Below are 57,671 nucleotides of genomic sequence, written 5' to 3' on the forward strand. Positions count from 1 at the left end.
AAAAAAATGCCGGATGCGACGCTGGCGCGTCTTATCCAACCTACTCTTGCTTATCCGGCCTACTTTTGCATCCACTCCACCACAAAATCAGCCAGCCCCTCAATATCATTAATATCCAGTAACGCGACATCAAGATTAAGCGGCACATCACTGGCTACAGCAATAACATGTCTGTCTATCACTAATTCTTCTGGTCGATGTCCGGTACCATCGCGAAACAGCACAATCTTCGCGATCTCTTCATGCTTGAACCCTTCAACCAGAATCAGATCCAGCTTTGAGGTATCCATGCGACTTGCAAGAAAATTCAGATCCAACGCTTCTTCGTCTGGCGTCTCCGTTATTAGCGCCCAACGCTGCTGGCTGGCAACGATGGTTTGCGCCGCGCCAGCCTTGCGCAGCTCATAGCTATCTTTGCCCGGTTTATCGACATCCATATCATGATGCGTATGTTTAATCAGCCCCGGGCGGATCCCTCTGGCGCATAATACCGGGATAAGTTTTTTCAACAGCGTCGTTTTTCCGGTGCCGCTCCACGCGGCAAAGGCGAGTAGCGGTATCATTGTTTTTCCTGCCATCGGGCAAGCTCCTCTGGCGTATTCACGTTCACAAATGCTTCTTTACGGTCGCTAAAATCAACCGCGTGACCGCCAGCAAGATTCATAAATGTCATTACCCGGCGTTCTCCTGCTTGCAGATATTCCTGCAACAACGGCTCAATAGCGCGATTTACCAGAGCAATAGTTGGATGATCGCGTTCACCGTCATGGACCCACACAACAGGTGCATCTTTGCGCTGATGATTAAGCCGGGAGACTAAATCCTGGGGAATATAAGGCGTATCGCACGGACAAAACAGAAACCACTCAGCTGCTTCCTGCTGCATTACCGAAAGCATTCCCGCCAGCGGGCCAGGATAATCCGCCAGTGAATCCGCTATTACTTTCAGACCACTTGCCTGATAGATTTCCTGATGACGATTGGCATTAACCACGACGTGAGACAGCTGCGTCATAAGCGCGTCAGCGACATGTTGCCATAATGGTTTGCCGTTTAATTCAAGCAATCCTTTATCTACGCCGCCCATTCGTCTGGCTTTACCGCCCGCCAGTATAACGCCTGTTATCGTCGTCATCAGATTCACCGATATCGCCTCTTTTATTGTGGGATTGACCCTGCTAACGTGTCTGTCTCAAGAGTAAGGAGCATTACTATGAAATGTAAACGTCTGAATGAAGTTATTGAACTCCTCCAGCCAGCCTGGCAAAAAGAGCCAGACCTTAACCTGCTGCAATTTTTGCAGAAACTGGCGAAAGAGTCAGGTTTTGACGGCGAACTGGCGGATTTGACGGATGACATTCTGATCTATCACCTGAAAATGCGCGATTCCGCGAAAGATGCGGTGATCCCAGGGCTGCAGAAAGATTATGAAGAAGATTTCAAAACGGCGCTATTACGTGCGCGTGGCGTAATTAAAGAGTAAAAGCTTGTAAGCGCTACCAACAAAATCATTGTGAAATGATATCCTTCATCATTCGTAATGTTTTCCGGATGATGGGATGAACAACAGCGCTTTTACTTTCCAGACACTACACCCGGATACCATCATGGACGCTCTGTTTGAGCATGGGATCCGGGTGGATTCCGGTCTTACCCCGCTTAACAGCTATGAAAACCGTGTCTATCAATTTCAGGACGAAGATCGTCGGCGTTTTGTCGTCAAATTTTATCGCCCTGAACGTTGGACAGCAGATCAAATCCTCGAAGAGCATCAATTTGCGCTGCAACTGGTAAACGACGAAGTTCCTGTCGCGGCCCCTTTGGCTTTTAACGGCCAGAACTTATTGATTCATCAGGGATTTTATTTCGCCGTTTTCCCAAGCGTCGGTGGTCGTCAGTTCGAAGCCGATAATATTGATCAGATGGAAGCGGTTGGGCGCTATTTAGGGCGCATGCACCAGACGGGGCGCAAACAGCTTTTTATCCATCGCCCGACCATCGGTCTGAATGAATATCTCATTGAACCACGCAAGCTGTTTGAAAATGCTACGCTGATACCTTCTGGGCTGAAAGCGGCCTTCCTTAAGGCAACGGATGAGCTTATTACCGCCGTTACAGCACACTGGCGGGAGGACTTCACCGTTCTGCGATTACATGGTGACTGCCATGCCGGAAATATTCTCTGGCGCGATGGTCCAATGTTTGTCGATCTGGATGATGCGCGTAATGGCCCTGCAATTCAGGACCTGTGGATGTTGCTGAATGGCGATAAAGCTGAGCAGCGGATGCAGTTAGAAACTATTATTGAAGCTTATGAAGAATTTAGCGAGTTCGACACCGCTGAAATCGGACTGATTGAACCTTTACGCGCCATGCGTTTGGTTTATTATCTTGCCTGGCTAATGCGGCGTTGGGCTGATCCCGCGTTCCCGAAAAATTTCCCGTGGTTAACCGGGGAAGATTACTGGCTGCGACAGACGGCGACTTTTATAGAACAGGCAAAAGTTCTACAAGAACCCCCTTTGCAATTAACACCTATGTATTAATCGGAGAGAGTAGATCATGAAAAAGATTTGGCTGGCGCTGGCTGGTTTGGTTTTAGCGTTTAGCGCATCGGCGGCGCAGTATGAAGATGGTAAACAATACACCACGCTGGAAAAGCCGGTTGCTGGCGCGCCGCAAGTGCTGGAGTTTTTCTCTTTCTTCTGCCCACACTGCTATCAGTTTGAAGAAGTTCTGCATATTTCTGAGAATGTGAAGAAAAAACTGCCGGAAGGTGTGAAGATGACTAAATACCACGTCAACTTCATGGGCGGGGAGCTGGGGCAATCTCTGACACAAGCGTGGGCTGTGGCGATGGCGCTGGGTGTAGAAGATAAAGTGACTGTACCACTGTTTGAAGGCGTACAGAAAACACAGACCATTCGCTCTACGGCCGACATTCGTGATGTCTTCATCAACGCAGGTATTAAAGGCGAAGAGTATGATGCAGCATGGAACAGCTTTGTTGTTAAATCTCTGGTCGCACAGCAAGAAAAAGCGGCTGCAGATGTACAATTGCGTGGCGTTCCAGCGATGTTTGTTAACGGTAAATATCAGCTGAATCCGCAGGGTATGGATACCAGCAATATGGATGTTTTTGTTCAGCAGTATGCCGATACAGTAAAATATCTGTCTGAGAAAAAATAATTTATTGTAACTTACATAAAGCCCGTGAATATTCACGGGCTTTTTTATTGTTTAATCAATATAAATACTTTCTGATAATTCACCTCGTTTCTGGACATTTTAATATCAAGCGCGGATATTAAAAGTTTTGCTGTTTTATCAGGGAATAATAGAGATGATACGTAAGTCAGCCACAGGTGTTATTGTTGCATTAGCCATTATCTGGGGCGGTGGAACATGGTATGAAGGGACTCAAATCCAGTCTGGCGTCGAAAAATTTATTAAAGATTTTAACGACAGTAAAAAGAAGGGAGAGCATGCCTATGATATGACCGCCAGCTATAAAAACTTTGACAAAGGTTTTTTTAGCTCTCATTTTCAAATGCTTATTACCTTTGATAAAGGTGCGCCAGATCTCAATATCAAGCCAGGACAAGGTATTGCATTTGATGTGGATGTCGATCATGGCCCCTTGCCCCTATCAATGTTAAAAAGTGGCAATATCTTACCTGCTATGGCGGCAGCAAAAGTTAAATTAGTCAATAATGAACTGACACAACCGCTATTTATTGCCGCAAAAGATAGAGCGCCCGTCGAAGCAACATTGCGATTCGCCTTTGGCGGTTCTTTCTCTACAACTCTGGACGTTGCCCCAGCAGAGTATGGAAAACTCTCCTTTGGTGAAGGTCAGTTTACTTTTAATGGTGATGACAGTTCATTGTCTAATCTCGATGTTGAAGGCAAAGTCGAAGATATTGTTCTGGAATTATCGCCAATGAATAAAGTCACGGCGAAAAGTTTTACCATTAATTCTCTGACGCGATTAGAAGAAAAGAAATTTCCGGTTGGTGAAAGCAAGTCGAAATTTAATCAGATTAGCATTGTCAATCACGGTAACGAAGTTGCCAAACTCGACGCTTTCGTCGCGAAAACCACACTAGAGCGCGTAAAAGATAAAGATCATATCAATGTCAATCTGAGTTACGAAATTGATAAGTTAACAAAAGGGAATCAGCAACTCGGTAGCGGTCAATGGTCATTGATTGCTGAATCTATTGATCCCTTAGCAGTTCGCCAGTTTATCATCCAGTACAACATTGCGACGCAGAAGCAACTTGCAGCACACCCTGAGTTAGCAAATGATGAAGATGCACTGGAAGCAATGAATACGGCATTGTTCAAAGAGTATTTACCGTTATTACAAAAAAGTGAGCCGATCATTAAACTACCTGTAAGCTGGAAGAACGCTGTCGGTGAACTAAATGCTAATCTGGATATTAGTATTGCCGAACCAGCCCAATCGTCATCATCCACAAACAAAGATATTAAATCTTTCAATCTGGATATGAATGTACCGATTAATGTCGTCACTGAAATAGCTAAACAGCTTAATTTATCTGAAGGAATGGATGCTGAAAAAGCTCAAAAGCTGGCTGATAAACAAATCGGCGGAATGGCAACATTAGGTAAGATGTTTCAGTTAATCACAATTGACAACAATATCGCCTCGCTGCAACTGCATTATTTGCCAGGTAAAGTTGTTTTTAACGGGCAGGAGATGAGCGAAGAAGAGTTTATGTCTCGTGCCGGACGTTTAGTGCATTAAAATGATAACTCGCCTCTGCTAATACGGAGGCGAGTTATAACTACTTATCCTGATGCCGTGATGACATCAGTGAAGTCAGAAGTCGGTCTTTTTCCTGCCACAGTGTGTTCAGCCACTGCTGAAAATGACGTTTGAAGCTTTTGTCATTGATATAGTCGCCATGCAACTCTTCAGCAATAGGTTGTAAATCCACATGCACGACAATCCGCGTCAGTTTGCCACTTAACATATCGAAGAATGGCTGGCGGTTATTGTCCGGATAACACAGCGTAACATTGAGTAGTTTATCGAATTGTTTACCCAGCACATTCAGCGTCATCGCGATACCGGCGGCTTTGGGAGGCAGGAGATTTTTAAATGTCGAGTGGGTTTGCTGGTGTTTCTGTTCAGTAAAACGGGAGCCTTCAACAAAATTCACAATTGTGGTGGGATGCAGGCGAAACTTTTCGCAAGACCGACGAGTGGTTTCAACATCTTTACCGCGCCGTTCCGGATGACGTATCAAATAAGCGCGGGAATAGCGCTTCATAAACGGCATATCCAGCGCCCAGCACGCCAGGCCCAGGAAAGGCACCCAGGCCAGTTGCTGCTTGAGAAAATATTTGTTCATTGGAATATGCTTACGAAACAACACGCATAGTACAACAATATCAGCCCAACTGCGGTGGTTACAAATAAGCAGATACCAGTTCTTCTTACTTAGCCCTTCCAGTCCGCGAACTTCCCATTGCAGGTATGGGTTAAGGTGCAGTAATAGCGCTAATCCTTCACACCAGCAATACATCATAAAATCACAAAAAAGCGATACCTTTCGCCAAATCACTGGCACAGGTAACAATAGTTTTACGATCCCGGCAATGATGATCGGGACAGAACAAAAAATGGTGACCAAAATGGTCAATACGATACTCACCAAAAGTGTTATCGCAGCGAGTATTCTCGTCATAATTAAATTATTCAAAAGGTTAGCCATAGACAGTGCGCTAAAGAAGCGCAAGGCGCAGATTTTAGCAGAAAACGGCCCAAATAACGGATGATCCTTAAATAGAAAAATAATTCATATCTATCCACATTAGAAAAAATCCCTATTACTCAATCACCAGCAATGCTTTTATTTTTAACTTTATGAAAAACAACAACAAACCTAATGCTGTAACAAGCATGATAATAAATTAAAAGTGATGTAAATAATTTATACACAAAGTTATCCACATGACGATTTGCGAGCGATCCACAAGATCTACAAAAGATTTTCACGAAAAGCGGTGAAAAACTCATGTTTTCATCCTGTCTGTGGCATCCTTTACCCATAATCTGATAAACAGGCACGGACATTATGGTTCAGATCCCCCAAAACCCACTTATCCTTGTAGATGGTTCATCTTATCTTTATCGCGCATATCACGCGTTTCCGCCGCTGACTAACAGTGCAGGCGAGCCAACCGGTGCGATGTACGGTGTCCTCAACATGCTGCGTAGTCTGATCATGCAATACCAACCGACGCATGCAGCGGTGGTCTTTGACGCCAAGGGAAAAACCTTTCGTGATGAACTGTTTGAACATTACAAATCACATCGCCCGCCAATGCCGGACGATTTGCGCGCGCAGATCGAACCCCTGCACACAATGGTAAAAGCGATGGGGCTGCCTCTGCTGGTCGTTTCTGGCGTAGAAGCAGACGACGTTATTGGTACTCTGGCACGTGAAGCAGAAAAAGCTGGGCGTCCGGTATTGATCAGCACCGGTGATAAAGATATGGCGCAGCTGGTGACGCCAAATATTACGCTTATCAATACCATGACGAATACCATCCTCGGCCCGGAAGAGGTGGTGAATAAGTACGGCGTACCGCCAGAACTGATCATCGACTTCCTCGCGCTGATGGGCGACTCCTCTGATAACATTCCTGGCGTACCGGGCGTCGGTGAAAAAACCGCACAGGCACTGCTACAAGGTCTTGGCGGCCTGGATACGCTGTATGCCGAGCCGGAAAAAATTGCTGGATTGAGCTTCCGCGGCGCGAAAACAATGGCGGCGAAGCTTGAGCAAAATAAAGAGGTGGCCTATCTCTCTTACCAGCTGGCGACGATTAAAACCGACGTTGAACTGGAACTGACCTGCGAACAACTGGAAGTACAACAACCGGCGGCTGAAGAGTTGTTGGGACTGTTCAAAAAGTATGAGTTCAAGCGTTGGATTGCTGATGTCGAAGCGGGCAAATGGTTACAGGCCAAAGGGGCAAAACCAGCCGCGAAGCCGCAGGAAACCATTGTTGTCGACGAAACACCCGAAGTGACTGCAACAGCGATTTCTTACGATAACTACGTCACTATTCTGGACGAAGAAACTCTAAAAGCATGGATTACGAAGCTGGAAAAAGCGCCTGTATTTGCGTTTGATACCGAAACCGACAGCCTCGATAACATCTCCGCCAACCTGGTAGGGCTTTCTTTTGCTATCGAACCTGGCGTAGCGGCCTATATTCCGGTTGCTCATGATTATCTTGATGCGCCCGATCAGATCTCCCGCGAGCGCGCACTCGAGCTGCTAAAACCGCTGCTGGAAGATGAAAAGGCGCTGAAGGTCGGGCAAAACCTGAAATACGATCGCGGCATTCTGGCGAATTACGGTATTGAGCTGCGGGGGATTGCGTTTGATACCATGCTCGAGTCCTACATTCTCAACAGCGTTGCCGGTCGTCACGATATGGACAGCCTCGCGGAACGTTGGTTGAAGCACAAAACCATCACTTTTGAAGAGATTGCTGGTAAAGGCAAAAATCAACTGACCTTTAACCAGATTGCCCTGGAAGAGGCCGGACGTTACGCCGCTGAAGATGCAGATGTCACCTTGCAGCTGCATCTGAAAATGTGGCCGGATCTGCAAAAACACAAAGGGCCACTGAACGTCTTCGAAAACATCGAAATGCCGCTGGTGCCGGTGCTTTCACGCATCGAACGCAACGGTGTGAAGATCGACCCGAAAGTTCTGCACAATCATTCTGAAGAGCTCACCTTGCGTCTGGCTGAGCTGGAAAAGAAAGCGCATGAAATTGCAGGTGAAGAATTTAACCTTTCTTCCACCAAGCAACTGCAAACTATTCTTTTTGAAAAACAGGGTATTAAGCCGCTGAAGAAAACGCCGGGTGGTGCGCCGTCAACGTCAGAAGAGGTACTGGAAGAGCTGGCGCTGGACTACCCGCTGCCAAAAGTGATTCTGGAGTACCGTGGCCTGGCGAAGCTGAAATCGACCTACACCGACAAGCTGCCGCTGATGATCAACCCGAAAACCGGGCGCGTGCATACTTCCTATCACCAGGCAGTAACTGCGACGGGGCGTTTATCCTCAACCGATCCTAACCTGCAAAACATTCCGGTGCGTAACGAAGAAGGCCGCCGTATCCGCCAGGCGTTTATTGCGCCGCAGGATTACGTGATTGTCTCGGCGGACTACTCGCAGATTGAACTGCGCATCATGGCGCATCTTTCACGAGACAAAGGCTTGCTGACCGCATTTGCAGAAGGAAAAGATATCCACCGGGCAACGGCGGCAGAAGTGTTTGGTTTGCCACTGGAAACCGTCACCAGCGAACAACGCCGTAGCGCGAAAGCGATCAACTTTGGTCTGATTTATGGCATGAGTGCTTTCGGTCTGGCACGGCAATTGAACATTCCACGTAAAGAAGCACAGAAGTACATGGACCTTTACTTCGAACGCTACCCAGGCGTACTGGAGTATATGGAACGCACTCGCGCGCAGGCGAAAGAGCAGGGATACGTTGAAACCCTGGACGGACGTCGCCTCTATCTGCCAGATATCAAATCCAGCAACGGTGCACGTCGTGCTGCGGCTGAACGTGCAGCCATTAACGCACCAATGCAGGGAACCGCTGCGGATATCATCAAACGGGCGATGATTGCCGTTGATGCCTGGCTACAGGAAGAGCAACCGCGCGTGCGTATGATCATGCAGGTACACGATGAACTGGTGTTTGAAGTTCATAAAGATGATGTCGATGCGGTAGCGAAGAAGATCCATCAGTTGATGGAAAACTGTACTCGCCTGGATGTGCCGTTGCTGGTGGAAGTGAGTAGTGGCGAAAACTGGGATCAGGCGCACTAAGATTTGCCTTAACAAGCCTTTTTTTCGTAACTAAGCAACATAACCAGCCACGATTTGTGATGGGTATTAGAAAATCCTATGCAACAACTGAAAAAAAATTACAAAAAGTGCTTTCTGAACTGAACAAAAAAGAGTAAAGTTAGTCGCGTAGGGTACAGAGGTAAGATGTTCTATCTTTCAGACCTTTTACTTCACGTAATCGGATTTGGCTGAATTTTTTAGCCGCCCCAGTCAGTAATGACTGGGGCGTTTTTTATTGTGCGAAAGAAAAGATCCGTATTGCCGGATACATTGTGCTTAACAGGCCTACGGTAGAAAATAGCTCATTGAATTTGCATGATTTTATGTGCCAGATACGCGATATCCGGCACATGCATAAGGGCTAGAAAATTATTCGCCGTCCTGCGTTTCTTCTACAGGCTGCATCTCGCTGAACCAGGTATCCAGTTTCTGGCGAAGCTTATCCACGCCTTGCTTCTTCAGAGAAGAGAATGTCTCTACCTGCACATCACCGTTAAACGCCAGCACTGCTTCACGCACCATATTCAATTGCGCTTTACGTGCACCGCTCGCCAGTTTGTCCGCTTTGGTCAGCAACACCAGTACGGCGATATTGCTGTCCACCGCCCACTCAATCATCTGCTGGTCGAGATCTTTCAGCGGATGGCGAATATCCATCAGCACGACCAGGCCTTGTAGACTCTGACGTTTTTCGAGGTACTCACCGAGCGCGCGCTGCCATTTGCGCTTCATCTCTTCAGGAACTTCCGCGTAGCCATAGCCAGGCAAGTCGACCAGACGTTTGCCCTCAGCCACTTCAAACAGGTTGATAAGCTGGGTACGTCCTGGTGTTTTCGAGGTACGCGCCAGGCTTTTCTGGTTAGTCAGCGTGTTCAGCGCGCTGGATTTACCTGCGTTGGAACGGCCTGCAAAAGCCACTTCGATCCCGGTATCGGAAGGTAAGTGGCGAATATCAGGCGCACTCATCACAAAATGCGTCTGTTGATAATTCAAATTAGTCAAAGCGGTCGTCTCCGTCAGTCAAAGCTTTGTGGCGATTATACCTGAACCACAATAAAAGACGGATTTTTCGGCGTGAACGGTGTAAGTAAATACCATGTACTTTGTGAGACATTGCCGATTGTTTTTATGCGAAATCGAAGAGAAATTTCTGCGACACATGTCAAATAGGCTAAATAAATCATGTGATTAGTTTTATACAATAATCTGAAAATGAGTAAATACTGATGATAGTTTATTGTTTGTTTAACACAGAAGCGTAAAGTAGCACCCATAGAGCGAGGACGCTAACAGGAACAATGACTCAGGATGAGGGTCAGGAGCGCCAGGAGGCGAAGACAGAGGATTGTCAGGAAGACAAACGTCCGGAGACGTCACTAAAGGGAAATGGAATCAACACGGAATGTTCCGGCTAATGGAAAAACAGGGTGTGTTGGCGGCCTGCAAGGATTGTAAGACCCGTTAAGGGTTGTGAGTCAGGAAAAAAGGCGACAGAGTAATCTGTCGCCTTTTTTCTTTGCTTGCTTTCTGTTAGATTCCGCCGCAAATCTATACTAAATAAAACGGCTAAAAGACGAATTGATATGAAACCATCATCTTCAAACTCACGCAGCAAAGGTCATGCAAAAGCGCGTCGTAAAACCCGCGAAGAGCTGAATCAGGAAGCTCGTGATCGCAAGCGCCAGAAAAAACGCCGTGGTCATGCACCAGGCAGCCGCGCAGCGGGCGGTAGCGCTACTTCGGGTAGCAAGGGCCAGAATGCACCGAAAGATCCACGTATTGGCAGTAAAACCCCTATTCCATTGGGCGTGACTGAAAAAGTCACCAAACAGCACAAACCGAAGAGTGAGAAACCTATGCTTTCACCGCAGGCGGAGTTGGAGTTACTGGAGACAGATGAGCGTCTGGATGCGCTGCTGGAACGTCTGGAAGCAGGCGAAACCCTGAGTGCCGAAGAGCAATCCTGGGTAGATGCCAAGCTGGATCGTATTGATGAGCTGATGCAGAAACTTGGCCTCTCTTATGACGACGACGAAGAAGAGGAAGAAGACGAGAAGCAAGAAGACATGATGCGTCTGCTGCGGGGCAACTAACGGATTGCCTGCGTGGGCCTTCCCGTTCTGCTGATAACCCTTCCGGTTATATGTTATCTGGTGTGGTTATTCGTTAAACTACAGCGGTTGTCGCGGCGACAAAAGTGGCTGCGCAACCGGCTGATGACCCGAAACGGGCATCCGCCGGTACGCCGTAGCCGCCAGAGACGCCATCGGAAGGAGTGAGCATGTCTGTACAGCAAATCGACTGGGACCTGGCCCTGATCCAGAAATATAACTATTCCGGGCCACGATACACCTCGTACCCGACCGCGCTGGAGTTTTCAGAAGACTTCGGCGAACAGGCGTTTTTACAAGCCGTGGCGCGCTACCCTGAGCGTCCCTTATCTCTCTACGTACATATTCCGTTCTGCCATAAACTTTGCTACTTCTGCGGTTGCAACAAGATTGTGACTCGTCAGCAGCACAAGGCCGACCAGTATCTGGACGTGCTTGAGCAAGAAATCGTCCATCGTGCACCGCTTTTTGCCGGGCGCAAGGTGAGCCAGCTGCACTGGGGCGGTGGAACGCCAACATACCTGAATAAAGCGCAAATCAGCCGCCTGATGAAGCTGTTGCGCGAAAACTTCCAGTTCAATGCCGATGCGGAAATCTCGATCGAAGTCGATCCGCGCGAAATCGAACTGGATGTACTCGATCATTTACGCGCGGAAGGCTTTAACCGCCTGAGCATGGGCGTGCAGGACTTCAACAAAGAAGTACAGCGTCTGGTTAACCGCGAGCAGGATGAAGAGTTCATCTTTGCGCTGCTTAACCATGCGCGTGAGATTGGCTTTACCTCCACCAACATTGACCTGATTTACGGCCTGCCGAAACAGACGCCGGAGAGTTTCGCCTTTACCCTGAAACGCGTGGCGGAACTGAACCCTGACCGTCTGAGCGTCTTTAACTACGCGCATCTGCCAACTATTTTTGCCGCCCAGCGCAAAATCAAAGATGCTGACTTGCCGAGTCCGCAACAAAAACTCGATATTCTGCAGGAAACCATCGCCTTCCTGACACAATCGGGCTATCAGTTTATCGGTATGGATCACTTTGCCCGCCCGGATGACGAGCTGGCGGTGGCCCAACGTGAAGGCGTGCTGCATCGTAACTTCCAGGGCTACACCACCCAGGGCGATACCGATCTGCTTGGGATGGGCGTTTCCGCCATCAGCATGATTGGTGACTGCTACGCGCAGAACCAGAAAGAGTTGAAGCAGTACTATCAGCAAGTGGATGAACAAGGCAATGCGCTGTGGCGTGGTATTGCGCTAACGCGCGATGACTGTATTCGCCGCGATGTGATTAAGTCGCTCATCTGCAACTTCCGTCTGGATTACGCCCCCATTGAGCAACAGTGGGATTTGCACTTCGCTGATTACTTTGCGGAAGATCTCAAGCTGCTCGCCCCATTAGCAGAAGACGGGCTGGTGGATGTGGATGAGAAGGGGATTCAGGTGACGGCTAAAGGTCGCTTGCTGATCCGCAACATTTGCATGTGCTTTGATACTTATCTGCGCCAGAAAGCGCGAATGCAGCAGTTCTCACGGGTGATTTAAATAGTGAATGGCGCTTCGTTGACAAAGTAGAAAACGAAAGCGCCATCAATGTGCTGAGAACAAGATTGCCTGATGCGCTACGCTTATCTGGCCTGCAAAACCTGTTGAAATTATTGCTTTTGTAGGCCGAATAAGGCGTTCACGCCGCACCCGGCATGAACAAAGAGCACTTCATCAGCAATCTGAAACTCAGCTAAACAGCCCAATCATTGCGGCACACAGCACAGCAGCAACGGCAGTTTGCGGCGTGTGGCTGTTAACTGCGCCACTTGATAGCAGATTAATTATTGATTCCAGCATAATGACACTCCCCCCGTTTTTCGGGCATGATCATACTGAACTTACCGGAACAGTAAAGCGCAAAATAACAGCAATTTGCGCTCAATAATCAATCTTTACATGGCGAGCCTGAATCACTCCATTCCAAGCTCTTTTAACTTACGCGTCAGGGTGTTACGCCCCCAGCCAAGTAAGCGCGCTGCTTCCTGTTTATGTCCCTGCGTATGTCGCAACGCGGTAGTCAGTAATGTCCGCTCCAACTCTGGTTGCGCTTCAGACAGCAAGTTTTGATGACCGGAACGTAGCGCCCGATCTGCCCACTGTGCTAACAGCGTTGCCCAACTGTCCGGCTGCATTTGTGAAGTGCTTTCCGGTACGGTTGATTCAAACAGTTCGCCAGGCAAATCCTGAATCAACACTTCCTGTCCGGCAGCCATTACCGTTAGCCATCGGCAGGTGTTTTCCAGCTGGCGCACGTTGCCTGGCCACGCCAGACGCGTCAGAGCGGCTTCAGTTTCCGGATGCAGCAACTTTGCTTCTACGCCCAGCTCGCGAGCGGCAACTTGTAAAAAATGGCGTGCCAGACGGGGAATATCTTCCCGACGCTCACGCAGCGGCGGCAGATGAACACGGATAACGTTCAGGCGGTGGAACAAATCCTCACGGAACTTGCCTTCCTGCACCCGCTGTTCGAGATTCTGGTGAGTGGCAGCGATAATCCGCACATCCACTTTCACCGGCGCATAGCCGCCAACGCGATAAAACTGACCGTCTGCTAGCACGCGCAGCAAACGCGTCTGCACATCCAGCGGCATATCGCCAATTTCATCGAGGAATAATGTGCCGCCATCGGCCTGTTCAAAACGCCCCTGACGAATGGTATTCGCGCCGGTAAACGCGCCTTTTTCGTGACCGAACAGTTCTGATTCGATCAAATCCTTCGGGATAGCCGCCATATTGAGCGCGATAAACGGCGCTTTGGCGCGCGGGCTGTGGCGATGCAGGGCATGAGCGACCAGTTCTTTACCGGTGCCGGATTCGCCGTTGATCAGCACGCTAATCGAAGAACGCGAAAGCCGACCGATAATACGGAACACGTCCTGCATGGCTGGCGCCTCGCCGATGATATCGGTCGTTGGGCTGTTAAGCTGAACATTACGCGGCTGCTGCTGTTCCTGGTAATGACTGATGGCGCGCTCAACCAGCGCCACGGCTTCGTCGATATCAAACGGTTTAGGCAGATAATCAAACGCCCCTTGTTGATAGGCGCTGACGGCAGCATCCAGATCGGAATGTGCGGTCATAATGATGACCGGAAGCATCGGATGGCGCTGTTTAATCTGCTTGAGCAGCGCCAGCCCGTCCATTCCCGGCATACGGATATCCGACAGCAGCACATCCGGCGTTTTGCTCGCCAGTGCTTCCAGCACCTCCGCGCCGTTCTCAAACGTCGTACAGGTTAAACCTGCCCCAGCGAGCGCACGTTCAAGCACCCAACGGATGGAACTATCGTCATCGACTACCCAGACTATCCCTCGTTGCATAAACGTCACCTTTATTTCCTGATAGGCAGGTAAACCGAGAACTCGGTATGACCTGGCCAACTGGTAAATTCAATTTTGCCTGAATGCTGATCAATCAAATTACGGGCGATGGATAAGCCAAGCCCGGTGCCACCTTCGCGGCCGCTGACCATCGGGTAAAATAGCGTATCCTGCAAATGAGGCGGAATGCCCGGCCCGTTATCTTCCACATCAATTCGCGCCGCCAGCCGATAGCGCTCGCCGTGTAAGGTCAGTTGAAACGCGGTGCGGGTACGCAGAATGATTTCACCGCCTTCCGGCCCCAGCGCCTGTAGCGCATTGCGCACAATATTCAGCAGCACTTGCTCAATTTGATCCGGGTCGTGCGCCAGTTCCGGCAGGCTGGGGTCGTAATCACGAATCAACCGCACGTTGTCGGGCAGTTCCATCGACACTAGCGTCACCACGCGTTCAGCCACTTTGTGAATACTTTCGGTAACGCGCGTACCGGGCAGCTGCGGCCCCAACAGACGGTCGACCAGATTTCGCAGCCGGTCCGCCTGTTCGATAATCACTTTGGTATATTCCAGCAGTGACGGGTCAGGTAATGCTTTGCTGAGCAGCTGTGCCGCGCCACGTAAACCGCCAAGCGGATTTTTAATCTCATGCGCCAGGCCGCGGACTAAATCACGGGCAGCAACCTGCTGGGCGTGCTGTAGCTGTTCCTGACTTAAGCGGCGCTGGTTATCCATCGGTGCCATCTCCAGCAGGATCATGCCGTCTGGCATGCGCTGGGCGGTCACAGAAAGAATATGCGAGCGACCGTCGATGACCAGCGTCACTTCGTTATCGGTAAAACCTTGCCCCGCCTCCAGACTTTCTTGCATCAGCTCGATATTTAATGAGAAGTAGCTCAACAGTTCCGGTAACGGTGTACCAAACAATTTGCGGGAGCTTTGGGCGAGCAGTTGTTGCGCGGCGGGGTTGGCGTAATGGATCGCCAGATTGTCATCAATTAACAAAATACTGTTAATCAGCGAGTTGAGGATCTGCCCAGCATCGGGCTGCGTGCCTGTTGCCATAAAGCAGTCTCCTGAACAGGTTGCACCATTTTAGTGCATTATAGCTTTTTACGGATAAAAAGCGCGAAGCATCACAGAAGTTACGGAGAAAAAAGCCCATGCAGAGATGGGCTACAGATAGCTGACAAACTTCACGTTGAAGAGCGACTTCACCTGCTCCGGCCTACCACATCATCACCGTGTAGGCCGGATAAGACGCATTTGCGTCGCATCCGGCGTGATGTGCTTGCCATCGATCCCAAGCCTGCCAGAGACAGGCGAAAAGTTTCCACGGCAACTAAAACACTTAGACGCTGTAGTACAGCTCAAACTCTACCGGATGCGGAGTCATACGCACGCGGTCATCTTCTTCGCGACGCAGAGCGATGTACGCATCGATCGCTTCATCAGTGAACACGCCACCGGCTTTCAGGAACTCGCGGTCCAGATCCAGTTCGTTCAGTGCTTCTTCCAGAGAGCCTGCAACCTGTGGGATCTCTTTCGCTTCTTCTGGCGGCAGGTCATACAGGTTTTTGTCCATGGCTTCGCCCGGATGGATCTTGTTTTTGATGCCATCAAGACCGGCCATCAGCAGGGCAGCAAAGCACAGGTACGGGTTAGCCGCCGGGTCCGGGAAACGGACTTCGATACGACGTGCTTTCGGAGAAGAAACCACCGGAATACGGATAGACGCAGAACGGTTACGCGCAGAGTAAGCCAGCATGACCGGTGCTTCGTAGCCCGGGACCAGACGCTTATAAGAGTTGGTGGTCGGGTTTGCCAGGGCGTTAATCGCTTTAGCGTGTTTGATTACGCCGCCAATGTAGTACAGCGCCTGTTCAGACAGACCTGCGTATTTGTCGCCCGCGAACAGGTTAACGCCGTTTTTAGACAGCGACATGTGGCAGTGCATACCGGAGCCGTTATCACCGAACATCGGTTTTGGCATAAAGGTCGCGGTTTTACCGAAGCGGTGCGCCACGTTGTGCACGACATATTTGTAGATCTGAATTTCGTCGGCTTTTTTGGTCATAGTATTGAAGCGGGTAGCCACTTCGTTCTGACCAGCAGTCGCTACTTCGTGGTGATGGGCTTCAACCACCAGACCCATCTGTTCCATCACCAGACACATTTCAGAACGGATATCCTGAGCCGAGTCTACCGGAGGCACCGGGAAGTAACCGCCTTTCACTGCCGGACGGTGACCTTTGTTACCACCTTCGTATTGGGTGGAGGAGTTCCATGCGCCTTCGATATCGTCGATAGCAACGTGAGAACCGGAGATAGATGATCCGAAACGGATGTCATCGAACAGGAAGAATTCTGGTTCTGGCCCGAACAGTACGGTGTCGGCAATGCCAGTGGAACGCAGGTAATCTTCGGCGCGCTTCGCAATAGAGCGCGGGTCACGGTCATAGCCTTGCAGGGTGCCAGGTTCAAGGATGTCGCAACGGATAATCAGGGTAGAGTCGGCGAAGAACGGGTCAATCACTGCGGTGGATGCGTCTGGCATCAGCACCATGTCGGATTCGTTAATGCCTTTCCAGCCGCCAATCGAGGAGCCGTCAAACATTTTGCCTTCTTCGAAGAATTCAGCATTCACCTGATGAGCAGGGATAGTGACGTGCTGTTCTTTACCTTTGGTATCGGTGAAGCGCAAATCAACAAACTTCACTTCGTGCTCGTTCAGCATCGTCAGTACGTGTTCAGCGGACATACTTTAACTCTCCTGGATTGGTCATTGTCGTCGTGGTAACGAAATCTGCAATTATTTTGGCCGTGTCGCCGTAAAAAAGATAAAGCGAAATCTGTGCCAACTTTTAAATTGCCCCTAAAAGGCGTTATCATGCTTAACATCGTGCAAAAGGGCTGCACCATGATGTGAATGTTGCACCAATATAGTGCTTCAATGGAAACATTAAGCACCATGTTGGTGCAATGACCTTTGGATAACCCTTTTTATGCTCCGTGAAAGCGATCACAAAGGGACTCTGCAATACTTGTTTGCGGAGGATGTTTGTGATCCTGTTTTGTAGTGCGATTAATCCGTGTACAATAACGCGCTATTTCTAATGCCTGAGGCAAAGTTGTGATCGAAAAATTGCGTAATATCGCCATCATCGCGCACGTCGACCATGGTAAAACCACCCTGGTAGACAAGCTGCTCCAACAATCCGGTACGTTCGACTCTCGTGCCGAAACCCAAGAGCGCGTGATGGACTCCAACGATTTGGAGAAAGAGCGTGGGATTACCATCCTCGCGAAAAACACCGCTATCAAATGGAATGATTACCGTATCAATATCGTTGATACCCCGGGGCACGCCGACTTCGGTGGTGAAGTTGAACGTGTAATGTCCATGGTAGACTCAGTGCTGCTGGTGGTTGACGCATTTGACGGCCCGATGCCGCAAACGCGCTTCGTAACCAAAAAAGCGTTTGCTTACGGCCTGAAGCCGATTGTTGTTATCAACAAGGTTGACCGCCCTGGCGCGCGTCCTGACTGGGTTGTGGATCAGGTATTCGACCTGTTCGTTAACCTCGACGCGACCGACGAGCAGCTGGACTTCCCGATCGTTTACGCTTCTGCGCTGAACGGTATCGCGGGTCTGGACCACGAAGATATGGCGGAAGACATGACCCCGCTGTATCAGGCGATTATTGACCACGTTCCTGCACCGGACGTAGACCTTGACGGTCCGTTCCAGATGCAGATTTCTCAGCTCGATTACAACAGCTATGTTGGCGTTATCGGCATTGGCCGCATCAAGCGCGGTAAAGTGAAGCCGAACCAGCAGGTCACTATCATCGATAGCGAAGGCAAAACCCGCAACGCGAAAGTCGGTAAAGTGCTGGGCCACCTCGGTCTGGAACGTATCGAAACCGATCTGGCGGAAGCTGGCGATATCGTGGCGATCACGGGCCTGGGCGAACTGAACATTTCTGACACCGTTTGCGACACGCAAAATGTTGAAGCGCTGCCGGCACTCTCCGTTGATGAGCCGACCGTTTCTATGTTCTTCTGCGTTAACACCTCGCCGTTCTGCGGTAAAGAAGGTAAGTTCGTAACGTCTCGTCAGATCCTGGACCGTCTGAACAAAGAACTGGTACACAACGTTGCGCTGCGCGTAGAAGAAACCGAAGACGCCGATGCGTTCCGCGTTTCTGGTCGTGGCGAACTGCACCTGTCTGTTCTGATCGAAAACATGCGTCGTGAAGGTTTCGAACTGGCGGTATCCCGTCCGAAAGTTATCTTCCGTGAAATCGACGGCCGTAAACAAGAGCCGTATGAAAACGTGACTCTGGACGTTGAAGAACAGCATCAGGGTTCTGTGATGCAGGCGCTGGGCGAACGTAAAGGCGACCTGAAAAACATGAATCCAGACGGTAAAGGCCGCGTACGTCTCGACTACGTGATCCCTAGCCGTGGTCTGATCGGCTTCCGTTCTGAGTTCATGACCATGACTTCCGGTACAGGTCTGCTGTACTCCACCTTCAGCCACTACGACGACGTTCGTCCGGGTGAAGTAGGCCAGCGTCAGAACGGCGTACTGATCTCTAACGGCCAGGGTAAAGCGGTAGCGTTCGCGCTGTTCGGTCTGCAGGATCGCGGTAAGCTGTTCCTCGGTCACGGTGCAGAAGTTTACGAAGGTCAGATTATCGGTATTCACAGTCGCTCTAACGACCTGACTGTAAACTGCCTGACCGGTAAGAAACTGACCAACATGCGTGCTTCCGGTACTGACGAAGCCGTTGTTCTGGTTCCGCCTATCCGCATGACTCTGGAACAAGCTCTGGAGTTCATCGATGATGACGAACTGGTAGAAGTGACTCCGACCTCTATCCGTATTCGTAAACGTCACCTGACGGAAAACGATCGTCGTCGCGCTAACCGCGCACCGAAAGACGATTAATTTCGCTTTTCAGTCATAAAAAACCTGCCAGCGATGGCAGGTTTTTTTTTGCCTGTCGTGAGCGCTCACCAATGCGAGTATCTCCCTTATAAGTCTGTGGTTACGTCAATAGAGAGCTTTGTCACAATTATCTGCAAAGTCATGCGCCGTTAATTGCTTTCTTTTTTGGCGTAAGCGTAAGATGCCTCATCTGGTTTAAACCAAAAGGATTAAACAATGACGGGAAATCAATCCACCGTAGAAAATGCAAAAGAGAAACTGGATCGGTGGTTAAAAGATGGCATCACCACGCCAGGTGGAAAACTCCCTTCAGAAAGAGAGCTGGGAGAGCTGCTGGGCATTAAACGTATGACGCTGCGCCAGGCGTTGCTGAACCTCGAGGCAGAATCCAAAATCTTCCGTAAGGATCGTAAAGGTTGGTTCGTGACTCAACCGCGATTTAATTACAGCCCGGAGCTGTCGGCGAGCTTTCAGCGGGCCGCTATTGAACAAGGGCGGGAACCTTCCTGGGGATTTACTGAGAAAAAACGTACCCGCGACATTCCTGAAACGCTCATGCCACTGATTGCAGTGACGCCGTCAACCGAACTCTACCGCATTACCGGTTGGGGGGCGCTGGAAGGACATAAAGTTTTCTATCACGAAACGTATATTAATCCTGAAGTTGCCCCAGGTTTTACTGAGCAACTTGAAAACCACTCATTTTCTGCAGTCTGGGAAAAGTGCTACCAAAAAGAGACGGTAGTAAAAAAATTGATTTTCAAACCCGTCAGAATGCCGGGCGATATCAGCAAGTATCTTGGCGGTTCTGCGGGTATGCCTGCGATCTTAATTGAAAAGCATCGCGCCGACCGACAAGGAAATATTGTCCAGATAGATATTGAATATTGGCGATTTGAGGCCGTAGACCTCGTCATTAATCTGTAGGTGTTTTATGGTGACAATAAATAACGCAAGAAAGATTCTACAACGTGTCGACACTCTTCCTCTTTATTTACATGCCTATGCCTTTCATTTAAATATGCGGCTGGAAAGAGTGTTGCCTGCTGATTTACTTGATATCGCGAGTGAAAATAATCTGCGGGGCGTCAAAATTCATGTTCTGGATGGCGAGCGTTTTTCTCTTGGCAATATGGACGATAAAGAACTCTCTGCCTTTGGTGATAAAGCCCGCCGTCTGAACCTTGATATTCATATTGAAACTAGCGCCTCAGATAAGGCATCTATTGACGAAGCCGTCGCCATCGCGTTGAAAACTGGGGCATCGTCCGTACGTTTTTATCCACGTTATGAAGGTAATTTGCACGACGTATTATCGATCATCGCTAACGATATTGCCTATGTACGGGAAACGTATCAGGACAGCGGCCTGACTTTTACGATCGAGCAGCATGAAGATTTAAAAAGCCATGAGCTGGTGTCGCTGGTCAAAGAAAGTGAGATGGAATCTCTTTCCTTACTGTTTGATTTTGCGAACATGATCAATGCAAATGAGCATCCTATGGACGCTTTAAAAACGATGGCGCCGCATATTACCCAGGTGCATATCAAAGATGCATTGATTGTTAAAGAACAGGGTGGCCTGGGCCATAAAGCCTGTATTTCAGGTCAGGGAGATATGCCATTCAAAGCGTTATTAACGCACCTTATCTGCCTGGGCGATGATGAGCCGCAGGTGACGGCATATGGCCTGGAAGAAGAGGTTGATTATTATGCTCCGGCGTTCCGCTTTGAAGACGAAGATGATAATCCGTGGATCCCTTATCGCCAGATGAGTGAAACACCGTTGCCAGAAAAACATTTACTGGATGCGCGGTTACGTAAAGAAAAAGAAGATGCGATTAATCAGATAAATCATGTGCGTAACGTACTACAACAAATCAAACAAGAGGCAAGCCATCTTCTGAACCACTAATAAGTTTTAACCCATACGCAGTTAATAAAACCATTCCATAAGAATGGTCGATATCTTATTGCCTTTAAAACAGTGATTTTAAAAATCGCTTAGGGGATGTTATGCTCACGAAAAAGAAATGGGCGTTATTTAGTCTATTAACACTGTGTGGCGGTACAATTTATAAATTACCGTCTCTGAAAGATGCGTTTTATATCCCGATGCAGGAATATTTCCATTTGACTAATGGTCAAATTGGTAATGCTATGTCGGTAAACTCATTTGTCACCACAGTGGGCTTTTTTCTGTCTATTTATTTTGCCGATAAACTACCGCGCAGATACACCATGTCATTCTCCCTCATTGCGACGGGATTACTGGGTGTTTATTTGACGACAATGCCAGGTTATTGGGGCATCCTCTTTGTCTGGGCGCTATTTGGCGTTACCTGCGACATGATGAACTGGCCGGTCTTGCTCAAGTCGGTAAGTCGACTGGGCAATAGCGAACAACAAGGTCGTTTGTTTGGCTTCTTCGAAACAGGGCGTGGCATTGTTGATACCGTGGTGGCATTTTCTGCGTTGGCAGTATTTACCTGGTTTGGCAGTGGCTTGTTGGGCTTTAAAGCGGGTATCTGGTTCTATTCCCTTATTGTGATTGCCGTGGGCATTATCATTTTCTTTGTACTGAATGACAAAGAAGAGGCACCGTCCGTGGAGGCGAAAAAAGAAGACGAAGCATCGCAAAACACCAGTATGACCTCGGTGCTGAAAGACAAAACCATCTGGCTTATCGCTTTCAACGTCTTCTTCGTTTACGCGGTTTACTGTGGCCTGACGTTCTTCATTCCATTCCTGAAAAACATCTATCTACTGCCCGTTGCGCTGGTGGGGGCTTACGGCATCATTAACCAATACTGTCTGAAAATGATCGGTGGACCGATTGGTGGCATGATTTCAGATAAGATCCTGAAATCACCGAGTAAATATCTATGCTACACCTTTATCATCAGTACCGTTGCGCTCGTACTGTTGATTATGCTGCCGCACGAAAGCATGCCGGTCTATTTAGGGATGGCATGTACGCTGGGCTTTGGTGCGATAGTCTTTACACAGCGAGCCGTATTCTTTGCACCTATCGGCGAAGCAAAAATTGCTGAAAATAAAACAGGCGCGGCGATGGCGTTGGGTAGCTTTATTGGTTACGCCCCGGCGATGTTCTGCTTCAGTCTGTATGGCTACATTCTGGATTTAAATCCGGGGATTATTGGCTACAAAATCGTGTTTGGCATTATGGCCTGCTTCGCATTCTGTGGTGCGGTGGTTTCCGTAATGCTGGTTAAGCGTATTAGCCAACGTAAGAAAGAGATGCTGGCGGCTGAAGCTTAATTAATGGCCGGATGTGCTTAATCCGGCCATTGAAAACAATACCAGCCTTATCAACCGTAGGCCGTATCCAGCAAAACAAAATTTTTTGCACCAGACTGATTGAGCTGACCCCTGGGACGACTGTTTTGGATTTATGACGGGGTGAAGGTTAAGTTACGGTGGCTTGGTTAACTCGCGATGACCATGACTTCTTCTGCAAACAGTCTGGTGGTATTTGATAAACAGCCTGATGCCACCTGTGTTAATCCACTTACCCAGGCACCTAACGCCGGAATTAGCGGCAGCAGATAAGCCACTGGTCATCGAAACTCGTTGGCAATTTACACCTGAATCTTAACCATTCATCTATTGCGAAAAAGCCAGTGAAATTACTCTGCTTTTTCGCAATCAGCATCACAAGATTACCCTTATTGTCACATAGCCAAACCCATCCTTTCCCGCTACAGTTAATTTCTTGTGGCGAGAAAGGAGGCAAAAATGCTCTATATCTTTGATTTAGGTAATGTGATTGTCGATATCGACTTTAACCGTGTGCTGGGAACCTGGAGCGATTTAACGCGTATTCCGCTGGCATCGCTTAAGAAGAGTTTTCATATGGGGGAGGCGTTTCATCAGCATGAGCGCGGGGAAATTAGCGACGAAGCGTTCGCAGAGGCGATGTGCCATGAGATGGCTCTACCGCTAAGCTACGAGCAGTTCTCCCACGGCTGGCAGGCGGTGTTTGTCGCGCTGCGCCCGGAAGTGATCGCCATCATGCATAAACTGCGTGAGCAGGGGCATCGCGTGGTGGTGCTTTCCAATACCAACCGCCTGCATACCACCTTCTGGCCGGAGGAATACCCGGAAATCCGTGATGCTGCTGACCATATCTATCTTTCGCAAGATCTGGGCATGCGCAAACCTGAAGCACGAATTTACCAGCATGTTTTGCAGGTGGAAGGTTTTTCACCCAGCGATACAGTCTTTTTCGACGATAACGCCGATAATATAGAAGGAGCAAATCAGCTAGGCATTACCAGTATTCTGGTGAAAGATAAAACCACCATCCCGGACTATTTCGCGAAGGTGTTATGCTAAAAACCATCCATGAAAAAGCCAGGTATCGTACCCGTCCGCTATGGGCCTGGCTGAAACTACTCTGGCAACGCATTAATGAGGACAACATGACCACCCTGGCAGGTAATCTTGCCTATGTGTCGTTGCTCTCATTAGTGCCGCTGGTTGCCGTTGTTTTTGCGCTTTTCGCCGCTTTTCCCATGTTTTCCGACGTCAGCATTCAGTTGCGTCACTTTATTTTTGCCAACTTTCTGCCTGCCACTGGCGACGTTATCCAGCAATATATTGAACAGTTTGTTGCCAATTCCAACAAGATGACCGCCGTCGGGGCATGTGGCCTGATCGTCACGGCGTTATTGTTGATGTATTCCATTGATAGTGCATTGAATGCCATCTGGCGAAGTAAACGGGTACGGCCAAAAATTTACTCTTTTGCTGTGTACTGGATGATCCTGACGTTAGGGCCGCTGTTGGCGGGGGCCAGTCTGGCGATCAGTTCCTATCTGCTCTCCCTGCGCTGGGCGAGCGATCTCAATACTGTCATCGACAATGTGCTGCGTATTTTTCCGCTGCTGTTGTCGTGGATCTCCTTTTGGTTGCTTTACAGCATCGTTCCCACCATCCGCGTACCCAACCGCGACGCGATTGTCGGCGCGTTTGTTGCTGCGCTCCTGTTCGAAGCAGGAAAGAAAGGTTTCGCGCTTTATATCACCATGTTTCCGTCATATCAGCTCATTTACGGCGTGCTGGCGGTGATCCCTATTCTCTTTGTCTGGGTCTACTGGACATGGTGTATCGTCTTGCTTGGCGCGGAAATTACTGTCACTCTCGGGGAATACCGCAAACTAAAACAAGCAGCTGAACAAGAAGAAGACGACGAACCATGATTGCATTAATTCAACGCGTAACCCGTGCCAGCGTCACCGTGGAGGGAGAAGTGACGGGCGAAATTGGCGCGGGACTTTTGGTGTTATTGGGTGTCGAAAAGGATGACGACGAACAGAAAGCAAACCGTCTGTGCGAGCGTGTGCTCGGCTATCGCATTTTTAGCGATGCCGAAGGCAAGATGAATCTCAACGTGCAACAGGCGGGCGGCAGTGTGCTGGTAGTTTCCCAGTTTACCCTTGCCGCAGATACCGAACGAGGGATGCGCCCAAGCTTCTCCAAAGGCGCATCACCGGATCGCGCAGAGGCGTTATATGACTATTTCGTCGAACGCTGCCGTCAGCAGGAGATGAACACGCAAACAGGACGCTTCGCTGCGGATATGCAGGTATCGCTGGTCAATGATGGTCCCGTGACATTCTGGTTGCAGGTATGAGCCAGCTTCCAGGGGTGTCACGGGAAACAAGAGAGAGTATCGCTATGTATCACCTTCGGGTTCCACAAACAGAAGAAGAATTAGAGCGCTACTATCAGTTCCGCTGGGAGATGTTGCGTAAACCCCTGCATCAACCAAAAGGTTCGGAACGCGACGCGTGGGATGCGATGGCGCATCACCAGATGGTCGTCGACGAGCAGGGTAATCTGGTGGCAGTAGGGCGGCTGTATATTAATGCCGATAACGAAGCGTCCATTCGCTTTATGGCCGTTCATCCCGACGTGCAGGACAAAGGGTTGGGAACGCTGATGGCGATGACCCTGGAGTCTGTAGCGCGCCAGGAAGGCGTTAAGCGCGTGACCTGTAGCGCCCGTGAAGACGCGGTAGAGTTTTTTGCCAAGCTGGGGTTTGTTAATCAGGGAGAAATCACCACGCCAACCACCACGCCAATCCGCCATTTTTTGATGATTAAACCCGTCGCCACTCTGGATGACATTCTGCATCGCGGCGACTGGTGCGCGCAGTTGCAACAAGCGTGGTACGAACATATCCCGCTGAGTGAAAAAATGGGTGTGCGCATTCAGCAATATACCGGGCAAAAATTTATCACCACCATGCCGGAAACCGGCAATCAGAACCCGCATCATACGTTGTTTGCCGGGAGTTTATTCTCGCTGGCTACGCTCACCGGTTGGGGGCTTATCTGGTTGATGCTGCGCGAACGCCATCTCGGTGGAACGATTATTCTGGCGGATGCGCATATCCGCTATAGCAAACCGATTAGCGGTAAACCGCATGCGGTAGCCGACCTCGGTGCGTTAAGCGGCGATCTCGACCGTCTGGCACGCGGGCGCAAAGCGCGGGTGCAAATGCAGGTCGAAATCTTTGGCGACGATACGCCAGGCGCGGTGTTTGAAGGGACGTATATCGTTCTGCCCGCGAAGCCATTTGGCCCGTATGAAGAGGGCGGGAACGAAGAAGAGTAGGGCGTTTTAATTATCAATAAACGCTTCAGCCGGGAGATTAAAACGCTCGCTTAACGCCTTGATATGACGAACGGTGAGCGCCCGGCGACCATTAAGAATATTACTCACATTGGATTTAGAGCCAAGTTCTTGTGCCAAATCAGCCGCCTTAAGCCCATGTTGATCCATGAGGATCCGTAACAGACTTACGCCGCGTGGGGTCGATGCTAACCGCTGATTGAAATGCTGAAATTCCGGAGCGTTATTTTCATATTTGCGGATCCGCGCGCTGAGCAATTCAAATAAAGGGTTTTCCAGATCGTCACGATCGACTAAAAACTCGATCAGTTTCAGCGCATTATGGTATTCCTCTTGATCTGCTTTAGGGCCACATAATGGGATGCCTTTTACTGCGTGGGCGAAGGTACTGACGAGCGTTTCAAAATTGGCCGAGTCTTCTGCTGGTGTGTGATGTGTTCTCATTTTTATGGCTCCGATACCAGGTGGTGAGTCGGTCGTATTCATTGTGGGTAACAATATGTTTGACAAAACATTTTTGGAGCCTGAAATCTATATAGGCTATAAGTCGTAAATGATTGCCTGCAATATTAATCACCCACCATTTATCTCTGTACTTAAAGTTATCCAGAGAGGAAATATATCTTTTCATCTCACCCGGATCGCTAAACGTTGTTTTTTCAAGAAGATTTAATAAATCAATAAGGGCATCTTCATAAAGTGGAAAACGTTTTATCGCCTCGTTAAAAGGCTTGTGGCTGATAACATGCATGGTGTAATTCCATTACGAGTTTTCAACCTGAAAACACTGTAAGGCAGACCTGTGATGTTTTCAAGTTGAAAATAATTTTTATCTGAATCCGGAGCTACCTTCCCGCTCTCCAGGCCACATCCCGTAGCGCCGTACGCGCGGCCTCGCTGATACCACCTAACTGAAAAAATCCGTGGATAACGCCAGGGTAGCGTTGGCAGGTACATTGCACTCCTTGCTCGGTCATGTGGTGATACAACGCTTCGCCTTCATCACAAAGCGGATCATATTCTGCGGTAATGATATGAACAGTCGGCAAGCCATTAAAATCATCGCGCCATAGAGGGCTGGCTTCAGGATGCTTGCGATCAATATCAGGCAGGTACATCTCAAAGCCGCTCAGTAGAGTATCGCGTGTAATGATGTAATCGTGACCATTGCGTATGTAGCTTTCGAAATGCGCAGTCGCATCAAGCATGGGATAAATTAAAATGAGTTGTGCCGGTTGCCAGTTGCCAGCACGCTTTAATCGCAAAGCGGTCACCAGCGCCAGATGCCCACCTGCGCTGTCGCCTGCAAGGGTTATCCGTTGTTTATCAACGCCGAGTTGTTCGGCGTGCTGCCAGACTAATTCTGCACCTCGTTGCGCATCATCATGGGCGGCGGGGAAAGTATGTTCCGGTGCCAGCCGATACTGGACGGCAATAACCCGACATTGCCCGTAATAGGCTAACTGGCGCAGTTGGTTGTCGTGAGTTGCGAACCCGCCGCTAACAAAACAGCCACCGTAGTAATAAATTATCGTCGGGAGTAATGTCGGGGCATTCAGCGGTGACACTATTCGTAAGGTCATCCCTTCAAGTTCGATAGTCTGAATATCTACCCGCGTTTCTGTCTCACCCGCAAGGACAGCGCTGGCGATATAGTCCTCCCTGCGTTGCGCAATACTTTGTTGACGCGATGAGGGGCGACCCGCAGCGATAAACTCTGCGACTAACTCTGCAATTCCTTTTTCCAGTGCCATAGTAGAATTCGTTTTGCTGTATGAATGTACAGCTTTATACGCCCGTTTTTGCTGGATGGATACAGGGAAATTCACGGGCGTGAAAAATCTGGAAAGCGTCTCGCAAAAACAAAACAACATGCAAAAATCCGCTTTTTTTTAATGATTTTCCGGCGTAATTTTCGCACATACATTAATGAGTAATATATGTAAGGTGGTGGCAATGGCGATGAATACGGTTTTTCTTCATTTATCAGAAGAGGCAATTAAACGGCTGAATAAACTCAGGGGCTGGCGTAAGGTTTCACGATCTGCAATTTTACGCGAAGCGGTAGAGCAATATCTGGAGCGGCAGCAATTCCCGGTGCGTAAAGCAAAGGGTGGCAGGCAAAGGTGTGAGACAGTAGGTGTTGATGATCAGTGTAAGGAGCATAAGGAATGACAAAAATTTTTTATTCTTGAATATAAAAAACCAGATGCCCTTATTCTGGTATTAATACAAGATTGTTTTACCTGAACTTATAATAACTGCAACTGTTACATCATATCTGGAAAACGCCTCGCAAAATACGAGAGATTTTGCGGGAATAGCAGGAGTCGTCACACCCTATGAACTGTAATCCGGGCGACCTGCGCCACCCGGAAAACGTCAGAGATTACTCCCCTTCACCCGGAAACAGGAACGGGTTAATGGAACTGCGGGCGTAGCCTTCTTGCTCCATTCGCGCGTCCAGTACCAGAGAGGCGAGGTCATCTGCCACGGCTTCAACTTTCGGCTCTTTTTCCTGATAAAGAATCTTCAGGTAAGTGCCGCAGTCATCGCAGCTTTCGGCTTTAATCGCGGCCTGTTCGTCATCCAGCGACCAGTAGTGCAGTTTGCCGCTCTGCTCGCAGTTGCTGCATTTTACGCGCACCACGTGCCATTCGGTTTCACACAGGTTGCAGTGCAGGTAACGCAGCCCCTGAGTGGTGCCAATTTGCACCATGCTGGACACCGGCATAGAACCACAAACCGGGCAATATTGACGCTGTTCGCCGTATTCAGCGCGGGCTTTGCCGGGGATCAGATTGGCCATCTGCGCCCAGTAGAGCGACAGTGCAGCCCAGATAAACGGCGCTTTATCGCTGCTGACGGAAGAGAAATCAGAGGCAAACAGTGCGCTGGCCATATCTTCCAGCTCCTGGGTCGATGCCTTCTCCAGATTCTCAATCACTGCCAGCGCCGGGCCGCTCATTTCAGGTTTCAGCTCAGCAATCAGCGCCATCAGCAGTTTTTGCCAGTGCTTATCACGCGGCAGAACGTGAATATCCAGCGGTGGCTTGCCCTGTGCGCTGGCTTCTTTAATGCGCGCGGTCAGATCCATCTCCAGCGGATGGTCGTACAGCACCACTTCCTGGGCGTGGGCGATAAGCGCAGCAAAGCGCAGGTAATCACCCAGCGGATTATTTTCTGCCAGCTCGCGCAGACGCTCGGCGCGGCGGTTGTATAAATTTTTGAGCCGAGGGAACAATAACGGCGGAATCATATCCGCCGTACGTTTCTCGCTCGAACCCAGCTCATCTTGCGGGATTATGCGAATACTCATTCAGCTTTCTTTTCCGTTGTCTTGCGGACCTCACGGTACCAGCGCGGGTGATGTTTCTTCGCCCAGGCGCTGGTAACCCATCCTTCCACCATGGCGGTAATCGTGCCTTTCACCCAAAGGGCGGCGTAGATATGCACCATGATAACCACAATTAACGCCACTGCGGCAAATGAATGCAGCATTAACGCGAATCGGATCACCGGGATTGAGAAAGCAGGCGCAAAATAAGGACGCCAGATAATCACGCCGCTCACCAGCAGCAGAACCAGGAAAATAATCGCCGCCCAGAAAACGCATTTCTGACCGAAGTTATAACGCCCGGTGTCACCTACTTCCTCGTTGACGACGATCTTACGAATATTCTTCGCCCAAAAGATATCATCCCGATTGATTAGGTTGTGATGCCAGTAACGGAAAAACATGATGATGAACGAGGCAAACATAACCACGCCGACAAACGGGTGCAGAATGCGCGCCAGCTGCGGTGTGCCCATGATTTGCATCAACCAGTTGAAGGAGGGGAAGAAAAACCCCAGCCCGCTCACCGCCGCCAGGATGAAACAGAAGGCGGTGACCCAGTGGTTGATACGTTCCGGCGCGGTGTAGCGCACGATGGTGTCACGTCGTTTCATTTGCGCTCCTCGTCTTTCTCTTCGTGCAGATTGTTCTCTTCCTCATCCGCACGGTTCGGACCGACACCCACGTAGTGGAAGATACTGGCCGCAAAGGTAGCCGCAAAGCCAACAGCCGCGAGCGGTTTCCAGATGCCTTTCCAGAATTTCACGGTTTGGCTGATTTCCGGGTTCTCCGGCAAGCCATGATACAGATTCGGCTTGTCAGCATGGTGCAGCACGTACATGACGTGTGTACCACCAACGCCAGCCGGATCATACAGACCCGCATTGTCGTAACCACGGGTTTTCAGCTCAGCCACGCGCTCGCTCGCCAGCGTTTTCATCGACTCTTTCGTACCGAAGTGAATCGCACCCGTCGGGCAGGTTTTCACGCAGGCCGGCTCTTGCCCAACCACCACGCGGTCAACGCACAGCGTACATTTGTAGACGCGGTTGTCTTCCGGGTTGAGGCGCGGAATATCGAACGGGCAGCCCGCAATGCAATAACCGCAGCCAATGCACTGCTCGGACTGGAAGTCGACGATACCGTTGGCATACTGAATAATTGCCCCTTCCGCCGGGCACGCTTTCAGGCAGCCTGGATCGGAACAGTGCATACAGCCGTCTTTGCGGATCAGCCATTCCAGTTTGTCGTTCTGCTCCACTTCCGAGAAGCGCATTACCGTCCACGATTTGGCGCTTAAATCATTGGGGTTGTCGTACACCCCAATGTTATTGCCGACGGTATCGCGAATGTCGTTCCACTCTGAACACGCCACCTGACAGGCTTTACAGCCGATGCAGGTGGTGACGTCGATGAGTTTCGCCACTTCTTCCTGGAAGTCCCGCGCCTGAGGCGCGGGGGTCAGACCGTTAGTCGCGGAGCGACGAATAATGTCTTGCGATTGATAAGCCATATGTCGTCTCCGTTATACCTTTTCCACATTCACAAGGAAGGACTTAAACTCCGGCGTCTGCGTGTTCGCATCACCAACGAATGGCGTTAACGTATTGGCAATAAAGCCTTTTTTTGCAACGCCTTCATAGCCCCAGTGAATTGGAATACCGATGGTATCGATATCTTTGCCGTTCGCTTTCAGCGTGCGAATACGTTTGGTCACCACCGCTTTGGCTTTGATATAGCCACGGTTGGAGGAGACTTTCACGGTATCGCCCTGGGCAATGCCAAGTTTATTCGCCAGCGACTCACCGATTTCCACAAACTGCTCTGGCTGCAAAATCGCGTTCAACAGCGCGTGTTTGGTCCAGTAGTGGAAGTGCTCGGTCAGACGATAGGTGGTTCCGACATATGGGAACTTATCGGCTTTACCCAGAGCTTCGGCGTCGTCTTTAAAGATACGCGCAGCCGGGTTCGAGATAACGTTTGGATGCAGTGGGTTAGTTCCCAGCGGCGTTTCAAACGGCTCGTAGTGTTCCGGGAACGGACCTTCCGCCATCTTATCGAGGGCAAACAGACGTCCCATGCCTTCCTGCTGCATGATAAACGGCCCGACGCCACTGCCCGGAGGCGCTGCGCTGTAGTCCGGAATATCCCAGCCGGTCCACTTAGTGCCGTCCCATTTCAGCAACTGACGCTTCGGATCCCACGGGTTACCCTGCGGGTCTGCGGAGGCGCGGTTATACAGAATGCGGCGGTTAAGCGGCCATGCCCATGCCCAGCCCAGCGTGTTACCGAGACCAGACGGATCGGCGTTATCACGACGCGCCATCTGGTTGCCTTCTGGCGTCCAGCTACCGGCGAAAATCCAGCAGCCACAGGAGGTCGTACCGTCATCGCGCAGTTGGGCGAACGAGCTAAGTTGTTGGCCTTTCTTGACGATAACCGCACCGGTTGCCGGATCGGTAATATCGGCCAGCGCCTTACCGTTACTCTCCATCGCCACTTCTTCTGAAGATGGCTCATGCGGAATGGCGTAGTTCCAGGTCATGTTCAGCACCTGGTCCGGGTTCGCGCCACCCTGTTCGGCATACATCTTGCGCAAGCGCAGGAAGATACCGGAGAGGATCTCGCCGTCAGTCAGCGCAATCCCCGGGGCGTCCGCACCTTTCCAGTGCCACTGCAACCAGCGACCGGAGTTAACGATTGAACCGTTCTCTTCCGCGAAGCAGGTCGATGGCAGACGGAACACTTCGGTCTGGATCTTCGACGAGTCAACTTCGTTCAGCTCACCGTGGTTCTGCCAGAAGTTGGAGGTTTCAGTATTCAGTGGGTCGATGGTCACGAGGAACTTCAGTTTCGACAGACAACCGATCACTTTGTTTTTGTTCGGGAATGAGGCAACCGGGTTAAAGCCCTGGCAGATATAGCCATTGACCTTGCCCTCTTTCATCATCTCGAAGTATTGCAGGACGTCGTAGCCTTTATCCCACTTCGGCAACCAGTCAAAGCCCCAGCTATTTTCCGCCGTCGCTTTATCACCAAAGAAGGCCTTCATCATGGAGACGAAGAATTTCGGGTAGTTGCTCCAGTAGTTAACCTGTCCTTCCAGCAGCGGTTTCGGCGTGCTGGCGGCGAGGTAGGTTTGCAGATCAGTCTGCTTCTCGCTTGGCAGCGTCATGTAACCTGGCAGGCTCTGCGACAGCAGCCCCAGGTCCGTCAGCCCCTGAATGTTGGAGTGACCGCGCAGGGCGTTAACGCCGCCGCCTGCCATGCCCATATTGCCGAGTAGCAGCTGGATCATCGCCATCGTACGAATGTTTTGCGCGCCAACGGAGTGTTGCGTCCAGCCGAGCGCGTAGAGGAACGAGGCAGTTTTATCGTGAGCACTGGTTTCGGCGATATATTCGCAGACTTTCAGGAACGCGTCTTTTGGCGTACCACAGATGTTTTCAACCACATCTGGCGTGTAGCGGGAAACGTGCTGTTTCAGCAAGTTCCACACGCAGCGCGGATGTTGCAGCGTGGTATCGCGTTTGGCGAAGCCGTTTTCGTCCAGTTCGTAGGTCCAGCTGGATTTATCGTACTTGCGTTTTTCCGCGTCGTAGCCGGTGAACAGGCCATCTTCAAAGCCGTAATCCTCACGCACGATCAGGCTGGCGTTGGTATAGGCTTCGGTGTATTCGCGGTTGAATTTTTCATTGTTCAGCAGGTACAGCAATACGCCTGACAGGAAAGCAATGTCAGTACCGGAACGAATAGGGGCATAGTAGTCAGCCACCGCCGCCGTACGCGTAAAGCGAGGATCGATCACAATCAGCTTCGCGCCGTTGTGAATTTTGGCTTCCATCGCCCAGCGGAACCCTACCGGGTGAGCTTCAGCGGCGTTACCGCCCATCACCACGACGAGGTTGGCGTTCTTGATGTCGACCCAGTGGTTGGTCATCGCACCGCGACCAAATGTTGGAGCAAGACTTGCTACCGTTGGTCCGTGTCAGACACGCGCCTGGTTGTCGACCGCGAGCATACCCAGCGCGCGGGAGAATTTTTGCGTTAAATAGCCGGTTTCGTTACTCGACGCGGAAGCACACAGCATCCCGGTGGAGAGCCAGCGGTTAACAGTCACGCCTTCGGCGTTTTGCGCAATGTAGTTAGCATCGCGGTCTTCTTTCATCAGTTTGGCGATGCGATCAAACGCCTCTTCCCAACTGATTTGCTGCCATTTATCAGAACCTGGCGCACGGTATTCCGGGAACTTCAGACGGCTTTCGGAGTGGATGAAATCCACCAGGCCAGCGCCTTTCGGACAAAGTGCACCGCGGTTGACCGGGTGATCCGGATCGCCTTCGATATGGAAGATAGATGCTTTGGCGTTTTTTGCTCCGTCACCGAGGCTGTACATCAACAGCCCACAGCCTACGGAACAATAGGTGCAGGTATTACGGGTTTCGCGGGTGCGCAGCAGTTTATACTGCCGGGTTTCCGCGAGTGCTACGCTGGGTGCAAAACCCAGTGCCGCTGCCGTGGTGCCTGCCATACCGCCAGCGCAGATCTTAAAGAACTGCCTTCTGCTGACCTGCATGGATTGCTCCTTGTTTCGACATTGTCACGTCCCATTTACATTCGCTTGCTGAGTGTGCAGGGAGTGGGAGTTATTTTTCTTTGCGGAAGGGGCCGCAAAGGTCCAGAATTGGCTCAATTTCCCTCCATCCAGGAAGGGTTTGTAACAGAATACCATAATGTTGGTGTGTGTGTTCTTATCTGGTTAAGAGAAAGTGAAAAAAACACAGCAAAAAGAAACCAAAAATGTGACAAATATCACAGGTGTTCGTCAAATTGAGTTACGGCGGCGTGACGATTTACAACACCCACGGTTAGATGAGGTGGCGGAAGAAGTTCCCGTTGCGCTGGTCTACAACGGTATTTCGCATGTGGTGATGATGGCATCGCCCAAAGACCTTGAACTGTTTGCGCTCGGTTTTTCGCTTTCCGAAGGAATTATCGAAAGCCCACGCGATATCTTCGGCATGGATGTTGTTCCTTCCTGTAATGGTCTGGAAGTGCAAATCGAACTTTCCAGTCGCCGCTTTATGGGGTTGAAGGAGCGCCGCCGGGCGCTGGCGGGACGTACGGGCTGTGGCGTATGCGGCGTGGAGCAACTTAATGACATCGGAAAACCGGTGCAGCCGCTACCGTTCACCCAGACGTTTGATCTCAATAAACTGGATGATGCATTACGTCATCTCAATGATTTCCAGCCAGTGGGGCAACTGACTGGTTGTACTCACGCCGCCGCCTGGATGTTGCCATCTGGCGAACTGGTCGGCGGGCATGAAGACGTGGGTCGCCATGTGGCGCTGGATAAACTGCTGGGCCGCCGGGCGCAAGAAGGGGAAAGCTGGCAGCAAGGTGCGGTGCTGGTTTCCAGTCGTGCCAGTTATGAAATGGTGCAAAAGTCGGCGATGTGTGGCGTAGAGATTTTGTTTGCGGTGTCTGCCGCGACCACACTTGCCGTGGAAGTGGCCGAGCGCTGTAATCTGACGCTGGTGGGCTTTTGTAAACCGGGGCGGGCAACGGTTTATACGCATCCGCAGCGTTTGATTCATAATTAAAGAAATACCGCAATTCTGATTCTGGATTGCGGTTTTATTTTTCTATTAAATAATCCTCAATATATTATTCACCATTTAAATAATAATTTCACCACAATAAATTATCTCGTTAATTCCGGTTCATATCGATATACTCCAGTCGCATTAATCCTTTAAGAATTAATCATTATTTATATAAGACATTTTGTTTTAATCATCGCGTCAATAAATAAATGTTTCTGATGAATGAATGCAAATAACAAACCTTGCACCGGTTGTAAAAACAGCAATGTATTTTCAATAGTGGGTGATGGATTATGAGTATTGAAAAATGAGTACATTACAGTTACCTGGCAGTTCATATTCTACTGAAGTTAATTTAAACGGCTTAATTGAGGTGCTCAGTAAGCACCTTTACTCTACCCCCGTGGTCGCCGTGCGCGAGCTGGTGCAGAACGGACATGATGCGATTGTGCGCCGCAGGATTGAGCAGCCCGATGCGCCAAAGGATAACGCGATTCGTGTGGTGGCAGACGTGGCGAAGTCCACCATCACCATTACCGATACCGGCGCGGGTCTGACAGAAAGCGAAATTCACGGCTTCCTGGCAACAGTGGGCGTGGGTTATACCCGAATGTTGCGCCAGCAGGATGACAACACCGGTTTAATTGGTATGTTCGGCCTTGGTTTCTTGTCTGCATTTGTACTTGCAAAAGAGGTCACGGTGTTGACCACATCCTGGCAAACGCCGGATCAGAGCTGGAAATACCACTCTACTGACGGGCAAAAATATACCGTTACGCCGCATCAGTCCTCGGAAACGGGTACGCAGGTGATTCTGACGCTCAAAGAAGAGTACAGCCATCTGGCGAGTAACAATTTGCTGAACCGCGTTCTTTCCCGCTACTGCATATTGCTGCACGAACCGGTCTATGTCGGCGATGCCAGCGAGCCGGTAAATAAACTTCAACCACCGTGGCGTGAAGTTGCTCCCGAAGGCGTAACCATGCACCGCGCGCTGGTACAGCGTAAAAATCTCGCCTTTGCCGCGCAGTTTGAATCCTCCTTCGAACCGATTTGCACCATTCCGGTGGTGCCCGCGGGAATGAGCGACGCGGTCGGGATTTTATGGATTCAGGATGGCGCGACCTACGGCACCAGCGATAACCGCAACCTGTCGTTGTTTTTGCGCGGTATGTTACTGGATGATGAAGCGCGTGAATTGTTACCGCCCTGGGCCGGATTTATTGGCGGCGTGATTGAGTCATCGAAACTGACGCCGACGGCGAGCCGGGAAGATCTTCAGCGGGACGAAACCTGGGTCGCGGTGCAGGAGGCGTTAAAAGAGGCGCTGATCTCTGGTTTGTCCGATCTTGCACAAAACCAGCCAGAAATCTGGCGGCGTGTGTTAGCGCGCCATAACGAAGCGTTGCTGGGTGCGGCATTGTGTGATGACCGCCTGTTTGATTTGCTCAAAGATCGCTTGCAGGTGCCAACGTCAAAAGGCGCGCTGCTGGCGAAGGATTTACGCGTTAATAACAGCATCCATATTCTGTTAAGCCGCGACGGCGGTTTTGAAGAGATGTTGTTCCACATTCTGCAACGGCCCGTAGCCCGTGGCGATCGCTATGCGGTGGTGCCATTTTTACGCCGTTGGGCGCTGTTATATCACTGCCGGATTATCGAAGTCGGTACGCAAACAGGTAATGAGCAGTTGTTCAGCCTGGCGGAATTACCCGAAGAGCAGGTGGCTTATCTGGAAGAGCATCTTTGCGATGGCGAGCAATTAATTATCTCCCGCTTCGAACCAGCGGTTTTACCGCTCGTGGTCACGCCAGACCGTGAAGCAGAATTAAAACAAATTCTCGAACAGGATGACGCAGATAAACGCATCAGTACCGCAGCGTTAATGCTGGCGCGGCAATTTACCTCGCAAATCCAAAAAACGAAAACCTCAAGTCTGTATATTAATCTTAATAACCCCTGTGTCATGCAACTGGTGACGGCCTTACAACACCATCAACAGCCAGCGGCAGCATTACGGTTATTAAAATCGCTGAAAGTGATTTTGTGCTCCAGCGGCAATAAAGAACAGCAGTGGGATTTACATCAGGCACTGGAAGATTTTACTCAGGTTATTCCCGTTTTAATTAATCAAGGAAAATAAAATGGATATATGGGAGTGGTACCACAAATATACTAAGGAGTTGCGCGATGCCGGGCAGGAATATATTCCGCAACTTATCGATGATTATTCGGAAGGCGTTATGCACCTGCAAATGGAAAAGTGCGATTCGCTATTACCTGAAGTAAAAGCGCTTACCCAGGTGGCAAAAAATCCGTGGCTGGAGATTTTTATTGGTCACTGGGAAATGCGCCATCGTCTCACTAACCGCGAAGAAGGCGAAAAAGTACTGCCAGACGTGGTGGCGCTGTTTGAAAAAGCGCACCGGGAAGAGGCAAAAGATTGCCCACAATCTATTTGCGTTACCCAGGATTTATCCGCCTGCTACGAAAATATTGATGCACCTGGCTGGGCGAATGAACGCATGGCGGTGTGTGAAGAAACTATCGCGCGCATTGACCCGACCTGGAGCTGTTTTCAGTGTTTGTCCACTGAATATGCCAGTGCACTGATAGATTCCAAAAGGGCAGAAGAGGCATTGGCGTACCTGGATCGGCAAATCGACGCGGTTAAAGCATCCGGTGATGATGATATTGAAGCATTATTGAATACCCGTGCCGATATTTTGATTGAACTACAGCGCTACGATGAAGCACGCAAATTGATTGATGAACTGGCAGAAGAAAATGATTACTGGGGGCGCGACCGTATCAGTTATCAGTTGAAAAAACTGTATATCATGGCGTTGTGTGGACAGGACGAAGAAGTATGGGCAGAGTTGCCGCGCTGGGCTGATCTTACGCCTTTTTCGTGGGGGATTTGGATCAAGATTATCACTGCGCTACTGCCTCGCCATCCACAAAGAAATAACTGGCAACTGGCGCGCATCATCCAAAAAATGCTGGAGCACCGCTCACAGGCCGGGGCGCACCGCAAAGTGGTTGATCTGGCGAAACTGCAAATTACCCTGGCGCTGGAGCGTGAATCCGTCTGGGTTGCCAAAATAGCGATGAAACTGGCCCAGCGACACATGCCAAAATTACGCGCGTTACTGGGCGTCGATCGCGAATTTCTCGAACTGAGTGAAAAAATTGCCGCCAAAGAAGCAGAGTTGCTGGCTCGTCCGGTTGTAGAAGTACCTGAAAATAGCGATGAAGAAACGCAACCAGATCCAGAAAAAGACGTAGAAACATTCCGCCGCGCTTATCTGAACACGCCTGATGATGCGGAATTGCTGGGCAAGCTGGTCAATGCGTTAAACGCCTGCAATGCGATTGATGAATCGATTGAACTCCTGCAACGCTACGTTGAAAGCCATCTTCAGGAAGATAATGGACTTTGCTTCGATCTGTTGGATCTCTTGCTCCACCGTGACGATCTGCAAACTATCGAGCATCTGGCGAAGCAGTATGAACAGGCGGGGCTGCTACATATGGCCTTGTGGTTCCGCGCGCGAGTGATCAACCAACAGGAAGACTGGAGTGAACTGGAGTCGATTGGGCAACAGTTGCTGCAACACGAAAAAGGGCGTGAGTGGGTTGGCGTTTATCGCATGTGCTCCTGGGCAGCACAAAAACAGGAAGCCTGGGATCGACAACTGGATTATTTACAGCAATTGCAGCAACTGATGATTAGCCGTGAAGAAGATATTCGAAATCTCCAGTGGGATATCATGGCGACCGCCAGCATCCTGCAACAATGGGATTTGGTTCGTGCTATTGCTGCTGAACTGGAAATCGAACTCACGGAAGGCGAAGGTTTTATTGACGAAAAATGGGGGCTGTTAAACATCCGCTTCCGGGAAAATTATGAATACCGCTATTACTATGCTCAACGTATTGGGCCGGTAACAGCAAGGATCATTGAGCCAACTTACCGGACCGATTATCCGCAACATGTTGATGAAGTTGTGGTATTCGATGCAGAAATGTTGAACTCCCGACCAGAGGATGAGGAAGAGCAGAAGAATTTCACGCCACTTTATGCCTGCCTGCAAACCATTATTCCGACCGAATACGGCGAGTCCTGGTTCTGCGAAGGTGTCATGCCTGGTGAAGAACAGTTTAATGCCTTCCGTGAGGCGCTCCGCGAACGAAACTGGTACTACTGGAGCAACAGTAATGACGACTATACGTTAACCGATAGTCATCAGGGAGAAGGCGCTGATCCTCTGCCCGCGTTCTATTTTGTTATCAGTGCGCCGCGTTCAGTTTCTAAAGGTGATATCGATAAGACCTTGCACGAATTGACCGCTGACTGGGAACATCCGTTGTGCTGGTGGCGTCTTGCCAAAGAAGCCGGGGCGAATGAAGAGAAGCATGCCGCTATTGCCGAACGCTACGGGATGTAGTGCGTGATTAATGGCGGGGGGAGATGACACTCCCTCTCGCCAGGGTTGTGCCGTTAATTAAAATAAGTCCTGTGATTTAGAGATTAAATTACAGGACTCATTCATTTTGTGGATATTATAGATTTATTTATAAACAAAACACGCGTAGTGACATTTTCTTTTTTCCTTTATTATATTCACTCTCTTATCTATATATTTATAAGGCAATTAAATGAAAAGGAATTTATTATCTTCAGCTATTATTATCGCTATAATGGCCCTCGGTATCACTGGCTGTGATGATAAAAAAACTGAAACAGAAACTCCCCAGCCCGCCAATAGTCAACCTGCCGCACCAGCCCCTGAAGCGAAACCTACTGAAGCTCCCGTTGCAAAAGCAGAAGCTAAACCTGAAACGCCTGCGCAACCGGAGGTGGATGAACAAGCGGTTTTCGATGAAAAAATGGATGTCTATATCAAGTGCTATAACAAGTTACAGATCCCTGTACAGCGCAGTCTGGCGCGTTATGCTGACTGGCTGAAAGATTTTAAACAGGGACCAACGGGTAAAGAGAGTCATGTTTATGGCATCTACGGCATTAGTGAATCCAGTCTTTCTGAGTGTGAAAAAGGCGTGAAAAGTGTTGTGGCGTTAACGCCTGAGCTGCAACCTATTGATGGCGTAGCGTTGAATTATATTAATACCGCAGTCGCGCTGGGGAATACTATTAATGAAATGGATAAATATTACACCCAGGAAAATTATAAAGACGACGCATTTGCTAAAGCCAAAACGCTGCACCAGGCATTATTGAAAAATATCGAAGCCTTTGAACCGGTTGCGGAATCTTATCACTCGGCGATTCAGGAAATTAATGATAAGCGCCAGCTTGTGGAACTGAAAAATATTGAACAAAGAGAAGGGAAAACATTCCACTACTACTCTCTGGCTGCCATGATTTCAGCGAAACAAATTAATAACCTGATATCGCAAGAGAAGTTTGATGCAGAAGCGGCAATGAAGAAAGTGGCTGAACTTGAAACGCTGGTGGCGCAAGCCAAAGAAGTGAGTAAAGACAGTATGAATTCTCTCTTCACAGGGGCAGCAGACCGATATCAAATTGCATCTAAAAAATATGTTCGTCGTATCAGAGATAAAGTCCCGTATTCTGACTGGGATAAAAAGAAACTTCAGGACGCAAACACAAGCTGGATGGTCGAGGACTCATATCCGAAATCATTACAAGCTTATAATGAACTGGTCGGTAACTATAATCGCCTGCGTTAAACGTTTCTGATTTTTGTGCGCAATGTAATCGGGAGTATATCAATTCATAGTACCGGGGCGATGAAGCCCCGGCGTGAGAGATTATTGCCCGTAATAAGCATTGGCTCCATGCTTACGCAGGTAGTGCTTATCTAAGAGTTCGTTTTGCATGGCAGGAAGCTGCGGCGCGAGCTGGCGTGAGAACAGGCCCATATAGGCGCATTCTTCCAGCACTACGGCATTATGCACCGCATCGGCGGCGTTTTTACCCCATGCGAACGGACCGTGAGAATGCACCAGTACCGCCGGAATTTGTGCCGGACTCCTGCCACGTTCTTCGAAAGTTTCAATGATCACTTTGCCGGTCTGGTATTCATACTCGCCGTTGATCTCCTCTGCGGTCATCTGGCGTGTGCAGGGGATTGCACCATAAAAATAATCGGCGTGTGTGGTGCCCCAGGCGGGGAGATCCAGCCCGGCCTGTGACCAGATAGTGGCGTGGCGCGAGTGGGTATGCACAATGCCACCGATTTCTGCATATCGACGGTAGAGCGCCAGATGCGTTGGTGTGTCGGACGAGGGCTTTTTGCTGCCTTCCACCACCTTACCGCTGGCGATCTCAACCACTACCATATCGTCAGCGGTCATCACGTCGTACTCGACACCGGAAGGCTTGATTACCATCCATTGCCGCGTTTCGTCTACCGCGCTGACATTGCCCCAGGTGAACGTCACCAGATGGTGAGCGGGAAGTGCCAGATTCGCCGCCAGCACGTCGGCTTTCAGTTGCTCTAACATGTAAATCCCGCCTCCTGCATACGCGCTTCAATCCAGCGCCGCGCCTGAATAATCTCCAGCACCGGCTCTTTGGCTTTTTCGGTCCACATCTCAATCAGAAATGATCCGCGATAGTTCAGCTCATGCAGCGTTTTGAAGATGCCAACAAAATCGACACAGCCTTCGCCAAACGGCACGTCGCGGAACTGTCCGGGGCTTTGCTCGGTAACGGGTTGAGTGTCTTTCAGGTGGATTGCGGCAATACGGTCAATGCCCAGTTTTAGTTCAGCGGGAACATCATTGCCCCAGGCACTGAGGTTGCCGACGTCCGGGTAGACGGTGAACCACGGCGAGGCGAGCATCTCGTCCCATTTTTTCCATTTGCTGATGGAGTTCATAAACGCGGTGTCCATAATCTCCACCGCCAGCATCACTTGCGCGGCAGCAGCCTGTTCGACCGCCCACGCCAGCCCTTCAGCAAAGCGTTGCTGCGTGCCTTCGTCATGGTCTTCGTAATAGACGTCGTAACCAGCCAGTTGAATGGTGCGAATGCCGAGATCGCGCGCCAGGCGAATCGCTTTACTCATGATTTCCCGCGCCCGTTCGCGCACCGCCTCGTCCCGGCTGCCAAAAGGAAAACGGCGATGGGCAGACAGACACATTGACGGAATAGCAACGCCCGTTTCGATCATCGCGGTGACCAGTGAGGCACGTTGTGCGGCGCTCCAGTCAAGACGTGAAAGCCGTTTGTCGGTTTCATCCACTGACATTTCGACAAAATCAAAGCCGCAGCTTTTTGCCAGCACCAGCCGCTCCGGCCAGGAGAGATCTTTCGCCAGCGCTTTTTCATAAATCCCTAACGGATGATTACGCACGCGCGCCTCCCCAGATAGCATCGATTTGCGCATGGAAATCGCCAGCCACCTGCGCCGGATTTGCTGCGCCCGCCAGCGCCCGCCCGGCAATAAACGCCTTCACGCGGATATCTTTAAACAGCGGCAGGTCAGCAGGGGTAATCCCGCCAGTAATGGAAAGCTCAAGGCCGATATCGGAAAGCGCTTTCATGCGTGCCAGATCGGCTTCGCCCCACTGTTGCCCGCTGGCCTGTGCATCACGACCACGATGATAAATGGCCTGCCGCACGCCAATACGATGCCAGTCACGGGCGTCGTCCAGTGTCCAGTTACCAAACAGCTCTATCTGGATTTCACCGCCGCAGCGTTGCGCCATCGCGTGGCCTTTTTCTACCGTGGCGAGCGGCGCGGCGCAGATGATGGTCATCCAGTTAGCGCCTGCGCCAAAAGCCTGTTGCGCGAGCGTTTCACCGGCGTCGGCGACCTTCCAGTCAGCAACGATGATTTTGTCCGGGCACTGTTCGCGCAAGGCTTTCACCGCGGCAAGCCCTTCGTTTAAACAGAGAATGGTGCCCGCTTCGACGATATCGACGCTGTCTTTTAACAGCGTAACGTCGCGCTGTGCGGCCTCAAGTGATGAGTGGTCGAGGGCCAGTTGCAGAAGTGGTCTGCTCATAATGTGTGCTCCTTAACGCGGGCGTGAAAGCCCTGAAGTGCGGCAATGAGATGCTGATAGCGTTGATATTTTTGTTGGTAAAGTTGATGCGCGGTCATATCCGGCAGCAGGGTGCGTACCGGGTGCTGTAAGTCACGTTGGGCTTCGCTGAAATCGCGATAAACCCCGGTGCCGACGCGGGCGGCAAGCGCCGCGCCAAAACAGCCGGTTTCTTCCACCTGCGGCAGCTCGATACGCAGACCGCTGACGTCCGCCAGCATTTGCATCCAGACATCGGAGTGCGCCGGACCGCCAGTGACGCGCAGGGTGTGAATATCAGTAAAACGTTCGCGCATCCGGTTGAGATGGGTCATATGGCTGAACACCACGCCTTCATAGATGGCCTGCAACAGATGCGCGCGGGTGTGAATGGCCTGCATCCCGTAGAAACCGCTGGTCATCTCGAGTCCGGCGTTGCTGCCGTACAGGAACGGCAGGAAAAAGAGATCGCCACTGGCTTTCGGCAAGCTGGCAACCGCCCGATTAATCTCATCGAACGAGATTTCTCCCCACTGCGCGGTAAACCATTCGAGATTGCCGGAAGAGGTGGGGCTGGCTTCGTGAACGATAAATTCACCGTCATTAACGTAGCGGCCATAGACATACGGATGCGCTTCACCGTCACCTAAACCGCTGGTTATGCCGCTGGTCACCGCCCAGGTGCCCATCACCGCATTGAGGGTAAATTCGTCTTCGATCCCGGCGCAGAGTGCGGTAGAAACCACATCAAACAGACCGCCGACAACGGGCGTACCCGCTTTCAGACCGGTCAATGCGGCTGTCCGAGCGGTGATTTCCCCGCAGATTTCGGCAGATCCCACAACAGGTGGCAGGGCGTGGTTGATTTCACCGATCCCCAGCCAGTCGGTGAGACACGGGTCATATTTCCCAAGACTCATGTTGTAAAGATTGGACTCGGAAATATTGCTCTCTTCGCAGCCTTTCACGCTAGTTAAACACCAGCGCAGGTAGTCGTGCGTCATCATCACGCAGCCAATTTGCGTGTAGCGTTCCGGTTCGTGCGCTTTCAACCAGCGTAACAATGACACCGGATGCCCGGTCCATAAGGTCTGTCTGGTCAATGGGTAGAGTTTTTCCGGGATGCCATCTTCCTGCCAGCGACGAACGATTTCCATCGCCCGGCGATCCGAGGACAAAATAGCATTACCGAGCGGCTTGTTGTTTTTATCCAGTAAAAACAAGCCTTTTCCCTGAGCGGAGATACCGATGCCGACAATTTGTTCCCCGCTGACGCCGGAATGGGTAAGCAGGGCGCGAATGACAGCAGTGCAGCATTGCCACAGTTCTGCCATATCGCGCTCTGCCCAGCCTGGCTGCGGGCTTAATGCGCATAGCGGCAGGCGCTGCACGCCTGCCTCCCGGCCTTCGCGGTCATACAGCCCGGCTTTCAGCCAGCTACCGCCACAATCTAACCCCAGCCAGTATTGCGTCATGGTTTATTGCACCTCATCCACGGCTTTCAGCAGATCGGCACCCTGCGGAACATCTTTAACAAACATGTCGCGGACCTGAGTACCCAGTGCGTCGCTAAAGGCTTTGCGATCGAGATCGGTAATAACTTCAACGCCAGCCGCTTTCATGCCATCGATGATTTTTTGCTGATTTTCGGCGACCAGTTTGCGCTGGTAATTACCCGCTTCTTGCGCGGATGAGATAAGCACTTGCTGGAACTCCGGGCTTAAGCCATCAAACTTCGCTTTGTTGATTACCACCAGAAGCGGTGAATAGGCGTGATGTGTCAGAGAAAGATACTTCTGCACTTCATAAAATTTTGCCGACCAGACGACGTTGATCGGATGCTCCTGGGCGTCGATGGTGCGGGTTTCCAGCCCGGTATAGACTTCGGCAAACGGCATCGGGATCGGGTTAGCGCCAAAGACTTTGAATGCTGCGATATTCATCGGGCTATTGTTGGTGCGGATTTTCAGCCCTTTCAGGTCGGCAGGCGTTTTAACCGGTGCGCGCGAGTTGGTGACATCGCGCCAGCCGTTTTCCCAGTAGGCCAGTACTTTCAGTCCTTTACCTTCAAGGGAGGCTTTCAGGTCATCACCGACTTTACCATCAAGCGTTTTATGCGCATGGGCGGTGTCGCGGAACAGGAAAGGAACGTCGAGCAGGTTCATCACCGGCGACAACCCGGCGAAGTTATTCGAGCCGGACATCTCCATATCAATAGTGCCGCCGCGCACGCCGCTAATCATCGCCTGTGCGTTACCGAGAGTGCTGTCCGGGAACAGTTTTAATTTCAGTTCGCCTTTGGTTCTCTCCTGTAATAATTCATTGAATTTTTTCGCCGCAATATGTTGTGAATCGGTTTGTGAGGTTTCATAACCGAAACGTAATGATTGCGCCGCCAGTGAAGATGTACTGAATGCAGCCAGGCCAGCAATGAATAATGCGTAGGTTACAGAGCGTAATTTCATAATATTTTCCTTTTAATTAATCCATTTCGAAGGGAGGATGATGAGATCGGGAATAAAAATAAATGCGGCTAATAAAGAATATAAAACCAATACGTAAGGGAAAACGCCTCTGACTGCATCATCAAATTTTAATCTCGCCACACCTGAAATAACGTTAAGTACATTACCTATGGGGGGTGTAATTAAGCCGATTGAACAGTTGATGATAAACATGACACCGAAATAAATCGGATCAATGCCAGCCTCTTTAACTAAAGGCATTAATACCGGAGTGAGAATTAACACGGTTGGTGTTAAATCCATAACCATGCCGACGATCAAAATTGCCAGCATAATCACGATAAACAACAAACGTGGTGAATCGACCAACGGTTGCAGTAAATCAGAAACCATCATCGGCAGTTCAGCAATGGTAATCAGCCAGGCGGAAACTTGTGCCGAGGCCACCAGAAACATGACCACAGAGGTCGTTTTCGCCGCGCCAATTAGCACATGCCAAAGTGTGGCGAAGGTCATTTCACGGTAAATAACTGTGGCGACAAACAACGCATAGAAAGCAGCAACGGCCCCGGCTTCGGTAGGAGTAAACAGACCGGAGCGAAAACCCCCAATAATGATGACCGGAAGAAACAGCGCCCAGATACCGGAGACAAAAGAGTGCCAGATTTCCTGCATTGTCGCTTTTTGCTGGCGGGGTAAATTAAGACGACTGGCCTGCCACCACCAGGTGAGCATCAGCGTTGCGCCCATCATAATGCCTGGGGCAATTCCTGCCATAAACAGTTTGCTGATGGACAAACCACTGGAAACGCCAAAAATAATAAATGGAATGGAAGGTGGAATAATGGGAGCGATAATCCCGCCTGAGGCAATTAGCCCCGCGGCCCGGTTGACCGGGTAGTTGGCGCTGCGCATCATCGGCACTAATAGCGCGGCAACGGCGGCGGTATCCGCAACGGCAGAACCGGAAAGACTTGCCATAATCATTGCCGCCAGAACACCCACGTAGCCCAACCCGCCAGGTTTATGCCCAACCAGTTTCATCGGCAGGTCAACAATGCGTTTTGACAAGCCGCCCGCATTCATGATTTCACCCGCCAGCACAAAGAATGGTATCGCCAGCAGGGAGAAACTGTCGGCTCCGTTCACCAGCGTTTGTGCCATGATCTGGACATCAAACATCTCCAGCCAGAACATTAACGCTGCGCCACATAACAAAAGTGCCCAGGCAATAGGCAAACCGATAGCAATGCCACCCAACAGGCAGCCCAGAAAAATCAGCACAGCCATGATTAAGCTCCTTGCGGTGGTGGCGTAACAGAATCGCTGCGCGAGATGAGTTGATATAAATGACGCAGTTCAAAGAAAGCGATAACAAGGCTGGTGGGCAGGCAAGCGGCATACATCAGGCCGATGGGCAAACCGAGGATCGGTGAATAATCGCTCCAGTCCTGAATTGTTTTTAGCGTTGCGCCCCAGGCCAGTGCACCACAAATAAATAAGATTAAGGAATGGGTGACCAGAGCGACTCGTCGCTGCCATGCGGGAGAGAGTTTCTCTACCAGAAAGGTGACCTGAACGTGGGCGTTATCCATAAAAGCCACAATTGCGCCAATAAATGTTAACCAGACAAATAAATAACGCGATAATTCATCTACAGATAAAATACTTGTCTGAAAACCATATCTTAAAATAATATTTACAAACACAATACAGGAGAGCACGGCGAGATTAATCGCCAGTATTGCTTCAAGTATTTTCTTCATAGCTATTCCTTTAGGCTATACCCGTCATACTTCAGATTGCATGTGATGCGATTTGAAATATTTAGGGTATATATATTTAGCGCAATGACATTACCTTGTCGTTCTGGCGTAGAAGAGTCTTCGGTTAATCCAGCGCCGTTAATGCGACCTTAACCACAACTTTTCGTATCTCAGAGGCTGCTTCCAGAATACAACCTGGTCGATGAACATCCTGAGGGAAGAAAATAGCGTAACTGCCGGGCGTCATTTGAATAAATGATTCTTTTTCACAATGGTGATAAAAAATAATATCGCGCTGTTCTAATAGGGATTCGCTGACTTTATTATTTCCGGTATCAATAGCAATGCCGATTTTCTCTTCGCCCCATGCCAGATATTGAATATCAATATAGCGACGATGTACTTCTGGGCGATTTTCCTCCACCTGGCGCGTCGTTAAGTCGATAATTTGCGCAAAAATATTCTTGCCGTCGATTTCGACAACGCCCGGTTCCAGGGCGTTGAAGTCGGTAGCGCGCAGAAAATCGAGCGCCTTTTCAATGGCAGCGGGTAAACGGCACGGATTAGGCTGCGTGATATGTCCAGATATCATGGTCTATCTCCTTATAACGCCTGAATTTTTGCCCATACGCTGTCGTCAACGGTAATACCGTTACGGCGGTTTTCTGCCAGCAAAGTAGTAAATTCGTGTCCGGGTAAACGAATAGCCTGGTTTTCGTCAGCGCGTTCGGCGGTGGTAACGTAATCCATGATGCGTTGCAGCTTGGCGTCGCGGGTGGCGCCGTCGATCAATTTATCCACTTCAATGGCAATAAAGATTTGTGAAACACCGTATTCGTCGCTGTTATCCTCGGTGACTTCAGCAACCGATGCGCCATCAGAAAGGAGAGTAGCGATCATATCCAGCACAATCGACATGCCCGAACCTTTCCAGTAGCCCATCGGCAAAATGCGGCGATTTTTCTCGATAACGCCAGGTTCTTTGGTCAAATTGCCCTCATCATCAAAGCCACCATCTACCGGGAGCTGACGACCTGCCAGGCGGTTAACTTCTAACATGCCGTAGGAAAACATCGACATCGACATATCGACCATCGTAATGGGTGAGGAAGGAATGGCTACGATCAGCGGGTTAGTGCCGATGCGACACTCTTTTGCGCCCCACGGCGGCATCACGGCGATGGAGTTGGTCCAGCAAATGCCAATATAGCCTTTTTCCGCCGCCTGCCAGCCGTAGCTGCCGCCGCGCATCCAGTGATTGGCGTTACGTAACGCCACCAGGCCAATTCCGTGACTGGCAGCCAGTTCGATGGCGCGATCCATCATCTTTTTCGCCGTCAGGTTGCCGATTGAGCGCTGAGCGTCCCACTGCTCAATCGCACCGAGGCTGGTCACGCGTTTGGGTTGGGCGTCAGGAATGATATCGCCGTTATCCAGTTGTTGAATGAAACGGGGGAAACGATTTACACCGTGGGAATAAACGCCGGACTCGGTGGTGCGGGCGAACATTTCCGCGCAGGCATCGGCAGTTTCGCTGCCAACGCCACGTGAAATTAAGACCTGATTAAAGGCCGCTTTTAACTGCTCAAATGTCACTTTCATCCCTGGCTTCCTTGTTTTTTTGAACGCTTTTTTAGCTTAAAATTCCACTATGCGAAATTTGATTTCAAATATATCGATCGCTTTTTAACAAAGCAATCCGCGCCATGATTTTCAAAAATCATATAAATCAAAATGTTATAAATTATCTGTCGAGATCGTGAACTACGACACACTTTGCGCTACCATCAGGACGCGACAAAATGGGGAAAAAGCGATGGGAAAAAATGAGAACGAGATGGCACAGGAAAAAGAGCGTCCAGCCGGAAGTCAGAGCCTGTTTCGTGGGTTGATGCTGATTGAGATTTTGAGTAACTATCCAAACGGTTGCCCACTGGCGCATCTCTCAGAACTGGCAGGTTTAAACAAAAGTACCGTCCATCGTTTATTGCAGGGATTACAGTCCTGTGGCTATGTGACCACCGCGCCTGCCGCAGGGAGTTACCGCCTGACCACCAAATTTATTGCCGTCGGTCAAAAGGCCTTGTCTTCGCTGAATATCATTCATATCGCAGCCCCGCATCTTGAGACGCTCAACATCGCCACCGGCGAAACCATTAATTTCTCCAGTCGCGAAGATGATCACGCTATTTTGATTTATAAACTGGAACCCACCACGGGTATGCTGCGTACTCGCGCCTATATTGGTCAGCATATGCCGCTCTACTGTTCCGCAATGGGCAAGGTCTACATGGCGTTTGGTCACCCGGACTACGTGAAGTCGTACTGGGAAAGCCATCAGAATGAAATCCAGCCGTTAACCCGCAATACCATTACCGAGTTACCTGCGATGTTCGACGAACTGGCGCACATTCGTGAAAGCGGAGTAGCGATGGACAGAGAAGAAAATGAGCTCGGTGTCTCCTGTATTGCTGTTCCGGTATTTGATATTCATCGACGGGTGCCGTATGCCGTGTCGATTTCGCTTTCGACATCACGGTTGAAACAGGTAGGGGAGAAGAATCTTCTGAAACCACTGCGTGAAACCGCTCAGGCCATCTCTAATGAACTGGGATTTACTGTCAGAGACGACCAGAGTGCAATCACATAAAGCTTTAGACAGGTGACAAAACTTTAACATTTCCTTCGTTGGATCAAAGCAGTAGAGGGGTGCTCTCTGGCACTCTGCTGTTTTAGTGCAAAGGAGTGATCATGAACCGGTTTATTATTGCGGATGCGACGAAATGTATCGGTTGCCGTACCTGTGAAGTGGCTTGCGCGGTGTCGCATCAGGAAAATCAGGATTGCTCTGCGTTGTCGCCGGGCGAGTTTATTTCGCGAATTCGAGTCATCAAAGACCATACCTGGACCACTGCAGTAGCCTGTCATCAGTGTGAAGATGCTCCGTGTGCGAATGTCTGCCCAGTGGAGGCGATTCGCCGCGAACATGGGCATATCTTTGTTGAACAATCACGTTGTATTGGCTGTAAAAGTTGTATGCTGTCTTGCCCGTTTGGTGCGATGGAGGTGGTTTCGGCGCGCAAAAAGGCGAGGGCGATTAAGTGCGATCTGTGCTGGCATCGGGCGACGGGACCGGCCTGTGTTGAAGCCTGCCCGACACAGGCGTTGCAATGTATGGATGTCGAGAAAATCCAGCGTCAGCGGCTACAGCAGCAGCCTGTTTGAAACGTTTTTCCGGCGTTATTCAACGCCGGAATTGTGCGCTTTGTTTATGCCGGATGCGGCGTAAACGCCTTATCCGACCTACAAATTCAATTGATTGCAGAAATTATGTAGGTCTGATAAGCGCAGCGCATCAGGCAATTTTTAATGGCTTTCAGCCCAGGCGCGTTCAATCTCTTCCGCCAGAATCTTCACACCCGCCTCAATTTTCTCCGGCTCTGGTACGTAGTTCATGCGCATACATTGATGTGTATGCGGCCACGGTTTATCCAGCCCTGGGAAGAAGTTGTGGCCCGGCACCATCAGCACGCCGCGCGCTTTCAGGCGCTGATAGAGCTGCTCGGTGGTAATCGGCAAATCCTTAAACCATAACCAGAGGAATATTGCCCCTTCGGGTTTATGAATCAGGCAGCGATCTTCCGGTAAATAGCGGCGAATGATAGCGATAGTCTCCTGAACACGCTGGTAATAGAACGGCTTGATGACCGTTTCTGACAGGCGCAGTAGATCGTTACGCTTAATCATTTCACACATTATCGCCGGACCAATGCCGCCAGGCGCGAGGCTGATAATGCCGTTCATATTGGTGATGGCGGTGATGATTTTTTCATTGGCGATGATAATGCCGCAGCGCGAACCTGGCAGACCCAGCTTGGAAAGGCTCATGCATAGCACGATATTCGGATTCCACAGCGGGCGCGCTTCGCTAAAGATGATGCCCGGGAACGGGACGCCATAGGCGTTATCAATCACCAGCGGGATCCCGTGCTGATTCGCCAGCGCATCCAGCTTCAGCAACTCTTCATCGGTTATCACATTACCTGTTGGGTTCGTCGGTCGCGAGACGCAAATCATCCCCGTCTCTTCGCCAATGCGCAGATGTTCGAAATCGACGTGATATTTAAACTGGCCCTCTGGCAGTAGTTCGATATTCGGACGCGTAGAGACAAACAGATCCTCTTCCAGCCCGGCATCCGCGTAGCCAATGTATTCCGGTGCCAACGGGAACAGCACTTTTTTGATCCGGCCATCGGCACGGCGTCCGGCAAACAGGTTAAATAAGTAGAAAAACGCGCTCTGGCTACCGTTTGTTAGTGCAATATTCTGTGGTTCGATATCCCAACCCAGCTTCTCGCGTAACATACCGGAAAGCAGAGACAGCAGCTCCGTTTTCCCCTGTGGCCCATCGTAATTGCACAGCGCATCAGTGGCTTTGCCACTTTCCAGCATGTCGGTTAGCAGCGTCTGGAAATAGTCCTGCATTTCCGGGATCTGCGCCGGATTGCCGCCGCCAAGCATAATTGCGCCGGGGGTGCGTAAACCGTCGTTCAGATCTTCCATCAGCAGCGTAATGCCGGAGTGGCGGGTAAATTTGTCACCAAAAAGGGAGAATGTCATAGCGGGATATCTGTCGAACTCTGTAGCAAGGAAGGTAACAATAACGCTACATTTGCCAGGGTGCAAATCACGCTGTTGACGGTGGATTGACACTTTATGCTGTGGTTTTCGGTTAGGATGGTATCTTAGTCTGTGTGGCTTCCCGACGTACTGCCGCACGGGAAGCCGGAAAAGTTACTGTTGCCCCGCCCAGACGACCATCACTTTATCGTCGCCGTGTTCACGGACAAATCCGTACCCCTGCTTCAGCGAAAGCGCCGTTTGTTTGCCTGCGCCAATGGCTGGATGCCGTGCGCGGAACTGACTGATGCGCTGCCAGTGCGCGACGCTGGTGGCAGATTTACCACTGATATCCTGCCAGTTCATATCAGAACGTGTGCCTTGTAGGGGATCAGAACCGGTGGGACCGAACGGACGTAAGGATTCATCACCGTAAAAGATTTGCACTGCACCTGGCGCGAGTAACAATAACTCTGCTGCTTTGTCGCCCCCTTCGCGGAACAAGCGGGTATCATGCGAGGAGAGATAGCTCAACACATTGAAATCTTGCAATTTCTCGGCCATTTGCTGCCAGGTGGTATCCATCTGCGCCAGGCAATCGACCGCTTTCGCCGCCTGTTCCTGATAATCGAAATTGATCATCGCGTCGAATCCGTGGCGGTAGTAGTCGCTTTGCATTACACCATGGCCCCAGGCCTCGCCGGTCATCCAGAAAGGTTTGTCATCTAATGCTTTCTCGGGGTTAGCTTTTTTCCATTCGCGAAGTGCGGCGCTGGCCTGAGTTTTCAGTTGCTGCCAGGCGGGCAACTCAACATGTTTGGCGGTATCGACCCGAAAACCATCAATACCGTAGTCGCGGACCCATTGGCTTAACCAGTGGGTTAAGTAATCACGCGGCGTATAGCCGTCAATGGCTTTGGCGTGGGTATCCGGTTTGTTTTTATAGAATACCGGCAGACCAGAAGCGGTAGTTGATTCGGTTTTGATATCCGGCAAAAAGGCTAGCGACATGGTGAGATCGTCGAATCCAGGATTGTCGTAATCGCCGATATCCGTTCTGATCCAGTTTTTTCCCCACCATTTATCCCAGCCTGCTTTGTCGCTGAAATTAATGTAATCGTTAAAGCTATGCCAGGTTTGCCCGGCGGCGGGTTTCCAGTTGCTCCAGTGGTCGCCCAGCGTTTTTTTCAGCTCGTCACCAGAAAGATATAACGCGCCGAACTGAAACTCCTGCATATCCGCCAGCGTGGCATAGCCGGTGTGGTTCATCACTACATCAAACAAAATGCGGATACCGCGTTGATGCGCGCTATCAACCAGCGTCCGTAGATCGGCTTCGTTGCCCATATTGGCATCAAGATTCGTCCAGTCCTGTGTGTAATATCCGTGGTAGGCATAATGTGGGAAATCGCCTTTTGTACCGCCGCCGACCCAGCCGTGAATTTGCTCAAATGGGGCGCTTATCCATAAAGCATTGACGCCCAGCTGCTGGAAATAATCCAGTTTGTTGGTCAGGCCGCGTAAATCACCGCCGTGGAAAGTGCCAATTTCCTCCATGCCGTCTTTATGACGTCCGTAGCTCTGGTCATTGCTGGGATCGCCGTTTTCGAAACGGTCTGTTAGTACAAAATAAATCGTGGCGTTATGCCAGTTGAAAGGGGCAGGTGCGTCAGTTGCCGCGCGTTCCAACAGAAGTAAACCATTGCTGGTGGCGGCAGGTTGTAACGTTATTTGGCCGTTCTTCACCGTCGCGATTTGCTGGCTGTAATAATCCCGGACTACCGTACCTTCCGGGAAAGTGCCGCTGACATTAAGCGTCAGTGGTTTTCCATCCCATTTGGGGCATTCACGAGCCAGGTTCGCTACCGGTTCGGCGGTGTTCTGGACCGAAATCATCAACGTTGGTGTGCCGGAGCGGGTATCTATTTGCAACGTATATTCACCGTTCCTGAACAATCGCCACTGAGGGGGCGTGCTGTCGCAAGGTTTGAGAGAAAGCATCTGATTGAGTTTTATCGCATCCGCAGGCTGCCAGCATTGTTGGTTAAAATTTAGCGTCAGCGGTCGCGTACCTTTGGTCAGCTGGGCATGACTAACAAATGTTCCTGCACTTTGTTCAGCAAAGGTGGGAAATCCCTGAGATGTCCAGTTGGCGGCAATGGCAACACTGGGCAGGAGTATCAGAAAACAGGCGGCAAGTTTCATAACGGATGAGTCCTTGTTGCTGCGAATTTCACCAGTTTGCCAGTGATAATACTGGTAAAACTCCTCCCTGATGAGGATTGCGCCAGGATGAGACGAAAGGGGGAGTATTTCACCTGAGATTTAAGCTTATTTTTTGCGATAAACCCCACATTTTCTGCGATTTAGCGCCAATCTGAACGGTTAACACGTGACATAGTTTCAGATTTGGACTATTCCTTGGGGTGCTCTTGACAGCTATTTTTGATATGATTTGAGATTCAACTCTCAAATTTGTGAAAAATATAAGGTGTTGGAATGATTAAATCCGACCAGGAGAACTGATGATTTTGACTCCCATACGACGATATGGGGCGATGATTCTTATGTTACTCACTCTGATGTTTTCGAGTGAGGTGTTAGCGAAAACGCACACGACAACAGCGAGTCAAAAGTCCCACATAACCAAAGCTAGTAATAAACAGGTAAGCAGTAAACAAGAGTATTCTCGCAATAGTGCAAAGAGCAGTTCACTTCCTGATTTGCGAAAATACCCTTCCGGAACACCAAGGAAAAAAGCGTTTCTCCGGACCGTAATGCCTTACATTACCAGCCAAAATGCTGCCATTACGGCGGAACGTAACTGGCTGATTTCAAAACAGTACCAGGGCCAATGGTCGCCTGCAGAGCGTGCGCGTCTGAAAGACATCGCCAAACGCTATAAGGTGAAGTGGTCTGGTAATACACGAAAAATCCCGTGGAATACGCTGCTTGAACGCGTAGACATTATCCCGACCAGTATGGTGGCGACGATGGCTGCGGCAGAAAGTGGTTGGGGTACGTCGAAGCTGGCGCGTAACAACAACAACCTGTTTGGCATGAAGTGCATGAAAGGGCGTTGTACCAATGCACCGGGTAAAGTGAAAGGCTACTCACAGTTCAGTTCTGTCAAAGAATCGGTGAGCGCCTATGTCACTAACCTGAATACGCACCCGGCTTACGCTTCGTTCCGTAAATCACGTGCACAATTGCGTAAAGCTGATCAGGAAATCACCGCCACAGCGATGATTCATAAGCTGAAAGGTTATTCAACGAAGGGACAGAGTTATAACAACTACCTGTTCGCGATGTACCAGGATAACCAGCGGTTAATCGCTGCGCATATGTAATTGTATTCCCTCGAGCCTTATCCGACTTGTTGGTCGGATAAGGCTTTTGCTCGCATCAGGTGGTTGTGCTGCGTTACCTGATGCGACGCTGGCGCGTCTTATCATGCCTGGCGGCTTTTCTCCTCCTGCTACAGCAGGACCTCGCTGTTTACATCGCGATACTCTTTCGGCGTTGTGTCATATGCTTTTTTAAATACAGAGTAGAAATATTGCAACGATGGATAACCGCACATTTGCGATATCTCGTTGATTGATAAGGTTGTTGAAATTAGCAGGCTGCGCGCTTTCTCCAGCTTCTCGGCATGAATCATTGCGTGTATGGTTTCGCCCACCTCTTCTTTAAAACGCTTCTCAAGATTGGAGCGTGATATGCCGACAGCGTCCAGTACCTGATCCACTTTAATCCCTTTGCAGGCGTGATTGCGGATGTAATGCATGGCCTGAATAACAGCCGGGTCGGTCAACGAACGGTAATCCGTAGAACGTCGTTCAATGACGCGTACTGGCGGGACCAAAATCCGCTGCAACGGCATCGCTTCTTTATCTAACAACCGATGCAGAAGTTTTGCCGCCTGATAGCCCATTTGCCGTGCACCCTGGGCAACCGAAGAAAGCGCGACGCGAGAAAGATAGCGGGTCAGCTCTTCGTTATCGATGCCAATTACGCATAATTTTTCCGGTACGGGAATATGCAGATGCTCGCAAACTTGCAGAATATGCCGCGCCCGGGCGTCAGTAACGGCAATAATCCCGGTTTGCGGTGGCAGCGTTTGCAACCAGTCGGCCAACCGGTTTTGCGCGTGCTGCCAGTTTTCTGGCGCAGTTTCCAGTCCCTGATAAACGACACCACGGTACTTTTCTTCGGCGACAAGCTGGCGAAAAGCATATTCGCGTTCGGCTGCCCATCTTTTGCCACTCGACTCCGGCAGACCATAAAAAGCAAAGCGGTTAACGCCTTTTTCTTTTAAATGCAAAAATGCGCTTTCAACCAGCGCATAGTTATCAGTGGCAATGTAATGTACGGGCGGATAGCTTTCTGCCAGGTGATACGAGCCGCCAACCCCGACAATGGGGACGTCGACATCAGCCAACGCTTGCTCGATTTGTTTATCGTCAAAGTCGGCAATAACGCCATCTCCTAACCAGTCCTTGATTTTATCAATGCGGGCGCGGAAATCTTCTTCAATGAAAATATCCCATTCCGATTGTGACGCCTGTAAATATTCCCCCACACCTTCTACAACTTGACGGTCATAGGCTTTATTAGCATTGAACAGTAATGTGATTCGGTGACGTTTAGTAAACATGGTTCTTTTCCTGCTGAATCATGCAAAAACTCAAAACCGGCAACACGTTACCGGTTTTGAGAAAATTTTTATCAAAATCAGGAACGGCGTTTGGTTGCGGAATCCATCCATACTGCCAGCAACAGAATCGCACCTTTGACGATATACTGCCAGAAGGTCGGAACATCCATCATACTCATGCCGTTATCCAGCGAAGCCATGATGAATGCCCCCATCACAGCCCCCGCAACACTCCCTACGCCGCCAGCCAGACTGGTGCCGCCAATCACGCAGGCTGCAATGGCATCCAGTTCGGCGATATTACCGGCAGAAGGCGAGCCTGCGCCAAGCCGTGAACTGAGGATTAACCCCGCGATGGCCACCATCAAACCGTTGATAGCAAACACGACAAGTTTGGTGCGTTCTACGTTAATCCCGGAGAGTCGCGCCGCTTCCAGATTGCCACCAATAGCGTAAATGCGCCGCCCGAAAGCTGTCCTTGTTGCCATAAACATGTCGCCGAGTAACAGCAACGTCAGCAGCAGGACAGGAGTAGGAACGCCACGGTAATCATTCAGTAGCCAGATTGCGCCTAATACGATGATGGCGGTCAAAGCCTGGCGACCGACCACCGCTGTAGATGCCGGAGACTGTAAACCCAAAGCTTGTCGGCGCATTCTTCCACGCCACTGCCAGCCGACAAAAGCCATTAAGCCAAGCGCGCCAATAATGAAACCGGTGCTGGCGGGTAGATAGCTCTGTCCAATTTGTGACATCGCGGCGCTGGTGGGGGAAACCGTCGTACCGTTAGTGATGCCAATGAGGATGCCGCGAAATGCCAACATGCCCGCCAGAGTGACAATAAATGAAGGCACTTTGCGGTACGCGACCCACCATCCATTCCATGCGCCGAGAAGCAGGCCCAGAACCAGCGTCACAATAATGGTGAGCGGCAGAGGCCAGCCTAACCAGACGTCGCAGATAGCGGCGACGCCGCCTAATAGCCCCATCATCGAGCCGACCGAGAGGTCGATTTCGGCAGAAATTATGACGAACACCATCCCTACCGCAAGGATGCCGGTAATCGCGGTCTGGCGCAGCAAGTTGGAGACGTTACGGGCGCTTAAATAGGCGCCGTCAGTAGTCCAGGTAAAGAACAGCATGATGGCGATGATTGCTGCAATCATCACGAAGACTTGTAAAT

General features: G+C 50.3%; 51 protein-coding genes and 2 pseudogenes (1 of these 53 running past the window's edge). 25 read left to right on the plus strand and 28 right to left on the minus strand.

The features are described 5' to 3' along the window. Positions 1–59: 59 nt before the first annotated feature. Both mobB and mobA read right to left on the minus strand, forming a co-directional pair. Positions 60–578 (minus strand): molybdopterin-guanine dinucleotide biosynthesis protein MobB, encoded by a 519-nt coding sequence (gene mobB / locus FEK50_RS16630; RefSeq protein ID WP_131161448.1) that lies wholly within the window; start codon positions 576–578, stop codon positions 60–62. Further along, complete coding sequence (mobA, locus tag FEK50_RS16635) at positions 560–1,144, minus strand: molybdenum cofactor guanylyltransferase MobA (RefSeq protein ID WP_131161449.1); 585 nt, start codon at positions 1,142–1,144, stop codon at positions 560–562. The genes mobB and mobA overlap by 19 nt, the downstream gene beginning before the upstream one ends. A gap of 69 nt (positions 1,145–1,213) precedes the next feature. Between mobA and FEK50_RS16640 the strand changes: the two genes are divergently transcribed. The 4 genes from FEK50_RS16640 (at position 1,214) to FEK50_RS16655 (ending at position 4,774) form a co-directional block, all read left to right on the plus strand. After that, complete coding sequence (locus FEK50_RS16640; RefSeq protein ID WP_001295263.1) at positions 1,214–1,483, plus strand: YihD family protein; 270 nt, start codon at positions 1,214–1,216, stop codon at positions 1,481–1,483. Between the two features lie 76 nt (positions 1,484–1,559). Next, on the plus strand, positions 1,560–2,546 hold the full coding sequence (gene srkA / locus FEK50_RS16645; RefSeq protein WP_130209956.1) for a stress response kinase SrkA: 987 nt from the start codon (positions 1,560–1,562) through the stop codon (positions 2,544–2,546). Between the two features lie 16 nt (positions 2,547–2,562). Beyond that, positions 2,563–3,189 carry a thiol:disulfide interchange protein DsbA gene (gene dsbA, locus FEK50_RS16650; RefSeq protein ID WP_064527999.1) on the plus strand — a complete coding sequence of 209 codons (627 nt, stop codon included), beginning with the start codon at positions 2,563–2,565 and terminating at the stop codon, positions 3,187–3,189. A gap of 154 nt (positions 3,190–3,343) precedes the next feature. Beyond that, positions 3,344–4,774 (plus strand): DUF945 family protein, encoded by a 1,431-nt coding sequence (locus tag FEK50_RS16655; RefSeq protein ID WP_131161450.1) that lies wholly within the window; start codon positions 3,344–3,346, stop codon positions 4,772–4,774. Between the two features lie 40 nt (positions 4,775–4,814). Here the strand turns inward: FEK50_RS16655 and FEK50_RS16660 are convergent, their stop codons facing one another. Beyond that, positions 4,815–5,747, minus strand: coding sequence for an acyltransferase (locus FEK50_RS16660; protein ID WP_131161451.1), 933 nt, complete (start codon positions 5,745–5,747; stop codon positions 4,815–4,817). Positions 5,748–6,110: 363 nt separating this feature from the next. On the opposite strand from FEK50_RS16660, the gene polA reads away from it, so the two are divergent. Beyond that, positions 6,111–8,897 (plus strand): DNA polymerase I, encoded by a 2,787-nt coding sequence (polA, locus tag FEK50_RS16670; protein ID WP_131161452.1) that lies wholly within the window; start codon positions 6,111–6,113, stop codon positions 8,895–8,897. Positions 8,898–9,287: 390 nt separating this feature from the next. On the opposite strand, the gene yihA is transcribed toward polA, so the two are convergent. Next, positions 9,288–9,920 (minus strand): ribosome biogenesis GTP-binding protein YihA/YsxC, encoded by a 633-nt coding sequence (gene yihA, locus FEK50_RS16675; protein WP_130209968.1) that lies wholly within the window; start codon positions 9,918–9,920, stop codon positions 9,288–9,290. Positions 9,921–10,216: 296 nt separating this feature from the next. Between yihA and FEK50_RS16680 the strand changes: the two are divergent. From FEK50_RS16680 to hemN, 3 genes and pseudogenes are all read left to right on the plus strand, one after another. After that, positions 10,217–10,383, plus strand: a pseudogene (locus FEK50_RS16680) (hypothetical protein). A 118-nt stretch (positions 10,384–10,501) separates the two neighbouring features. Continuing rightward, positions 10,502–11,011 carry a Der GTPase-activating protein YihI gene (yihI, locus tag FEK50_RS16690; protein ID WP_130209972.1) on the plus strand — a complete coding sequence of 170 codons (510 nt, stop codon included), beginning with the start codon at positions 10,502–10,504 and terminating at the stop codon, positions 11,009–11,011. 188 nt (positions 11,012–11,199) lie between these two features. Next, positions 11,200–12,573 (plus strand): oxygen-independent coproporphyrinogen III oxidase, encoded by a 1,374-nt coding sequence (gene hemN / locus FEK50_RS16695; protein WP_130209974.1) that lies wholly within the window; start codon positions 11,200–11,202, stop codon positions 12,571–12,573. Between the two features lie 189 nt (positions 12,574–12,762). On the opposite strand, the gene FEK50_RS16700 is transcribed toward hemN, so the two are convergent. From FEK50_RS16700 to glnA, 4 genes are all read right to left on the minus strand, one after another. Beyond that, complete coding sequence (locus tag FEK50_RS16700; protein WP_064527982.1) at positions 12,763–12,873, minus strand: YshB family small membrane protein; 111 nt, start codon at positions 12,871–12,873, stop codon at positions 12,763–12,765. 113 nt (positions 12,874–12,986) lie between these two features. Beyond that, positions 12,987–14,396 (minus strand): nitrogen regulation protein NR(I), encoded by a 1,410-nt coding sequence (glnG, locus tag FEK50_RS16705; RefSeq protein WP_131161453.1) that lies wholly within the window; start codon positions 14,394–14,396, stop codon positions 12,987–12,989. 11 nt (positions 14,397–14,407) lie between these two features. Next, entirely contained in the window at positions 14,408–15,457 is a 1,050-nt protein-coding gene (gene glnL, locus FEK50_RS16710; RefSeq protein WP_000190577.1) for a nitrogen regulation protein NR(II), read from the minus strand. A gap of 286 nt (positions 15,458–15,743) precedes the next feature. Then, positions 15,744–17,153, minus strand: a complete 1,410-nt coding sequence (glnA, locus tag FEK50_RS16720; RefSeq protein WP_001271717.1) for a glutamate--ammonia ligase — start codon at positions 17,151–17,153, stop codon at positions 15,744–15,746. 372 nt (positions 17,154–17,525) lie between these two features. On the opposite strand from glnA, the gene typA reads away from it, so the two are divergent. From typA to fabY, 9 genes and pseudogenes are all read left to right on the plus strand, one after another. After that, positions 17,526–19,349: a ribosome-dependent GTPase TypA gene (gene typA, locus FEK50_RS16725; RefSeq protein ID WP_001514692.1), complete on the plus strand. Its 1,824-nt coding sequence runs from the start codon at positions 17,526–17,528 to the stop codon at positions 19,347–19,349. 216 nt (positions 19,350–19,565) lie between these two features. Further along, a complete protein-coding gene (locus FEK50_RS16730; protein ID WP_131161454.1) occupies positions 19,566–20,276 on the plus strand; it encodes a GntR family transcriptional regulator in 711 nt (236 codons plus the stop codon). 7 nt (positions 20,277–20,283) lie between these two features. Beyond that, the gene (locus tag FEK50_RS16735) at positions 20,284–21,264 is read left to right on the plus strand and encodes a TIM barrel protein (protein WP_131161455.1); all 981 of its coding nucleotides are present in this window, start codon (positions 20,284–20,286) and stop codon (positions 21,262–21,264) included. A gap of 101 nt (positions 21,265–21,365) precedes the next feature. Then, a complete protein-coding gene (locus FEK50_RS16740) occupies positions 21,366–22,631 on the plus strand; it encodes an MFS transporter (protein ID WP_131161456.1) in 1,266 nt (421 codons plus the stop codon). Between the two features lie 109 nt (positions 22,632–22,740). Next, positions 22,741–22,968 (plus strand): annotated as a pseudogene (locus FEK50_RS16745) (aldose 1-epimerase); the annotation flags it as partial. A gap of 140 nt (positions 22,969–23,108) precedes the next feature. After that, the gene (yihX, locus tag FEK50_RS16750; protein ID WP_130209984.1) at positions 23,109–23,708 is read left to right on the plus strand and encodes a glucose-1-phosphatase; all 600 of its coding nucleotides are present in this window, start codon (positions 23,109–23,111) and stop codon (positions 23,706–23,708) included. Further along, on the plus strand, positions 23,702–24,574 hold the full coding sequence (locus FEK50_RS16755) for a virulence factor BrkB family protein (RefSeq protein ID WP_130209986.1): 873 nt from the start codon (positions 23,702–23,704) through the stop codon (positions 24,572–24,574). Before yihX ends, FEK50_RS16755 begins: the two co-directional genes overlap by 7 nt. Then, complete coding sequence (dtd, locus tag FEK50_RS16760) at positions 24,571–25,008, plus strand: D-aminoacyl-tRNA deacylase (RefSeq protein ID WP_000560983.1); 438 nt, start codon at positions 24,571–24,573, stop codon at positions 25,006–25,008. The genes FEK50_RS16755 and dtd overlap by 4 nt, the downstream gene beginning before the upstream one ends. Positions 25,009–25,052: 44 nt before the next feature. Continuing rightward, positions 25,053–25,994, plus strand: coding sequence for a fatty acid biosynthesis protein FabY (gene fabY, locus FEK50_RS16765; protein ID WP_001517342.1), 942 nt, complete (start codon positions 25,053–25,055; stop codon positions 25,992–25,994). A gap of 6 nt (positions 25,995–26,000) precedes the next feature. Here fabY and FEK50_RS16770 read toward each other — a convergent pair whose 3' ends face one another. The 3 genes from FEK50_RS16770 to FEK50_RS16780 all read right to left on the minus strand — a co-directional run bounded on the left by FEK50_RS16770 (position 26,001) and on the right by FEK50_RS16780 (position 27,766). Next, complete coding sequence (locus FEK50_RS16770; RefSeq protein WP_130209988.1) at positions 26,001–26,456, minus strand: helix-turn-helix domain-containing protein; 456 nt, start codon at positions 26,454–26,456, stop codon at positions 26,001–26,003. Then, positions 26,413–26,763 (minus strand): type II toxin-antitoxin system HigB family toxin, encoded by a 351-nt coding sequence (locus tag FEK50_RS16775; RefSeq protein ID WP_130209990.1) that lies wholly within the window; start codon positions 26,761–26,763, stop codon positions 26,413–26,415. The genes FEK50_RS16770 and FEK50_RS16775 overlap by 44 nt, the downstream gene beginning before the upstream one ends. 94 nt (positions 26,764–26,857) lie before the next feature. Continuing rightward, positions 26,858–27,766 carry an alpha/beta hydrolase gene (locus FEK50_RS16780; protein WP_131161457.1) on the minus strand — a complete coding sequence of 303 codons (909 nt, stop codon included), beginning with the start codon at positions 27,764–27,766 and terminating at the stop codon, positions 26,858–26,860. Positions 27,767–27,968: 202 nt separating this feature from the next. On the opposite strand from FEK50_RS16780, the gene FEK50_RS16785 reads away from it, so the two are divergent. Further along, positions 27,969–28,187 (plus strand): CopG family transcriptional regulator, encoded by a 219-nt coding sequence (locus tag FEK50_RS16785; RefSeq protein ID WP_130209994.1) that lies wholly within the window; start codon positions 27,969–27,971, stop codon positions 28,185–28,187. Positions 28,188–28,401: 214 nt separating this feature from the next. On the opposite strand, the gene fdhE is transcribed toward FEK50_RS16785, so the two are convergent. From fdhE to fdnG, 4 genes are read right to left on the minus strand one after another with little or no spacing between them, the layout of a single operon-like run. Next, positions 28,402–29,331, minus strand: a complete 930-nt coding sequence (gene fdhE / locus FEK50_RS16790) for a formate dehydrogenase accessory protein FdhE (RefSeq protein WP_000027708.1) — start codon at positions 29,329–29,331, stop codon at positions 28,402–28,404. Next, positions 29,328–29,963, minus strand: a complete 636-nt coding sequence (gene fdoI / locus FEK50_RS16795) for a formate dehydrogenase cytochrome b556 subunit (RefSeq protein WP_130209996.1) — start codon at positions 29,961–29,963, stop codon at positions 29,328–29,330. The genes fdhE and fdoI overlap by 4 nt, the downstream gene beginning before the upstream one ends. Next, positions 29,960–30,862, minus strand: a complete 903-nt coding sequence (gene fdoH, locus FEK50_RS16800; RefSeq protein WP_000331381.1) for a formate dehydrogenase O subunit beta — start codon at positions 30,860–30,862, stop codon at positions 29,960–29,962. The genes fdoI and fdoH overlap by 4 nt, the downstream gene beginning before the upstream one ends. Before the next feature lie 12 nt (positions 30,863–30,874). Further along, on the minus strand, positions 30,875–33,925 hold the full coding sequence (gene fdnG, locus FEK50_RS16805) for a formate dehydrogenase-N subunit alpha (RefSeq protein WP_130209998.1): 3,051 nt from the start codon (positions 33,923–33,925) through the stop codon (positions 30,875–30,877). Positions 33,926–34,118: 193 nt separating this feature from the next. Here fdnG and fdhD point away from each other — a divergent pair, with 193 nt between their 5' ends. From fdhD to FEK50_RS16825, 4 genes are all read left to right on the plus strand, one after another. Then, positions 34,119–34,955 carry a formate dehydrogenase accessory sulfurtransferase FdhD gene (gene fdhD, locus FEK50_RS16810; RefSeq protein ID WP_131161458.1) on the plus strand — a complete coding sequence of 279 codons (837 nt, stop codon included), beginning with the start codon at positions 34,119–34,121 and terminating at the stop codon, positions 34,953–34,955. Positions 34,956–35,265: 310 nt separating this feature from the next. Beyond that, positions 35,266–37,101 (plus strand): ATP-binding protein, encoded by a 1,836-nt coding sequence (locus tag FEK50_RS16815; RefSeq protein WP_131161459.1) that lies wholly within the window; start codon positions 35,266–35,268, stop codon positions 37,099–37,101. Position 37,102: 1 nt separating this feature from the next. Continuing rightward, the gene (locus FEK50_RS16820) at positions 37,103–39,409 is read left to right on the plus strand and encodes a tetratricopeptide repeat protein (protein WP_131161460.1); all 2,307 of its coding nucleotides are present in this window, start codon (positions 37,103–37,105) and stop codon (positions 39,407–39,409) included. Positions 39,410–39,620: 211 nt separating this feature from the next. After that, entirely contained in the window at positions 39,621–40,676 is a 1,056-nt protein-coding gene (locus FEK50_RS16825) for a YiiG family protein (protein ID WP_131161461.1), read from the plus strand. Between the two features lie 81 nt (positions 40,677–40,757). Here FEK50_RS16825 and araD read toward each other — a convergent pair whose 3' ends face one another. The 9 genes from araD to yiaK all read right to left on the minus strand — a co-directional run bounded on the left by araD (position 40,758) and on the right by yiaK (position 48,813). After that, positions 40,758–41,453 carry an L-ribulose-5-phosphate 4-epimerase gene (araD, locus tag FEK50_RS16830; RefSeq protein ID WP_131161462.1) on the minus strand — a complete coding sequence of 232 codons (696 nt, stop codon included), beginning with the start codon at positions 41,451–41,453 and terminating at the stop codon, positions 40,758–40,760. Continuing rightward, on the minus strand, positions 41,447–42,307 hold the full coding sequence (locus tag FEK50_RS16835; protein WP_131161463.1) for an L-ribulose-5-phosphate 3-epimerase: 861 nt from the start codon (positions 42,305–42,307) through the stop codon (positions 41,447–41,449). Before FEK50_RS16835 ends, araD begins: the two co-directional genes overlap by 7 nt. Further along, entirely contained in the window at positions 42,300–42,962 is a 663-nt protein-coding gene (ulaD, locus tag FEK50_RS16840; protein WP_074518073.1) for a 3-keto-L-gulonate-6-phosphate decarboxylase UlaD, read from the minus strand. Before ulaD ends, FEK50_RS16835 begins: the two co-directional genes overlap by 8 nt. Further along, the gene (lyxK, locus tag FEK50_RS16845) at positions 42,959–44,455 is read right to left on the minus strand and encodes an L-xylulokinase (protein WP_131161464.1); all 1,497 of its coding nucleotides are present in this window, start codon (positions 44,453–44,455) and stop codon (positions 42,959–42,961) included. The genes ulaD and lyxK overlap by 4 nt, the downstream gene beginning before the upstream one ends. A 3-nt stretch (positions 44,456–44,458) precedes the next feature. Next, positions 44,459–45,445 (minus strand): 2,3-diketo-L-gulonate TRAP transporter substrate-binding protein YiaO, encoded by a 987-nt coding sequence (yiaO, locus tag FEK50_RS16850; protein ID WP_131161465.1) that lies wholly within the window; start codon positions 45,443–45,445, stop codon positions 44,459–44,461. Positions 45,446–45,457: 12 nt separating this feature from the next. Continuing rightward, the gene (gene yiaN, locus FEK50_RS16855) at positions 45,458–46,735 is read right to left on the minus strand and encodes a 2,3-diketo-L-gulonate TRAP transporter large permease YiaN (protein WP_130258798.1); all 1,278 of its coding nucleotides are present in this window, start codon (positions 46,733–46,735) and stop codon (positions 45,458–45,460) included. A 2-nt stretch (positions 46,736–46,737) separates the two neighbouring features. Next, positions 46,738–47,211, minus strand: a complete 474-nt coding sequence (gene yiaM, locus FEK50_RS16860) for a 2,3-diketo-L-gulonate TRAP transporter small permease YiaM (RefSeq protein WP_130210018.1) — start codon at positions 47,209–47,211, stop codon at positions 46,738–46,740. 124 nt (positions 47,212–47,335) lie between these two features. Next, positions 47,336–47,803: a YhcH/YjgK/YiaL family protein gene (locus FEK50_RS16865; RefSeq protein ID WP_131161466.1), complete on the minus strand. Its 468-nt coding sequence runs from the start codon at positions 47,801–47,803 to the stop codon at positions 47,336–47,338. A gap of 11 nt (positions 47,804–47,814) precedes the next feature. Then, positions 47,815–48,813: a 3-dehydro-L-gulonate 2-dehydrogenase gene (gene yiaK, locus FEK50_RS16870; protein ID WP_131161467.1), complete on the minus strand. Its 999-nt coding sequence runs from the start codon at positions 48,811–48,813 to the stop codon at positions 47,815–47,817. Between the two features lie 214 nt (positions 48,814–49,027). Between yiaK and yiaJ the strand changes: the two genes are divergently transcribed. Next, the gene (yiaJ, locus tag FEK50_RS16875; protein WP_130260105.1) at positions 49,028–49,861 is read left to right on the plus strand and encodes an IclR family transcriptional regulator YiaJ; all 834 of its coding nucleotides are present in this window, start codon (positions 49,028–49,030) and stop codon (positions 49,859–49,861) included. Between the two features lie 101 nt (positions 49,862–49,962). Beyond that, complete coding sequence (locus FEK50_RS16880; RefSeq protein ID WP_131161468.1) at positions 49,963–50,436, plus strand: 4Fe-4S binding protein; 474 nt, start codon at positions 49,963–49,965, stop codon at positions 50,434–50,436. A 141-nt stretch (positions 50,437–50,577) separates the two neighbouring features. On the opposite strand, the gene avtA is transcribed toward FEK50_RS16880, so the two are convergent. After that, entirely contained in the window at positions 50,578–51,831 is a 1,254-nt protein-coding gene (gene avtA, locus FEK50_RS16885) for a valine--pyruvate transaminase (protein ID WP_130210028.1), read from the minus strand. A gap of 174 nt (positions 51,832–52,005) precedes the next feature. Next, a complete protein-coding gene (malS, locus tag FEK50_RS16890) occupies positions 52,006–54,036 on the minus strand; it encodes an alpha-amylase (RefSeq protein WP_131161469.1) in 2,031 nt (676 codons plus the stop codon). A gap of 320 nt (positions 54,037–54,356) precedes the next feature. On the opposite strand from malS, the gene FEK50_RS16895 reads away from it, so the two are divergent. Further along, positions 54,357–55,181 (plus strand): protein bax, encoded by an 825-nt coding sequence (locus tag FEK50_RS16895; RefSeq protein ID WP_130210032.1) that lies wholly within the window; start codon positions 54,357–54,359, stop codon positions 55,179–55,181. A 128-nt stretch (positions 55,182–55,309) separates the two neighbouring features. Here the strand turns inward: FEK50_RS16895 and xylR are convergent, their stop codons facing one another. Together xylR and xylH are read right to left on the minus strand one after the other, a co-directional pair. After that, complete coding sequence (gene xylR, locus FEK50_RS16900) at positions 55,310–56,488, minus strand: D-xylose utilization transcriptional activator XylR (protein WP_130210034.1); 1,179 nt, start codon at positions 56,486–56,488, stop codon at positions 55,310–55,312. A gap of 77 nt (positions 56,489–56,565) precedes the next feature. Further along, positions 56,566–57,671, minus strand: the 3' portion of a protein-coding gene (gene xylH, locus FEK50_RS16905; protein ID WP_131161470.1) for a xylose ABC transporter permease XylH. Its footprint extends 76 nt past the window's final position; only the last 1,106 of its 1,182 coding nucleotides appear in the window; its start codon lies off the right edge, out of view — the gene reads right to left on this strand; it ends in the stop codon at positions 56,566–56,568.

It is taken from the genome of Escherichia sp. E2586 (assembly GCF_005781105.1).
Classification (GTDB): domain Bacteria; phylum Pseudomonadota; class Gammaproteobacteria; order Enterobacterales; family Enterobacteriaceae; genus Escherichia.

Bases quoted from the DNA above. Each gene is read 5' to 3' on its own strand.
- yihI (WP_130209972.1), top strand. From the start codon at position 10,502: ATGAAACCATCATCTTCAAACTCACGCAGCAAAGGTCATGCAAAAGCG.
- FEK50_RS16880 (WP_131161468.1), top strand. From the start codon at position 49,963: ATGAACCGGTTTATTATTGCGGATGCGACGAAATGTATCGGTTGCCGT.
- FEK50_RS16825 (WP_131161461.1), top strand. From the start codon at position 39,621: ATGAAAAGGAATTTATTATCTTCAGCTATTATTATCGCTATAATGGCC.
- FEK50_RS16660 (WP_131161451.1), bottom strand. From the start codon at position 5,747: ATGGCTAACCTTTTGAATAATTTAATTATGACGAGAATACTCGCTGCG.
- FEK50_RS16640 (WP_001295263.1), top strand. From the start codon at position 1,214: ATGAAATGTAAACGTCTGAATGAAGTTATTGAACTCCTCCAGCCAGCC.
- malS (WP_131161469.1), bottom strand. From the start codon at position 54,036: ATGAAACTTGCCGCCTGTTTTCTGATACTCCTGCCCAGTGTTGCCATT.
- FEK50_RS16895 (WP_130210032.1), top strand. From the start codon at position 54,357: ATGATTTTGACTCCCATACGACGATATGGGGCGATGATTCTTATGTTA.
- FEK50_RS16655 (WP_131161450.1), top strand. From the start codon at position 3,344: ATGATACGTAAGTCAGCCACAGGTGTTATTGTTGCATTAGCCATTATC.
- FEK50_RS16740 (WP_131161456.1), top strand. From the start codon at position 21,366: ATGCTCACGAAAAAGAAATGGGCGTTATTTAGTCTATTAACACTGTGT.
- dtd (WP_000560983.1), top strand. From the start codon at position 24,571: ATGATTGCATTAATTCAACGCGTAACCCGTGCCAGCGTCACCGTGGAG.
- FEK50_RS16730 (WP_131161454.1), top strand. From the start codon at position 19,566: ATGACGGGAAATCAATCCACCGTAGAAAATGCAAAAGAGAAACTGGAT.
- FEK50_RS16780 (WP_131161457.1), bottom strand. From the start codon at position 27,766: ATGGCACTGGAAAAAGGAATTGCAGAGTTAGTCGCAGAGTTTATCGCT.
- dsbA (WP_064527999.1), top strand. From the start codon at position 2,563: ATGAAAAAGATTTGGCTGGCGCTGGCTGGTTTGGTTTTAGCGTTTAGC.
- yiaN (WP_130258798.1), bottom strand. From the start codon at position 46,735: ATGGCTGTGCTGATTTTTCTGGGCTGCCTGTTGGGTGGCATTGCTATC.
- yihX (WP_130209984.1), top strand. From the start codon at position 23,109: ATGCTCTATATCTTTGATTTAGGTAATGTGATTGTCGATATCGACTTT.
- fdoH (WP_000331381.1), bottom strand. From the start codon at position 30,862: ATGGCTTATCAATCGCAAGACATTATTCGTCGCTCCGCGACTAACGGT.
- FEK50_RS16770 (WP_130209988.1), bottom strand. From the start codon at position 26,456: ATGAGAACACATCACACACCAGCAGAAGACTCGGCCAATTTTGAAACG.
- glnA (WP_001271717.1), bottom strand. From the start codon at position 17,153: ATGTCCGCTGAACACGTACTGACGATGCTGAACGAGCACGAAGTGAAG.
- yiaO (WP_131161465.1), bottom strand. From the start codon at position 45,445: ATGAAATTACGCTCTGTAACCTACGCATTATTCATTGCTGGCCTGGCT.
- FEK50_RS16755 (WP_130209986.1), top strand. From the start codon at position 23,702: ATGCTAAAAACCATCCATGAAAAAGCCAGGTATCGTACCCGTCCGCTA.
- fdhE (WP_000027708.1), bottom strand. From the start codon at position 29,331: ATGAGTATTCGCATAATCCCGCAAGATGAGCTGGGTTCGAGCGAGAAA.
- lyxK (WP_131161464.1), bottom strand. From the start codon at position 44,455: ATGACGCAATACTGGCTGGGGTTAGATTGTGGCGGTAGCTGGCTGAAA.
- yiaM (WP_130210018.1), bottom strand. From the start codon at position 47,211: ATGAAGAAAATACTTGAAGCAATACTGGCGATTAATCTCGCCGTGCTC.
- mobB (WP_131161448.1), bottom strand. From the start codon at position 578: ATGGCAGGAAAAACAATGATACCGCTACTCGCCTTTGCCGCGTGGAGC.
- polA (WP_131161452.1), top strand. From the start codon at position 6,111: ATGGTTCAGATCCCCCAAAACCCACTTATCCTTGTAGATGGTTCATCT.
- hemN (WP_130209974.1), top strand. From the start codon at position 11,200: ATGTCTGTACAGCAAATCGACTGGGACCTGGCCCTGATCCAGAAATAT.
- glnG (WP_131161453.1), bottom strand. From the start codon at position 14,396: ATGCAACGAGGGATAGTCTGGGTAGTCGATGACGATAGTTCCATCCGT.
- xylR (WP_130210034.1), bottom strand. From the start codon at position 56,488: ATGTTTACTAAACGTCACCGAATCACATTACTGTTCAATGCTAATAAA.
- FEK50_RS16785 (WP_130209994.1), top strand. From the start codon at position 27,969: ATGGCGATGAATACGGTTTTTCTTCATTTATCAGAAGAGGCAATTAAA.
- ulaD (WP_074518073.1), bottom strand. From the start codon at position 42,962: ATGAGCAGACCACTTCTGCAACTGGCCCTCGACCACTCATCACTTGAG.
- FEK50_RS16865 (WP_131161466.1), bottom strand. From the start codon at position 47,803: ATGATATCTGGACATATCACGCAGCCTAATCCGTGCCGTTTACCCGCT.
- yiaK (WP_131161467.1), bottom strand. From the start codon at position 48,813: ATGAAAGTGACATTTGAGCAGTTAAAAGCGGCCTTTAATCAGGTCTTA.
- araD (WP_131161462.1), bottom strand. From the start codon at position 41,453: ATGTTAGAGCAACTGAAAGCCGACGTGCTGGCGGCGAATCTGGCACTT.
- avtA (WP_130210028.1), bottom strand. From the start codon at position 51,831: ATGACATTCTCCCTTTTTGGTGACAAATTTACCCGCCACTCCGGCATT.
- FEK50_RS16700 (WP_064527982.1), bottom strand. From the start codon at position 12,873: ATGCTGGAATCAATAATTAATCTGCTATCAAGTGGCGCAGTTAACAGC.
- yiaJ (WP_130260105.1), top strand. From the start codon at position 49,028: ATGGGAAAAAATGAGAACGAGATGGCACAGGAAAAAGAGCGTCCAGCC.
- glnL (WP_000190577.1), bottom strand. From the start codon at position 15,457: ATGGCAACAGGCACGCAGCCCGATGCTGGGCAGATCCTCAACTCGCTG.
- FEK50_RS16735 (WP_131161455.1), top strand. From the start codon at position 20,284: ATGGTGACAATAAATAACGCAAGAAAGATTCTACAACGTGTCGACACT.
- FEK50_RS16820 (WP_131161460.1), top strand. From the start codon at position 37,103: ATGGATATATGGGAGTGGTACCACAAATATACTAAGGAGTTGCGCGAT.
- srkA (WP_130209956.1), top strand. From the start codon at position 1,560: ATGAACAACAGCGCTTTTACTTTCCAGACACTACACCCGGATACCATC.
- FEK50_RS16775 (WP_130209990.1), bottom strand. From the start codon at position 26,763: ATGCATGTTATCAGCCACAAGCCTTTTAACGAGGCGATAAAACGTTTT.
- FEK50_RS16815 (WP_131161459.1), top strand. From the start codon at position 35,266: ATGAGTACATTACAGTTACCTGGCAGTTCATATTCTACTGAAGTTAAT.
- fdoI (WP_130209996.1), bottom strand. From the start codon at position 29,963: ATGAAACGACGTGACACCATCGTGCGCTACACCGCGCCGGAACGTATC.
- fabY (WP_001517342.1), top strand. From the start codon at position 25,053: ATGTATCACCTTCGGGTTCCACAAACAGAAGAAGAATTAGAGCGCTAC.